This is a genomic window from Acetobacter musti (assembly GCF_011516835.1).
Taxonomy (GTDB): Bacteria; Pseudomonadota; Alphaproteobacteria; order Acetobacterales; family Acetobacteraceae; genus Acetobacter; species Acetobacter musti.
Map to the genome: position 1 here is coordinate 1 of NZ_WOTB01000014.1, position 57,671 is coordinate 57,671.

Sequence of the window (57,671 nt, forward strand, 5' to 3'; positions counted from 1 at the left end):
GCCGTACAGTTCGATGATGTCGCAGAATTCGCAGCTGAACGGGCATCCGCGCGAGAACTGGATTCCGACATGCAGATACTGGTTCAGTTTCAGCAGATCAAAGCGCGGGAGGGGGCTCAGGGTGACATCCGTTTTGCCCATGGGGGCCTGGAAAACGCCCTGCCTGTCGCCGTTTCGCCATGCGGCGATGAAGTCGCCCATGATCTCCTCGGCTTCTCCGAGGACCTGAAAATTCGCGGCGCTGTAAATGTCCGGGCTGGAGGTGACGTCAGGGCCGCCGGTCACCACCGGCTTTCCGGCTGCGCGACACATGTCGATGATCTGCAGGGCGTCGTTTCGCTGGGGCAGCATTCCGCCGGTCATCACCATGTCGGCCCATGCGACATCGTCTTCCGTCAGGCGTTCGGTGTTGCGGTTGACCAGCCTGACCTCCCAGTGCTTCGGGAGCAGGGCGGCGACGGTGATCAGGCCGAGGGGCGCTGCCGGGTAGCGTGCGCCGGTCAGATCGCAGGTTTCTTTGTAGTTCCAGAACGAACCTGCGTTGAAAAGCGGAAAGATCATCAGGACCTTGCAGCTGTCGGTCATCAGGGAAAAATCCTTTGATAAAACAGCTGATTGCGATCAAAGCGGGGACTGCCCGTTTTTTTCGAAAGCGCGCCGGACCGCGAAAGGGCCTGGTTCAGTTTTTGGGTGTGATATGCCGTGGACGCTCTTGTTTGCCGGCGTCGGGTGCGGATGTCTGAACGGCAGTATCCCGATGAAAGGTCGTCATATGACCCTTCGCGTAAGGGAATAATGGCTTATAGGCTGAATATGCGGGAATGGCGACAGAGCGGCGCCTGAAAGATATGTTCCGATCTGTTTCTGATTGTCAGGAAGCGTACGAATAAGATCCGTACCGTAATTTCTTTGCGAAAAAAGTCGCAGACGCGGGTCTCCGGGGTTCAGTTCAGGTGAATCTCGGCCGGTTCATAAACAGCGTTTTCTTCTGCGATATGTCCTGGATATGTCGTGTCCGGAATATGCGGCGCATCCCGGCAGGAAAGCGGGGAAGGGCGGTATGAAACCGATTTTAGTGGCAATCCGGTGCCGCACCTGGCATCCCTCGTGGAATGAGCGCATCTGTCACCATGAATGGCGCGAATGTGCTGCTGGTCGAGGACGACAGTGGCATTGCCCGCGAGATCTCCGAGGAGCTGGAGAGCCGTCATTTTGTCGTTACGACGGCGGAGACGGGAGATTATGGTCTGGAGCAGGCTTTGTCGGGTGTGCATGACGTTCTGGTTGTGGACAGGATGCTGCCGGGGCTGGACGGGCTGACGCTGATCGAGACGATGCGGGCGCGGAGTATCCGGACGCCGGTGCTGGTGCTGTCGGCGCTGTCTGCTGTTGATGACCGGGTGAGTGGTCTGAAGGCGGGCGGGGACGATTATCTGACCAAGCCGTTCGCGATGGAGGAACTGGTTGCGCGGATTGAGGCGCTGCTGCGGCGTCCGGACGATACGCGGCAGACGGTGCTGCGTGTGGGGCCGCTGATGATGGACCTTATTGACCGGCGGGTGGAGCGGGACGGGCGGGAGATCGATCTGCTGCCGCGCGAGTTCCGGCTGCTGGAGTTTCTCATGCGGCGGCCGGGGCAGGTTCTGACGCGGGCGATGATGCTGGAGGAGGTCTGGAATTACCGGTTCATTCCGCAGACCAATCTGGTGGATGTGCATATTGGCAAGCTGCGGCGGAAGGTGGATGTCGCGGGTGAGCCGGCGCTGATTCACAGTATTCGCGGGGCCGGCTTCACGCTCAGTATTCCGGGCGGTGCGTCCGGTCCGGATGAGACGGACTGATCGCGGTCCGGATGCTGTCATTTCTGCGTGGTGAGCGGTTCGAGCTGTTTCGCACGACGCGTTTTCATCTTGCTGTCGGTTTCGCCATGGCGATTCTGCTGGCCACGTTTCTGCAGTTCTCGCTCATTTACAGTCAGATGACGACGCTGGAATTCCGGCGTTCGGGGCAGCTTTTGCATCGGGAGATGGATTTTCTCGTCTCTCTGCCGCCGGATCATCTGGATTATGTCATTCGCGAGCGGTCGACGGACGATCTGCGGATTGTGATCAATGAGGCCGGAATTTTTACGCCGAACCGGGAGCCGGTGACGGGGGATCTGAAGGAATGGCCGGAAGGTCTGGTCGCGGATGGCGAGCTGCATGCGTCCATGATGATTCCGGAAGAGGGCGCGCCCTATAAGGTGTGGTTTCTGGCCGGTCGTCTTCCTGACGGTCGTTTCCTCGCGCTGGGGCGCAGTATTCACCCGCTTGGCGAGCAGAAGCTGATGCTGCGCCGGGCGTCGCTGACCACCATAGTTCCGATTCTTTTTCTGGCCCTGGTCACCGGGGTCTGGCTCAGCCACCGGGCGCTGGCGCGGGTGAAGGAGATGCATGAGGCGGTGGACCGGATCATGCAGGGCGACATTCACGAGAGGCTTCCGGCCGGACCGGAGCGGGACGATCTTCAGCGGCTTGCGGGCAGCGTCAACCGCATGCTCGACCGGCTTGAGCAGCTGATGCATGACATGCGCGATGTCGGGAACGATATCGCGCACGATCTCCGGACGCCGCTCGCGCGGGTCCGGGCCGGTCTTGAGCGGGTTCTGAGCGGGCCGAACGCCGGGTCTCCGGATGCTCTGCGGACGGCGATCGGGAGTGCGATTGAAAATCTCGACCAGTGTTTCTCGGTCATTACCGCTCTGCTGCGGATGGCGGAGATCGACAATGGCCGGCGCCGGGACGGATTTGCGACGGTCGATCTGGAGGATCTGGCGCGCGACATCATCGATCTTTACGAGCCCATAGCGGAAAGCGAGGATGTCAGTCTTTACGGGTCTGATCCCGTTCCGGCTCCGGGTGTGGCGCGGGAAAGGGCGGAGGCGCCCGTGTCCGGGGTCTCCGCGCCGGGAGTATCTGTGCCGGGGCGGTCGGTGACCGTTCAGGGGGACAGGGATCTGCTGATCGAGATGCTGGCCAATCTGGTGGACAACGCCATCAAGTTCACGCCGTCCGGCGGAAGCGTGAAGGTCGATGTCGGGTTCTGGCAGGATCATCCGGCCATTGCCGTGACGGATACGGGAATCGGGATTGCGCCTCAGGAGCGGGAGGTGGTGCTGACCCGGTTCTGGCGCTCGGATAAGAGCCGTCATATCCGGGGCAGCGGTCTGGGGCTGAGCCTCGTCGCGTCCATTCTGCGGCTGCACAATGCGCGGGTTCTGATCGAGGATGCGCGGCCTGGCGATCCTTCGGGAGGGGCGAGGCTTGTGGCGGTGTTTCCGGTGGCGGGGCAGGGGCGGGAGCCGGTTCGTTCCTGACGGGAGCCGCCCGGTTCTCCTGACGGGATCAGGGGCCGGAGGGTGCGGCGGATTGGCTGACGTGCGCTTCCTGGCGGGTGTTCCTGCCGGAAATCAGGTCCGGGGTTTTGCCCGGAATGCTACCCGGAATTCTGCCCGGAATCCTGCCGGAGATTTTGCCAGAGATCCTGTCCGGCAGTCCGGTCGATAGTCCGGACGGCGATGCGTGACGGGGAGAAACGGGTCTGAACCGGTTGCCGGTTTTGTGGAAAATGACAGTTCCGGGACAGTCTCTTAAAAGGTATTTTATTGGCGACCACGGACATTCGCTGTCAGAAGGTCATCATGTCTGCTGTACCGTGTCTGTCCTGCGTGTGTCCGGGTGAGAGCGTATGAACGAAATTGTCGTTATAGCTCTCAAACGGCCTTACACCTTCGTCGTTCTTTCGATCCTGATCCTGGTTTTTGGTGTCCGGTCGATTCTGTTCACGCCGACGGACGTGTTTCCCAGCATTAAAATTCCGGTTGTCGCGGTGGCGTGGACCTATACGGGTCTGATGCCGGAGGACATGTCGGGGCGTGTCGTTTATTATTACGAGCGCGCACTGACGGCGACGGTCAACAACATTGAGCACATCGAAAGTCAGTCCTATTACGGGCGCGGCATCGTCAAGATTTTCTTCCAGCCGGGGACGGATGCCTCGGCGGCGCAGACGCAGATCACCGCGGTGTCCCAGACGGTCATCAAGCAGATGCCGACGGGGTCCACGCCGCCTCTGGTGCTGACCTATAACGCGTCTTCGGTTCCGGTTCTGACGCTGCAGGTGTCGTCGAACAGCATGACGGCGTCGCAGATTTACGACATGTCGTCGAACCTGATCCGGCCGGCGCTGGTGTCTGTGGCGGGGGCGGCGATTCCGAACCCGTATGGCGGTCAGCCGGGCAACATCATGGTCGATCTCAATCCGACCAAGCTGCTGGCGCACGGGCTGTCGCCGGTGGATGTGTCGGCGGCGCTGAACCGGCAGAACATCGTGCTGCCGGCGGGCGATCAGAAGATCGGCACGATGGACTGGATGGTGCAGTCCAACGCGGCGCCGCGCGACATCGATACGTTCAATGCGATCCCGATCAAGCAGGTCGGCAATTCGGTTGTGTATATGCGCGATGTGGCCTGGGTGCATCCGGGCGGGCCGCCGCAGACCAACCTGGTGCTGGTGAAGGGGCAGCAGGGCGTTCTGATCGTCATCATGAAGAGCGGCGACGCCTCGACGCTGGCGGTCGTGGACGGGGTGAAGCAGCTTCTGCCGGGCATTATCAAGACGCTGCCGCCGGGCGTGGACATCAAGATCGTCAATGACGCCTCGACCTTCGTGAAGGAATCGGTGCGGGACGTTGTGCAGGAGATGGCCACGGCGGCGGTGCTGACCGGGCTTGTGGTGCTGCTGTTCCTGGGGTCCTGGCGGTCGACGGTGATCATCGCGACGTCGATTCCGCTGGCGATGCTCTGCGCGATCATCGGTCTGGGCTGGGCCGGGCAGACGATCAATGTGATGACGCTGGGCGGGCTGGCGCTGGCGGTGGGTATTCTGGTCGATGACGCGACGGTCATGATCGAGAACATCGACGCGCATCTGCATGGCGGCAAGGATCTGGAGGACGCGATCATCGACGCGGCCAACCAGATCGTGGTGGCGACTTTCGTCTCGACGCTGTGTATCTGTATCGTCTGGATGCCGCTGTTCCAGCTGACGGGTGTGGCCGGGTGGCTGTTCATGCCGATGGCCGAGGCGATCATCTTCGCGATGCTGGCCTCCTTCATTCTGTCGCGGACGCTGGTGCCGACGATGGCGAAATACATGCTGGCGGCGCAGGTCGAGGCGGAGCGTTCGGGCGCGGACAAGGAGCCGAAGAATATTTTCGGACGGTTCCAGCGCGGGTTCGAGCATCGGTTCGAGCAGTTCCGCAACGGATATAAGGAATTGCTGGCGGCTCTGATCGGGCTGCGCGGCACGTTCATCGCGGGGTTCCTGGCGGCGGCGGTCGGTTCGCTGGGGCTGCTGTTCTTTGTCGGTCAGGACTTCTTTCCGGAGATCAACTCGAATGCGCTGGCGCTGCATATGCGGGCGCCGCTCGGGACGCGGATCGAGGAGGCGGGCAAGATCTCGCAGCTGGTGAATGACGAGATCAGTCGTCTGCTGCCGGGCCAGGTGGAGTCCATTGTCGATAACTGCGGTCTGCCGTTCAGTCCGCTGAATCAGGCCTTCATTCCGACGCCGACGGTGGGGGCGCAGGACTGCGATCTGACCGTGACGCTGAAGGATGACAATTCGCCGGTGGCGGAGTATCGCGCGACGCTGCGGGCGGGTTTGCAGAAGAAATTTCCGGGCACGCAGATTACGTTCCAGCCGGCGGATCTGACGGCGAAGATTCTGAATTTCGGGGCGCCGGCGCCGATCGACGTGCAGATCGTCGGGCGCAATCTGCATGACAACTTCGCCTTTGCGAACCGGATGGTCGAGAGGCTGCGGCGGGTGCCGGGCATTGCGGATGTGAATGTTCAGGAGCCGATGACAACGCCGACGCTGCTGGTGAACGCGCGCCGGACTTTTGCGCTGGGCACGGGCATTACCGAGGCGAACGTGGCCAACAACATGCTGGTGTCGCTGTCGGGCAGTTCGCAGGTCGGGCAGGTGTACTGGCTCGATCCGGCGACCGGGGTTTCGCATCTGATCGATATTCAGACACCGGCGGAATATCTGCAGACGATGAACGATCTGGAGATCACGCCGGTCGACAAGGGCGACGGCAATCCGAACGGCAACACGGTCCAGCTTCTGGGCGGTCTGAGCAAGATTGTCGAGACGGGCACGCCGGGCGAGGTGGCGCATTACAACATCATGCCAGTCTTCAACATCTACGCGATGAATGAGGGGATCGATCTCGGCACGGTGGCGCGCGAGGTGAAGCGGATCGTGGCGGCGGAGCAGGAGAAGCTGCCGGCCGGGTCGTCGATGACGGTGATCGGGCAGGGCGTGACGATGAACTCGGCCTATGCGCAGCTGATCGGCGGTCTCGCGATGTCGATCATGCTGGTCTACCTGATCATCGTGGTGAATTTTCAGTCCTGGCTTGATCCGTTCATCATCATTACGGCGCTGCCGGGTGCGCTGGGAGGCATTGCGTGGTCGCTGTTCCTGACGCACACGGCGCTGTCGGTTCCGGCGCTGACGGGCGCGATCATGTGCATGGGCACGGCGACGGCGAACTCCATTCTGGTGGTGTCTTTTGCCCGCGACGAGCTGGCGCGGCACGGGGATGTGTTTAAGGCGGCGCTGGATGCCGGGTTCGAGCGTATCCGTCCGGTGCTGATGACGGCGTCCGCGATGATTGTCGGCATGTTGCCGATGTCGATGAGCAACTCGCAGAACGCGCCGCTCGGGCGTGCCGTGATCGGTGGTCTGCTGGTGGCGACGGTTGCGACACTGCTGTTCGTGCCCTGCGTCTTCGCCATGCTGCACGGACGGAAACAGAAACAGAAGACGACGCCTGCGGGTGAGGGAGAAGCGGCATGAGTGGCAGGCAATCGCGCGGCAGGCTTGCGCTCATCATTGTTCTGATTGTCGCGCTGGTTCTGGCGGCCTGGGGGATTTTTCAGCGGCACAGGCATTTTGTGCAGCTGGCTTCCGACACCGCGGAGGCGTCCTATCCGAAGGTGCAGCTGATCAGCCCGTCTCCGGGGCCGACGCACCGGACGCTGGATCTGCCGGCGAATATTTCGGCCTGGTATCTGGCGCCGATTTACGCGCAGGTCTCGGGCTATGTGAAGATGTGGTACAAGGACATCGGCGCGCAGGTTCATGCCGGCGATCTGCTGGCGGAGATCGACACGCCGGGTCTGGACGCGCAGTTCGCCGCGGCGAAGGCCAATCTGGATGTGGCTCTGGCGCGGTACAAGCTGGCGCAGATCACGGCGCGGCGCTGGAAGGCGCTGCAGGGCACGCAGGCGGTTTCCCAGCAGGAAGTGGACGTGCAGGCGGCGAATGCCGAGGCGCAGCAGGCGCAGGTGGAGGCGGCGCGGCATGACATGGAGCGGTTTGCGGCGCTGGAGGGCTTCAAAAAGATCGTGGCGCCGTTCGACGGGGTTGTGACGGCGCGTCTGGCGGATGTGGGCGACTATGTGAATGCGGGCGGTGGCGATGTCAGTTCGCGGGGAAGCGCGACGGAGCTGTTCAGCGTGGCGGATGTTCATGCGATGCGTGTGTTCGTGCCGGTGCCGCAGGATTATGCCGACATCATCACGCCGAAGCTGACGGCGACGCTGCGGGTGCCGCAGTTCCAGGGGCGTGAGTTCCAGGCGCGGTTTCTGGCGACGGCGGCGGCGTTCAACCAGAACACCCGCACGGTGAACACGGAGCTGATGGTGGACAATCCGCGCGGTGAGCTGTGGCCGGATTCCTATGCCACGGTGCATTTCGAGGCGCCGGGCGATCCGGATATTCTGATCCTGCCGGTGAGTGCGCTGATCTTCCGGGCGGACGGGCTGCAGGTGGCGATGGTGGATGGCAGCAACCGGGTGCATCTCGTCACGGTCCGGATTGGCACGATCCTGGGCAAGAACGTTCAGATCCTAGCGGGGGTGAAGCCGACGGACCGGCTGATCAGCAGCCCGTCCGCGGGCCTGCTCGACGGGGATGAGGTGCGTGTCGTGCCGGGGACGCGGGGGTATAACATTCCGTCGGGTCCGGCGCCGGAGAAGGCGGCCGATAAGGAGAGCCATGACGATGTCCGGGCGATGCCGAAGGACGACTCTCCTTCGCCTGAGGCGGGCGCGCGTCAATGAGGGCTGGCTGTACTGCGTCTGACTGTTCTGCGCCTGAAGGTTCTGTGACCAGCGGTTCTGTGTCCGGTGGTTCTGTGTTCGGGGCACGGTCCTTGCGGCGGCGTTTCGGGGGTTTTGCCGCCGCGTTGCTGATGGCGACCGGGCTGGCGGGATGCGACATGGCGCCGGCCTATAAGCCGGTGAAGCTGGTTTATCCGGCGAACTGGGAGGGGCAGGGCGTCATTCGTTACGGGCGGCCGGATGATGGCGCGCCGCGCAGCGACTGGTGGAAGGCGTTTGCCGACCCGCAGCTCGATGCGCTGGAGGAGAAGGCGCTGAAAGCGAATGCGGATCTGCAGGCCTCGGCTGAGGCGTTCATGCAGTCGCGCGATGTGGCGGCGCAGGTGGCGGCGCATCTGTATCCGCAGGTGACGGGCTCGGCGGGCGGCGAGAAATGGAAGGGTTCGGCGCATCGTCTGTGGCGTGGCGCGGGTTCGACGGGTCCGATGTATATGTCGTCCGAGCAGTATTCGGGGGCGGCGACGTGGGAGCCGGATTTCTGGGATGCGATCCGCAACCGGACGCTGATGGCCAAGCAGTCGGCGCAGCAGGCGGCGGCGGATTATGCGGTGGCGCGGCTGAGTCTGACGGCTGAGCTGGCCTGGGACTACATGGCGCTGCGTGGGCTGGATGCGCAGGACGCGGTCTACAAGGATTCGATCCGCTATTATCAGCTGGCGGTTCAGATCACGAAGATGCGGTTGCAGGGGGCGATTTCGGCGGGCATCGACGTGTCGCGCGCCGAGGCGCAGCTTTATGCGACGCAGGCGGCGGAGACGGACATCCGGGCGCGACGCGACGTGATGGAGCATGCGATCGCGGTGCTGGTGAATGTGGCGCCGGCGTCTTTCCATATTGCGCCGCTGCGGGTGGACGATCTGAATTATCCGGATGTGCGGCCGTCGGCGGGTCTGCCTTCGACTCTGCTGGAGCGGCGGCCGGATATTGCGGCGTCCGAGCGGGAGATGGCGCAGGCGAACCGGGCGATCGGCGTGTCGCGGGCGGCGTTTTATCCGCATGTGACGTTCAATGCGATGACCGGGTTTATGGATAACGGCTTCGATCTCGCGTCGCTGTCGAACTCCATGTACAATTTCGGCGCTCAGGCGGTGCTGCCGCTGTTCCAGGGTGGTATTCGCCGGGCGGAGCTGCAGCGGACGTGGTCGCAGTATCGCCGGTCCGAGGATGAGTACCGGTCCACGGTTCTCTCGGCGTTTCAGGAGGTTGAGGACGGTCTGACGAATGTCAGTCGTCTGCGGACCGAGACGGTGCAGCAGGACAGTGCGGTGAAGGCCGCGCTGCACACGCAGACGATGACGATGGAGCTGTATACAGGCGGTCTGACGAACTATCTGGATGTGGTTGTGGCGCAGCAGGCGGCGCTGGTGGCGCGGGTTGCGCTGATGCAGGTGAAGACGCGCGAGCTTCAGGCGAAGGTGACGCTGATCCGGGCGCTGGGCGGCGGGTGGTCGGTGAAGGATCTGCCGGCGTATAAGCAGATCCGTCCGTTCGAGCCTTTGCAGTATGACGGGCTTCGGACGCCGAAGGGTGTGAGCGGGATTTCGGTTTCGACCGATCCGGGGAATGCGAATCTGACGCGGCAGCCGTGAGGGCTGGCGTAATCCGCGGCGGCGGCGCGGGGTGGAAAGCCGTTTTTAAGATCTGACGGGTAAGGCGGGTGATGAGGAGCCTGCCCCGCCCATGACGATTTCAGCGACGACTTCTGCGACGATTTCAGCGACGATTCCTGCGACGAATTCGGTGACGATTCCGGTTGCTGACACGGATGAAGCCGCGCTGGATGCGATGCTTGCGCGTTGCCGTGTTCTGGAGCAGCGGCATGATTTCATGGCGATCCGCTGTGAGACGCTTCGTTTTCTGGCCCGGCATCCGTCGGAGCCCGCGGCCCTGGCTCTGCTGGCCCGGGCGGAATTCCGGCTTGGCCGGCCGGCATGTGCCCTGGCTCCGCTGCGGCGCTGCTGCAGGCAGTCCGGTCATTTCGTGTTTCGTCTGCTTTATGCGCATTGTCTGAAGAGGCTCGGGCAGACGGAGGCGGCGACGGAGGAGCTGGAGCGGACGGGCCGTGTCATGCCCGCGACGGGGTCTGCGTTTTACACGGCGGGGGTTGCGTTCGAGGGGATCGGGGAGGCTGCCCGGGCCGTTCGTTTTTACCGGCAGAGTCTTGAGCTTGCGCCGGATGTGCCCTGTGTGAGCCATCGGCTCGGCAGGCTTCTGCTCGATGAGGGAGAGGCGGAGACCGCGCTCGGTCTGCTTGCCCGGGCCGTTGCCGCGAAGCCTGACGATGCGCGCTATCATCTCGATTATGGCGTGGCGCTTGAACTGACCGGGCGGCTTGAAGAGTCTCTCCGGGCGGTTGGCGAGGCGATTGCCCTGGCGCCGTCCAGCGCTGAGGCGCTGCATAATCGCAGCCATCTTCTCCTGCTTCTGAACCGGTCGGAGGAGGCTGTGGCGGCCGCGGATCATGCGCTTGCGGTCCGGCCGGCCTTTCCGAAAACGATGTTCACCCGGTCGACGGCGCTGCTCAAGGCGGGGCGGTGGGAGGAGGGATGGCGCGAGTATGAATGGCGCTGGCGGTCCTGTCAGACGCCCCGGACCGATATCCGTGCGCCGCTCTGGCAGGGAGAGGATCTGCGGGGGCGGCATATTCTGCTTCATGCGGAGCAGGGGCTGGGCGATTCCCTCCAGTTCGTGCGCTTCGCTTCTGCTGTCGGCGCGATGGGTGGGCGTGTGACGCTGCATGTGCCGTCTCCGCTTGTGCGGCTGTTCCGGCGGGTGGAGGGGGTGTCGGAGGTTTTCGGGACTCTTCCGCCGGATGCGCGTTTCGATTTCCACTGTCCGCTCGGAAGTCTGCCGCTGCGGTTCGGCATCGGGCCGGAGACGGTTCCGGCTGATCCCTATCTGTCCGTTCCGCCGGATGAGGCGGAGCGGCAGGCGCGTCTGGTCAGGGGACTGGCTGAGCGGGGCGGAGCGGGGCCGGGCGATCTGGTGGCCGGTCTTGTCTGGTCGGGGGCGCCCCGGAAGGACAAGGCCCGGTCTTATGCGCTCGACCGTCGCCGGTCGATCAGGCTTGAGGAACTGGCGCCGCTTTTTTCGGTATCGGGCGTCCGTTTTGTCAGTTTCCAGCTGGATGAGGCGGCCGGGCAGCGGGCCGGAAGCGGGTTGCCGCTTATCGACGTGACGAAGGGGATTTCTGATTTCGCGGATACGGCGGCCCGGCTGACGGGGGTGGATCTGCTGATTACGGTTGATACCTCGATCGCGCATCTGGCCGGGGGGCTCGGGATGCCGGTCTGGACGCTGTCGCGGTTCGACGGGTGCTGGCGCTGGCTGGAGGGCCGCTCCGACACGCCGTGGTATCCGACGATGCGGATTATCCGGCAGGAGCGTCCGGGGGACTGGTCGGGGGCTGTTGCCGGGACGCGGGATCTGCTGGTCCGGGAGGTGGAGCGACGGCAGGCGGGGGTCCGGGAACAGGTTGTTTCCATGTCTGATTGTCCGGTCTGAGCGGGTCTGTGTCTTTCGCGGATCTCCTTTTCTGTCGGGAAGGCTGACGCTTTCCGCTGAAAGGCGTAACAGTTTTTCTTCCGGTGCGACCGTGCAGGGGGGAGGGACATCGTGGGACATAATTATGCTAAGCCGGCCACGGCGGAACAGCGTCTCGGCCGTGTTCTGTCGCGTATTCCGCCTGACTGGGCTGTGTCGGTTGAACGCGAGCCCATGTCCGGGAAGTGGCGTGCCACGGCGCATGCGCCGGGCGAGGCGGGGCAGTGGGCCGGGGATGCTTCGGGCCTGGTCGAGGCTCTGGAAGCCGCGTGGCGGCTCAACCGGGCGCCGGCGGGGTGAGGTGGGTTTGTCTTGGGGGATGCTTCAGGGCTCTGCCCTGAAACCCGCAAAGGGGCGCGGCCCCTTTGATCCCGGTTGTTTAAATAAAAAGGGATGAAAGGGTCTGTGACCCCTTCCGGGTGCAGGGCGGCGCCCTGCGTAGCTTCTGTCTGTAAAATATACGATGCTTTTTCGGCTCAGGGCTCTGCCCTGAGACCCGCAAGGGGACGCGGTCCCTTTGATCCCGGTTTGTTTGATAAAATGAGGCGCAGGAGGCTGTGCTTCCTGCCGGGGGGTGGCGGGGCAGAGTCCCCGTGACAACGTTCTGGGCCGATCAGTGGCCGGGGGCGGGCGTTTGCGACGAAATCAATTGACCGGTCGAGGATGAGAACATAACATGAACAGTTATGAAGCGCACTTTCTCCGAACGACTGGCGATCCTGTCTGACGCGGCGAAATACGATGCCTCCTGTGCGTCCAGCGGCACGGAGAAGCGGACTTCGAAAGGCGGGAAGGGGCTGGGCTCCACTGAGAGCAGCGGCATCTGTCATGCGCATACGCCGGACGGGCGCTGTATTTCGCTGCTCAAGATCCTGATGACGAATTTCTGCATTTATGACTGTGCGTACTGCATCAACCGGATTTCGTCGGGTGTGGAGCGGGCGCGGTTTTCGGTGGAGGATATTGTCTGGCTGACGCTGGAGTTTTACCGGCGCAACTATATCGAGGGGCTGTTTCTGTCGTCCGGGATTATCCGGTCTTCCGATTATACGATGGAGGAGCTGGTGCGGGTCGCGCGGGTGCTGCGGCTGGAGCATGGGTTCCGGGGATATATTCATCTGAAGACCATTCCTGACGCGTCGCCGGATCTGCTGGCGGAGGCGGGACTGTATGCCGACCGGCTTTCGATCAATGTCGAGCTGCCGACGGAGAAGGGTCTGAGTCTGTATGCGCCGGAGAAGAATGCCGCCGGTATTCGCGGCGCCATGGGGCATATTCGCGGCAGGATGGAGGCTGCGGCCGAGAAGGCGCCGTCCGGGCGCAGGCCGCCGCGTTTCGCGCCGGGCGGGCAGAGCACGCAGATGATCGTCGGGGCCGACGAGGCGACGGATCGTGACATTCTGTCCAGCAGCGCCACGCTTTATACCGGTTACCGGCTGCGTCGCGTTTATTATTCCGCTTTCAGTCCGATTCCGGATGCGTCCGCGCGGCTTCCGGTCATCCGGCCGCCGCTGCTGCGGGAGCACCGGCTGTATCAGGCTGACTGGCTTTTCCGTTTTTATGGCTTTGGGTTTCAGGAGATCACGGAGAGCCGGCCTGGCGGGATGCTGGATCTCGACATGGACCCGAAGCTGTCCTGGGCGCTGGATCACCGGGCGCTGTTTCCGGTGGATATCAACCGGGCGGATCGTGAAACGCTGCTGCGTATTCCGGGGATCGGGCCGCGCAGTGTGGCCGCGCTGCTGGCGGCGCGGAAGCATCGCACCGTTCGTCTGGAGGATCTTGAGCGTCTGAAGATCAGCATCCGTAAGGTGCGGCCGTTTATCACGACGCCGGACTGGCGTCCGACCCGGCTGGCGGACCGCAAGGATCTGCGGGCGCTGTTTGCGCCGGCGCCGGCTCAGCTTTCGCTGTTATGACGCGGCTGCATGTCGTGACCCTGCCGGCGGATGCGTCGTTTCAGACATGGCGTGATCATGCGAGGAAGCTTCTGCGGAACGATATTCCGGCGTCGTTCGTCGAATGGCGGGTCCGGTCGGCGCAGGACGATCTGTTTGCGGAGGAGAGTGTGCTTCCGGCTGTGGCGGAGGGCTGTCAGAGGACGGTCCGGCGTGGCTGTGTGAAGCTGCTGCAGCGTATTCTCTGTCACAGTTCGCCGGACCGGTTTGCCCTGGCCTACCGGGTGCTGTGGCGGGCCGGCCGCGCGCCAGGTCTGATCCGGGATGCGGCGGACCCGGACATTGCGGCGGCGAATCATATGGCGCGTCAGGTCCGGCATGATGTGCACCATATGAAATCCTATGTCAGGTTCAGCGAGAAACAGGTTGCGGGCAGTGTTTCGGGCAGTCAGGCGCGTCATTTCGTGTCCTGGTTCGAGCCTGAGCATCATATTCTTGAAATCGTCGCGCCGTTTTTTGCCGGGCGGTTTGCCGACATGAACTGGCTGATCCTGACACCGAAAGGATCTGTCGCCTGGGATGGTGCGGAGGCCGTCGTCACGCGAGAGCCCTGCGCCCGTGAGACGCTGGAGGATGAGACCGGGCATCTCTGGCACACCTATTACCGCTCGGTCTTCAATCCGGCGCGGGTCAAAATGAATGCGATGCGGTCGGGGATGCCCCGGAAGTTCTGGAAGAACCTGCCGGAAACGGGTCTGATTCCGGAGATGCTGGCGGAGGCCGCACGGCGGGGAGCGGGGTGACGGGCGTCGTTGAAGAGCGTCGTTGAAGAGCGCCGTTGAAGAGCGCTGGTGATGGAGTGGGTGTGACGGGAGTGGGCCGGCTCCGGATGACGGGCGCCGGGTGATGGACGGTTGCTGTTGCGGGAACTGGTCCGGGGATTGCGGGCCGGGGGTGAGTGTTCACGGCGGGGGTTTGCCGGGGGTGCATGGCAGGCGGTGGGTGGTGTTTAAGAACTTTTCTGGCATGAAGCTGTTTCTTCAGCGTTCTGTCCGGGATCGGGAGCCTCTGTATGTACCGACGTCAGCTTCTTACCACGATGGCGAGCCTGGCCTCCCTGGAGGCGGTCTCCGCGCGGGCCGGGACGCGGCCCCGGGCGTTTGTCACTGATCCGCAGGTTCCGCTTCCTCCCGGGTCGCCGGACGTTCCGGACCCGAAGCTTGTGCCGGTCGCGAGTGCCGCCCGTGTGTGGAACTGTGTGACCACGACGCCGGACGGGAAGGTTTTCGTCAGTTTTCCGTCCTGTGATCGTCCCGGCATCCAGCTTGCCCGTCTTCTGCCGGGCAGTGTGCTGCGTCCGTTCCCGGATGAGCGGTGGAACGCTTTGCGGGGTCCGTCCTGGACGCCCGCGGATGGTTTTTTCCTGGTCAATGCCATCCGGATCGGGCCAGACGGCAATCTGTGGGTGATCGATGCAGGTGCGCCGGGAATTGGCCAGCCTGCGGTTCCGGGGGCCGCACGTCTGTTCGTGTTCGATCCGGACAGCGGCGCGCTGATCCGCACCTATGATCTGGCTGCCGGGCTGCGGGCCGGGAGCTATGTGGACGATATCCGGTTCAACGGTCCGACGCTCTACGCCACCGATGCGGGGAGCGCGGGGCTTCTGGTGGTGAACATCGCTTCGGGCCGTGTGCGGCGTGTGCTCGATGGTCATCCGCTTCTGAGCGACCGTAAGCCCATGCGTGCCGATGGTCGTCTGTTGCGCAACGATGCGGGCCGGCCGCTGAAGGTTCAGGCGGACCAGCTTGAGGTCACGCCGGACGGGCGGTGGCTTTATGTTCAGCCCTGTTCCGGTCCGCTGGCCCGGATTGCGACGGCGCTGCTCGACGATGAGTCGGCGGGGGCGGAGGCGTTGTCGCGCGGGCTGGTGCCGTGGCTCGACACCGGGACCACGGGCGGGACCGCGATCGATGCGAATGGCGTGCTTTACATGTCCGATGTCAATCGCCGGCGGATTCTCCGGATTACGCCGGACCGGCATGTTTCTGTTTTCCTGACCGATCCGAGGCTGATCTGGTCCGATGCGATGTGGATCGATCATGATCGCCGGCTGTGGATTCCGGTCACGCAGCAGAACCGGACGCACGGGTTTCAGGGCGGCACGCAGTCCGTGATTTATCCGGTCTGGCTTTATGTTGTGACGATCGATGCCGGGCCTTCGCCGCTGGATCATGCCTGAGAGTGACTTCGGGGGTGCGGCTCTGAGAGACTGCCGGTGAGACCTCCGTTTGATGATACAGAAGTTTTTGGTGAAGCTTTTTCCAAAAAGCTTCAGAAGATGCCGCCTTTTTGAAAAAAAGGCGGCACCCGGAAATTTTTTGTTGTTTTTTATCAAAGGCTTGTTGTGGGGTGTTTCCTGAGGCTGTCGCCGGGAGCGCGGCGTGTCCGGGCCATCGCGGCAATGTCACTTTCGCCGTTCTGACCGGCGCGTCATCCTGCCTGTGATTTTCACGGAGCATCCTCATGAGAGCGTCCCGCCGGCCTGAATCCTTTCTTGCTCTGAAGGATTTTGAAAAAGCCGCGCGGCGAATCCTTCCGCGCCCGATCTTCGGTTATGTCGCCGGGGCGGCTGAGGACAATGAATCTCTCAATGCCTGCGCGGCTGCTTTCGCGGATCTCGATCTTGTTCCGCGCGTGCTGATGGACGTGTCGAAACGGTCGCAGCGCACCACGCTTTTTGGCCGGAGCTATGCTGCTCCTTTCGGGATTGCGCCGATGGGGCTGTCCGCCCTCAGTGCGTTTCGTGGCGACATCGTTCAGGCGCAGGCGGCCCGCGACGCTGAGATCCCGATGATTCTCAGCGGCACGGCGCTGATCCGGATGGAGGACGTTATCTCTGCTGCGCCGGGGACGTGGTTTCAGGCCTATCTGCCGGGCGATACCGGGCGTATCGATGCTCTGCTGGACCGGGTTACGGCGGCGGGGTTCGACAGGCTGGTGGTTACTGTTGATATTCCTGTGGCAGGCAATCGTGAGAACAATATCCGCACCGGCTTTTCGACGCCGCTGCGTCCGGGGCTGAGGCTGGCGCTGGACGGGCTGACCCATCCGCGCTGGCTTGTCGATACCTTTGCCCGGACGCTGGCGAAATACGGGATGCCGCATTTTGAGAACTCGTTCGCCGAGCGGGGCGCGCCGATCCTGTCATCGAATGTCATGCGGGATTTTACGGCGCGGGATCATTTCAACTGGGATCATATCCGGCATATTCGCCGGCGCTGGAAAAATCCTCTCATCATCAAAGGGATTCTGCATCCTGCGGATGCGCTGGTGGCGCAGAATACCGGGGTCGACGGGATTATCGTTTCCTGCCATGGCGGCCGTCAGCTTGACGGGGCCATCGCTCCGCTGCGGATTCTGCCTGAGATCAGGGCTGCTGTGACGCTGCCGGTCATGATTGACAGCGGCTTTCGCCGGGGCAGTCATATTCTGAAAGCATTTGCTCTGGGCGCGGATTTTGTCTTTGTCGGTCGTCCGTTCAACTATGCGGCTGTCGTTGCGGGGAAAGCCGGTGTGGCGCATGCGATCGCGCTTCTGAAGGCGGAGGTCGACAGGGATATGGCGATGCTGGGGGTGACGGATTGCGGCGGGATTACGCGGGATCATGTCCGGTTCCGCTGAGGCGGAGGTGTTTCGTGGCGGATGTTTCCGGCGTTTTTTCAGGGCGCTGCCCTGAGACCCGCAAAGGGGCGCGGCCCCTTTGATCCCGGTTGTTTAAATAAAAAGGGGTGAAGGGGTCTGTGACCCCTTCCGGGTGCAGGGCGGAGCCCTGCGCTGTCCTCTGTTTTGCAAAGGACAGTGGTGTTTTCCCGGGGCTTTACCCCTGGAGGCGTTGTTTCTTCAGCCGGCGTGGATGGCGATTGTCCGCTCGGCGGGTTTTACTTCCGGTTTGCGGGGCATGACCACGGTCAGCACGCCGTTTTTCATGCTGGCTGAAATTTTGTCCGCGTCGGCGTCTTCGGGGATTGCGAAGGAATCCTCGAAGGAGGCGAACCAGCGTCCGGCCAGGTGCTGTTTGGTTCCCTCGGGCACTTCCGGGCGTTTCTTTTCGCCGCTGATGGTCAGAAGTCCGTTTGTCGCCGAGAGTTTGACGTCGCTTTCGGCGCAGCCCGGAACCTCGACGGCGATCGTGTAGCCTTTGGCGTCCTCGGTCACGTCGGTGGCGCCGATGCGGCCGGCGGCTTTCTGGGCGTTGCCTGTGGCGGCGGGGTCTTTGAAATCATCGAACAGGCGGACCATCTGGCGCTCCAGCGCCGTGAACGGGTCGGCGACACGGACCATGCCGGCCGGCACGCGTACGATCTGCGGACGTCCGTTATTTCCCTGACTGGTCATGACATTCTCTCCTTCTGCCCGGTCCGGATGCATCGCGCCGCCGCTCCCCGGGCCAGAACGGCGTGCCGTCTCGTATGGTTTTTCCCGGCCGGTCCGGCTGCCGGTTTACACGACCGCTGGTCATGCTGCCGGTCTGGCCGGCCTCCGGTTCGTCTGATGGCAGAACCGTCTGGAAAAACCTTGTATTTTTCGTATCACCCGCTGCTGTGGCGATCTTTGATCTGCGTCAATTTCCGGCGCTCATTTCGGGTGTTCATGACACATCGGCGCACAGAACATAGCTGTTTTTATCAGTTGTTTTCCGAAACGAGTTTATGATGGGCTTCGGAAGCCGGTGTGATGAAACAGATCCCGGGTGTCGTGTACGGGATGCCTTCTTGTGATAAGCTCTGGCGGCCGGAGACCGGTCCTGGAGATTGTTTCAAAAGCCTGCCTGCGAAACCTTCTGTTAATTATAAAAAGTTTTTGGTGAAGCTTTTTTCAAAAAGCTTCAGAGACGCCGCCTTTTTGGAAAAAGGCGGCACCCAAAAACTTTTATTGTTTTTTATCAAAGGTTTATCGTGAGATGCTTATTACGGGCAGTTGAACGGAGACAAAAAGCATAACGTCATCAGTTTGTTATGAGGATTTTTGTCCATTTAAGGCGTTTGAAACGGCTTCTTATCGCTTTTCCGGAAATTGCTGGTCTGTGCTGAACGACGCCGGAGTGACCGGCTTTATTCCGGGTTGGGGAAGGCGGGTACGTCCGGGGTGGGATCAGCCGCGTTTCATGCGAGACGTTGCATGGACAGCGAGGCAGCGTCCCGCCTGGTTATGGCGGATTTTCTTGACTTTATGACACTTAATAATTTAGCACAGTTACGAATACATATTTATATAAAATATGAAACTAAGGATGCGTTTCATGTCCGGTTCTTCCCGGCCTTCAGGCCCTGCCGCCGATCCTGTTGTGGAAGCCGCGACCCGGCAGGTCATGGCTGCGCTTGCGGACCCGGCTTTGCGGCCGGTCGTTCGTACGTTTTTCGATGAGGAGACGTTTACGGCCACGCATGTCGTTCATGATCCGGCGACGATGAAGGCGGCGGTGATCGACAGTGTTCTGAATTATGAGGCGTCGTCGGGGCGCACGAAGCATGGTTCGGCGCAGAAGGTTGTGGATTATGTCCGCGAGACCGGGCTTGAGGTCGAATGGCAGCTTGAGACGCATGCGCATGCCGATCATCTTTCCGCCGCGCCCTGGCTTCAGGAGCAGCTTGGCGGGAAGCTTGCGATCGGCGCCGATATCAGGCGGGTGCAGGATGTGTTCGGGAAGATCTTCAATGCGGGGACCGAATTCGCCCGCGACGGATCGCAGTTCGACCATCTGTTCCAGGACGGCGATACGTTCAGTGTCGGGTCCATTCCTGCGATTGCGCTGCATGTTCCGGGTCATACGCCTGCGGATATGGCTTTTGTGATCGGCGATGCGGCGTTTATCGGCGACACGCTGTTCATGCCGGATTATGGCACGGCGCGCGCCGATTTTCCTGGTGGCGATGCGCGGATGCTGTTCCGTTCGATCCGGCGGCTTCTGTCGCTGCCGGCGGAGACGCGGCTTTTTCTGTGCCATGATTACAAGGCGCCTGGCCGCGATGTCTTTGCGTGGGAGACCACGGTGGGGGCTGAGCGGGCGCATAATGTTCATGTGCATGACGGTGTCGCGGAAGATGATTTCGTGACCATGCGCAGCGCGCGCGACAGAACTCTTTCGCTTCCGTCTCTCATCATGCCATCTGTTCAGGTGAACATGCGGGCTGGTCATCTGCCGGAGCCGGAGGAGAATGGCGTCAGCTATATCAAGGTGCCCGTCAACAGACTTTGAGCCGCGTGATTTTGGTGCGCGGGAGGTCCGGTCGCGCCGGGTTGCGGTGATGCCGTGTTGCGGCGGCCGGGGTCATATGCTTCCGGATCACGTGCTGCCGGGTCGTGGTGGTGCGGGGTCATGGGGGCTCAGGGGGCACGGCGGCCGTGGGTTGCGGCTTCCCTGATCAGAGCGACTTCGTTCCGGTTTTTCCGGCCGGCTTTTCCGGAAAGAACACAGAGAAACAGGCCTGTATCATGAATCTCCGTCAGCTTACCGAGCGTTATTCCGTTACGTCCCAGATCACTGTGGAGGATGTCGCGGAGGCGGCCCGCAGCGGGTTTCGCGCGATTGTCTGCACCCGTCCGGACGGGGAGGAGAAAAATCAGGCATCCGCGGCTGAGATTGAGCGGGCTGCGATTGCGGCCGGGCTGACTTTTGAGGCGGTGCCGTTTCAGTCCGGAACGCTGCCTTCGGAGACCGATATCAGCCGGATGCGGGTCGTTCTGCGGGGTGTGGACGGGCCGGTGCTGGGATATTGCCGTTCCGGCAATCGGGCCGCCATGCTGTGGGCGTTCGCCGAGACGGGCAACATGGCTGAGAGCGACATTCTGGCGGCGGGGCGGAAGATCGGCGTGGATCTTTCTCCGGTCTCCGGGTTTCTGCAGGAGAATGCGGCGCCTGTCGCTGACAGGGCGCCGGGAGCGGCGGTGGGGGAGGCGCCGGGTTCCGTGGTGAATTCTGCGATGGACTCTGCTGCGGGTTCCGCGTCTGGTCCGGTGTCGCGCCCGGCGTCTGACTCTGCGGCGGGTTCTGTGCCGGGGCGGCGTTTCGATGTTGTCGTCATTGGTGGCGGGGCCGGGGGGCTTTCGGCGGCTGCCGGACTTCTGCGTCGCCGGCCGAACCTGTCCGTCGCCATTATCGAGCCTTCCGCGGAGCATTTTTACCAGCCGGGTTTCACGCTTGTCGGGGGCGGTGTTTTTACCGCCAGGCAGACGCGCCGTGCTGAGGCGTCGCTGATGCCGCGCGGGGCGGAATGGATCAGGAGCCGGGTTGAGCGCATCCTTCCGGATGAGGGGCGGGTTGTTGTGGCGGACGGGTCTCCGCTGTCTTACTCGGTGCTGGTGATCGCGGCGGGGATCGTGCTCGACTGGGGCGGGATTCCGGGTCTTGAGGAGACGCTCGGGCGTAATGGCGTCACGTCCAATTATCGTTACGATCTGGCGCCGTACACCTGGCAGCTTGTGCAGGAGCTTTCACGCGGGAGCGCGGTTTTCACGCAGCCGCCGATGCCGATCAAATGCGCCGGGGCGCCGCAGAAGGCGGTATATCTTTCCTGCGATGAGTGGCGTCGCCGGGGTGTGCTGGATGCGATCAGTGTGGAGTTCGACACCTGTACGCCGGCGCTGTTCGGCGTTCCGGCCTTTGTGCCGCCTCTGATGAATTATATCCGGGATTACGGGGTCGATCTGCAGCTTGGTTCGCGTCTTGTCTCTGTGGATGGCGCGCGGAAGATCGCGACGTTCGAGCGTAAGGGCGGGAATGGCCCGGAGCGGGTGGAGCGTGGGTTTGACATGCTGCATGTGGTGCCGCCGCAGGTTGCGCCCGGTTTTGTGCGGGAGAGCGGGATTGCGGATGAGGCCGGCTTTGTGGCTGTCGATCCGGCGACGCTGCGGCATGTCACGTATCGGAACATATATGCGCTGGGGGATGTTGCCGGCACGGCCAATGCGAAGACGGCTGCCGCCGTTCGCAAGCAGGCGCCGGTGGTGGCGCTGAACGTGCTGGCGACGCTTGATGGAAAAGAGCCTGTCTTTGCCTATGACGGGTATGGCGGGTGTCCGCTGACTGTCGAGCGGGGCAAAATCGTGCTCGCTGAATTCGGGTATGGCGGCAGGCTGATGCCGACGCTGCCGAAATGGATTCTCGATGGCACGAAGCCCACGCGTCTGGCCTGGTTCCTCAAGAAGGATGTGATGCCGCGTCTCTACTGGGAGATGCTTCGGGGGCATGAGTTCATGGTGAAGCCGGACAGGGTGGCTGCCTGAGGACGTTTCCGTGCTGTCCCGGTCTGTGCTGTCCCCGGTTGTCCTGCCTGGTCCGTTCTGCCGGCGGATGTTCGGGGTGTGGCCTTTTTCTGTCCGGGCTGTTTGCTGTGACTCCTGACCTGGCGCATATCGCTGCCGAGCTTTTCTCCGGCGTTCTGGTTGGCTTTACCCTGGGGCTGATCGGCGGGGGCGGTTCGATCCTGGCGGTGCCGCTCATGGTGTATGTCGTTGGTGTTCCGGACCCGCATGTCGCCATCGGCACCAGTGCGCTCAGCGTGGCGGTGAATGCGCTGGCGGGGCTGGCGCAGCATGCCCGTTCGGGGAATGTGAAATGGCGGTGCGCGGCGGTTTTTGCGTCCTGCGGTGTGGCGGGGGCGCTGGCGGGGGCCTGGTTCGGGAAGGCGGTTGACGGGCGCAGGCTGCTTTTTCTTTTCGCGCTGCTGATGGTTGGCGTGGGGTTTCTGATGCTGCGGTGCCGGCGCAGTCAGGGGTGTGAGGGCGCGACCTGCAATCGTGGCAATGTGCTGAAGGTGGCCGGAGCGGGGGCGGGGACGGGCGTTCTTTCCGGGTTTTTCGGGATTGGCGGCGGGTTTCTGATTGTGCCGGCGCTGATTGCCACGACCGGCATGCCGATCCTCAATGCGGTGGGGACCTCTCTGGTCGCGGTCGCGGCGTTCGGGCTCAGTACGGCGTTCAGCTATATGCTGTCGGGGTATATCGACTGGGGGCTGGCGGTTCTGTTCATTGCTGGCGGTGTGCTGGGCAGTTATGGCGGGATGCGGGCGGCGTGCCGGATGGCGGGGTCGCGCGGGGCGCTGACGACGGTGTTTTCGGGTGTGATCTTTGTTGTGGCGGCTTACATGATCTGGAAGAGCTTCGGGGCTTTCTGAGGGGTGTCTTCCTGCTGGCGGTGCGTGGTTTCCCGGTGGTGCGGCGTGGCCTGTGAGGCTGAGGCGCGGCTCTGAAATGCCGGAATGCCGGGTCCGGACATATTTGGACATTCCGGAGCAACCGAAGGACAGACAAAGTCGTGTATCGGGGGAGCAGGACGGGTTCTGAGGGCTGCCCTGTATGTTTGATGTGCTGATTGATCTGTTTGCTATTGCCGGTCTGTTCGCGATTGTCATGAGTCTCGCTGACCGCCGGTCGGAGGAATAGGGGTTTTCCGGTTCTGTGACGGGGTCTTCTGGCTGGCTGAGGCGCCTGTGACACACCTGGCGGATTTTTTGCGGCAGGACCCGGCTGGCGGAGCCTTTGTGGATTCGGGGAGAACAAAGCGGGAAACGTGAGGGAAACCCGTGTCCTGCCTGTTGCTGTACGGGTTATCCACAGAGTTATTCCATGAGCTGTCCACGGAATCTGTGGGTAATATGACGGTTGTGTTGCAGTCGGGGTGGGGCGCTGATTCGCGGAAGACTGCCATTTTGAGAGAATCTGGCAGTCAAGAGCAAGAATCTGCTTGCGTTTCCGACAGGGTGCGGAAAGCCGGAGCCGGTAAATCATTCACAGAGATGTGGACCGGTCATGATCGGCTGGAAAGAGTGCTGTCCGGATGAGGGGATTCTGAAATGTGCGGGCCGGTCTGGGGGATTGGCCTGCACGTTTACAGATCGGGATCAAAGGGACCGCGTCCCTTTGCGGGGTGCGGGGCAGAGCCCCGGAAAACCGGGTGAGCGGGAACTGGTGTGGGGCTTCCGGCAGGGTCCGTCAGAAAAACAGATGCACCTTTGAAATTACTGATCTGGTCTGCTGTGAGATGAGGGAGGGCCGATCGTCCCGGAGCATCCCGGACAGAGTGAAGTTCTGTCAGCAAAATTATCTTACTTCCGGTTGCTGCTCAGTTCAGGGCGCGGTTGTCACATTCCTTCGGCGCATTCACCGGGTTGCAGCGTGCGATCAGGCCACCCGGAAAGGCGACGACATAATCGTGCCATGCCGCCGGTTCGAAGGACGGATAATCCGTGCTGATGATCTGTGCACCGCTTGCGAACGCCACATCGCGGCGTGATGTGTCACCGGACCGGGCTTCCATCGTGTTGGCATCCGCTCTCGTCCGCACCAGATAACCCGCTTTCACCAGTTTCGGAATCATCTGAGCAGCGGAGGCATTATCGACAGCGGCGCTGCCATTGCCTTTCTGGCCGACGAAACCTTCATTCACTTCTGTGAAGGCACCGTCCGGATCGCCTGGCTTTGAATTGGTGAAGATCACTCGTCCCCGCAGCGCCGGATGGTTCAGTACATAGCGCGCTGTGTCATGCGGGCGATCAAACAGGAAGACGATTTTCCCGCGTGCTTCGGCCAGGTTCGGCCAGCCTTTCTTTCGCACAGCTTCATCCAGAGTCCGGAAATTTCCGCGCACGGTATCGGGTGTCAGAATATTATCCGCGCCGATCGTCTCGCGGATCTCCTGATCCAGCCGGTCGTAAGTCGCCGGGGTAAACACCTCCGGTTTCGTGAAGGGACGTTTCGCGGAAGCAAAAGGCACGTCCTGTTTGGTTTCAAGATCGACGAAAACCGGCAGATGGCCGGGATGCGCTTTCGACCATGCGCCGATAATTTTCAGGCATTCCCGGAAAGGCTCGCAATTCGAGTGCTGATCAACGTCAACGATATGCATGACCTTGAAATCCGTTCCCTGCATTGCCGCTGAGGACATCGGATCGGAATCAGGTGTGACGCCATCCTGCTTTTCCCAGACCGGACCACGGGGGTGGCTGTATTCTCCGCCCTGGCTGTCCGCGTAGATATCGATTTCAAGCTGACGCACTCCGCCGTCGAGCTGCCGGTCGATTGTCGTATGACGATAATCGAGAGCTTCCGCCATTTTCGGGTTTTGCTTTGTCAGCCAGTGCAATGTCGCCGGAGAAATATCGGTCCGGTAGCTGTTATGCGTTCCGATGATCTGAATCTGATTAAGCCGGACCCCGTCATCGACGTTCTCGCTTCGCGCCGCGGACGAAACGAGACACGTCGCGGACAGCAGGGACGCTGCGAAAAGCAAGGGTGACCGGATCATGGTTTCTCCTGGAAACTGACAGCCTGCGCAGAAGAAATCAAAAATTCCGGAACATCAATCCCGGGAGGAGCGCAGGTTTCCTTATTCACAGAACCTGCATGAAACCGTAATAAAACTGTCTTTTGTAATACGCCCTGATTACGCATACCTCCCGTTCCCGTCGCCGCTCGATCCCGGTGTGGTTCGTCTGGAACGTGGACTGATAATTCAATGAAATTTAAAAAATTCACTCCTCTTGCCTGCCTGCTCGCAGGCACCTCGCTGGCCGCCGCGACATTCCTGCCGTTTTCTTCCCCGGTCCGGGCCGCATCCGTATCTCATAACACAGCGCATCCGGCTCACCGGAAGCACCGGACCATTCAGACAGGTGAGAAGACAACGCAGGTCGCGGCCGCACCTCTTACAGCCCGTCGCCGCCCGGCGTCAGCCGGGATCGCCGCTGCCGGGAGCGGGGAGACTGCCAGCGTCCAGGCGGCCCGCCGCGTCGTGCTGGGCGGTGGCATGATGGCGCGACAGACTATCGGGAAAAGTGTCAGCGAGGTCACGCAGGAATATATTTCCAAACAGTCCCCGCTGGTGAATCCCGGCGTGCTGGTGTCCAGTCTTCCGGGCGTGCAGGGGAACAGCGAAGGACCGCTCAGCACGACGGCAGAGACTTTGCATATCCGCGGGCTCGATCAGACGCAGATCGGCATGGTCTATGAAGGCATGCCGCTCGCAGATCCGTTCACATACGGCGCCTATACCTCGGCCATGGTCGATAATGAGAACCTTTCCTCCGTTTCGGTCAGTCAGGGTTCTTCCGATCTCACCGCTCCGACCTACAATGCCGACGGCGCGCAGATGACCCTGAATCTGAGGCACGCCGCCGATAAATTCGGCGCTTATGTCGAGGCCTCCGGCGGAACGCACAGCACCAACAAGGAGTTCGTCCGGGTCGACACGGGGGAGATCGGCCATAGCGGCGTGAAAGGATTTGTCTCCGGTTCCTATTCCAGCGCCAATCTCTGGCGTGGCCCTGGCGATATGTATCGCTGGCATCTCGATGCGGCTCTGGAAAAACAATGGGCCAGAAAGAGCAGTTCGGAAGTCATCTTCAGTTATAACTATGCCAATCAGACCGAATGGCTGTATCCCACTCTCGCGCAGTGGCACCAGTATGGCGACAGCTACAACACAAGCGGCGTCTATACACCGGGGAACACCGCGTATTACAAGCTCAACACGAAAGCCACGAACGCGGTTGTCGGCACGATCAAAAATCATTTTGATCTCGGAAACGGTCTGACGCTGGATGCTCAGCCCTATGCTGTCGAAACCTACGGCCCGAACAATTACGGCGCCAGTATTCCGATTTCCGGCGGTTATTACGGCACGCAGCAGTATGGCACCCTCGACGGATATGCGCCGGGAACAACAGGCACGGTTACGGCTATCAGCATTCATCCCTGGGTGCAGACGACGAGCGGTCTGAACATGATTGGCGCGTGGAAACGCGGCTTCAATACACTGAAGTTTTCCTACTGGTATTCCTATGCTGTGCACACGGAATTCCAGGATCATTATGCCGTCGATTCAGAGGGACGCTACGCGAAGTCGAACGGCTATCTGACGGCTGGTGGAAAAGCTGTTACCCAGTATAACATCAACGGCACGCAGCAGCTCAATGCCCTCGCTCTGGAGGATGATCTCAGCCTGCTTCATGACCGTCTGACCATCGGCGCCGGTCTGCGCGTCAATATGATCAGTCGTCAGTTCACCGAGGATCTTCCCGGGGCGTCACCGTATAAATCGGTGAAGAACATGTTCGTCCCGACTCCTCAGGTGTTGCTGAGCTATAAGATCGATCCGCAGAACCAGATCTACATCAACGGTACGACCGGGTATCGCGCGCCTTCTTCCTTTCAGTCGCAGGTTTCGACTTACAATTTCAGCACCGGTCAGGCTGCGTCACTGCCGCTCAGCAATTACACGCCGGAATTCATGATCGGTGAAGAGATCGGGTTCCGGCATTACGGTCCGGTGATGCTCAGTGTTGCCGGTTTCAATTATAATCTGACGCACCATCAGATTAACAGTGTGTCCTATCTTCCGGACTCGACCCTCACCGTCTCGCAGCCGATTGATGCCGGTGGCGAAACGGCGCGTGGTATTCAGGCGGAAGTTTCGACGCGACCCTGGCATCATTTCAGCGCCTATGCGTCCGGTCAGTACATGCATACTTCGGTCGATAACAATATCGCCTATGGCGGCGATTATCTGCGGACAAAAGGCAAGCAGGAAGTCGCCTCGCCGAAATTTCTCGCTTCCATTGGCCTGACCTATGACGACGGCACGACATTCGGAAACTTCAACTTCCGTTACTCGGATTCACAGTATTCAACACTGATGAACGATCAGGGTATTCCGGCTTACTTTACCGCTGATGTCTCCGTGGGGCGTTATCTGCCGAAATTCGGCCGCTTCCATCCAAAGGCGATGCTCAGCCTGGCAAATCTCGGCGATGTTCACTATCTCTCGTCCATGACCGGATACACCGTTACAGCGGCGAGCAAGATCAGGGGGATTTACGGAACGACCCTTACCGGTTCTCAGCCGACATATAATGTTGGCTCCGGCTTTTCGGCCATTGTCACCATCGCCGGAACCTTCGAGTAATGCGCCGGGTTTTTCTGAATCAGACGCGCGCAAAGTGCTCCCGGCTCGTTCGTGCTGCTTTTGCCCGTGCCGGGCTCGCCGGCGCCGTCCTCATCTGGGGCCTGCCAGCTCTGGCCGCGTCAGCCGGCGGTCCGATGCCGCGTATTCTCGATCCGAATGGCGGTCCGGTCGTTGTGGCGCATCGCGGCTGTCATAACGCGGCGCCGTGGCACGGTCTGCCGGAAGCTGCGGAAAACTCCTTCGACGCGCTCGATCATTGTATTACGCTCGGTGTTGACGTTATGGAAACGGACGTCAGACGCACCCGTGACGGCGCCCTGGTCATGATCCATGACGCCACCGTCGATCGCGTGACTGACGGGCATGGCCGCGTGGCGGATCTGACACTGGCGGAGATCAGAAAACTGCGTCTTCGCAATAACGAAGGCGGGTCCGGCGCGGCAGTGACGAATCAGTCGATCCCCACGCTTGAGGAGATGCTGGCCAGGGCCGGAAGCCATATCGTGCTCAATCTGGATATCAAGGACGCGATTTATGCCGAGGTGATCGCGACTGTCATGCGCGCGGGAGCCTCCGGCCGGGTGATTGTGAAGAACACGGCCGGGGCGAACAGCCTGCCGCTTGCGTCGCTCGCGCCGTATAATCAGGTTCCCTTTATGCCGATTCTCGCCTCCGGTGACTCGTCCGCCACGGATCTGCCTGCCATAGCGCGCCGGCAGGCCACGGGGGACCATCCGGTCCTGGGTTTCGAGATTCCCCGGATGCCGGGTCCGGCTCTTCCGGCGCTTGCTGACGAGGCGCGCAGGCTCCATGTCCGCCTGTGGAACAACACGCTCTGGGACGGGTTCATTGCCGGTTATGGTGGCGACACGGAAGCTCTGCGCGATCCCGATGCCGTATGGGGCCGTCTGATTCGCGCCGGTGTTTCGATGATTCAGACGGATGAGCCCGAGACGCTGCTGAGATATCTCCGCCGTCCGGGCTGATCCGGGTCTGTTTCTCCGCTTCGGGTGCATTGGCGGACAACCGCGCTGTCTGCCCTTTGAGTGCATCTGCCGGACACCCATGAGCCCTCCGGCGGTTCCGGCCGGGTTCAAAAAGAACTTCAGAGTAAGTCTTCGATGAAAATGAATAAAAGTTTTTGGTGAAGCTTTTTTCAAAAAGCTTCAGGAGGTGCCACCCTTTTGGAAAAAGGCGGCCCCCGGAAACTTCTTTGTAATTTACATGAGGTTTCACAGGCAGGCTTTTGAAAGGCGTTTGTATATTTTGCAAATACAGACGGGATGGCTTTTCAGGGCTTTGCCCCGAACCCCACAAAGGGGCGCGGCCCCTTTGATCCCGGACTGTTAAATTAAATGGGTGAAGGGATCTGCGATCCCTTCCGGATGCAGGGGCAGAGCCCTGCTTTGTCTCCTGTTTGCAAAATACATAAACGCCCTTTTGAAACGGCCTCCGGGACTGCGTTGAGCCTGTGGCGGATGGCGCCGATGGCTGCTCACGGTGATCTCTGGTGGCAGGGGAGCGAACGATTCTCCGGCGCAGACCGTCGGCCCGGCGATCTTCGGGGGACGCTCAGACGCGCTGAAAACTATGTCTTTTCAGGATGGCTGATGGACCTGTCACCGCTCTGCAAACGTGTAACGGTGAGCATGTAACGCAGCATCACGGAGATGCTTTGCAATCTCAGGGTAACGTATTGATTGTTCCGGAGAATTTATGCTGGGGCGGAAGACGGGACTTGAACCCGCGACCTCCGGTACCACAAACCGGCGCTCTAACCAGCTGAGCTACGTCCGCCACACAGCGGCCCCGTCATTAGACAACGGGGCCGCGCCCGTCAACAGCTTTGATTCCGGACGGTGCTGGCGGTTGTTTGTGGTGTCAGCCGCGTTCGACCCGGTCGCGCAGGCGGGTGATGGCCTGTTCGAGGATGAGGGGTTTTTTGCAGAAGGCGAAGCGGACGAGGTGGAGCGGGGGTTCGCCGCCGGCGGGGTCGTAGAAGGCGGAGACGGGGATCATTGCCACGCCGGCTTCTTCGACCATGCGGCGGCACCAGGTCTGATCGTCCTCGCCGTCCTGCACGACCGATCCGAGGGGACGGATATCGGCGGTGAGGAAATATGTTCCGTCGCAGGGGAGTACGTCGAAGCCGGTTTCCCGCAGGCCGGCTGCCAGGATGTCGCGACGGAGCGCCATATCCTGTGCGAGGGTGGTGAAGTAATCCGTGTCCTGGTCCAGTCCGGTGGCCACGGCGCGCTGGAGGTTCGGCGCGGTGGCGAAGACGAGGTTCTGGTGGGCTTTCGCGACGACGGTGGCCAGTGCGGCGGGGGCGGTGATGTAGCCCACTTTCCAGCCTGTGAGGGAGAAGCTTTTGCCGGCGCTGCCGATGCGCAGGCAGCGGTCGCGCATGCCGGGCAGGGTCATGAGCGGGATGTGGCGGGCGCCGAAGGTGAGGTGTTCGTAGACTTCGTCGCAGATGGCGTAGGTGTCGTACTGCTGCACGAGGCCGGCGACAAATCCCAGTTCTTCGGGGGTGAAGACTTTTCCGCAGGGGTTCATCGGGGAGTTCAGCAGGATGGCCTTGGTTTTCGGTCCGAAGGCGGCGGCGAGGGCGTCACGCGGGACGGACCAGGCCGGCGGGGTCAGGCGGACGAGTTTCGGGATGGCGCCGAGGAGACGGATGACGGGGAGGTAGGTGTCGTAGGCGGGTTCGATGACCACGACTTCGTCGCCGGGGCTGACGAGGGCGGCGAGGCTGGCGGCGATGGCTTCGGTGGCGCCGGAGGTGACGACGACTTCGCTCGCGGGATCGACGGTCAGTCCGTAGAAGCGGGCGTTGGAGCGGGCGACGGCCTCGCGCAGTTCGGGGAGGCCGGTGAGCGGGGCGTACTGGTTGCGGCCGTCGCGCAGGGCGGCGGCGGCGGCTTCGGTCAGATGCGCCGGTCCTTCGGTGTCCGGAAAGCCCTGGCCGAGATTGATGGCGCCGTGCCGGGTGGCGAGGGCTGACATGACCGTGAAGATGGTTGTCGGCAGGCTGGCGATCTGGGGGTTCAGCGGTTTCACGGCGTCTCCGGCGGGAGGGAGTGGCGAGGGGCGCGAAGGATAAGCCCCTGCGCGGGCTGTGCGTCAATTGTTTCGCGGGCCGGATCTGTTCGCCGGAGGGCGTGCTGCCCCGCGCCCGGCAGGTTCATCATGCAGCACGGCGTCCTCTGTTACCTGACAAATCGGGATCAAAGGGGTTGCGCCCCTTTGCGGGGTCCGGGGCGGAGCCCTGGATACTCTCGTGCGGGGCTGCGTCAGAGCAGGGCGCTGCCCTGCACCCGGAAGGGGTCGTCACGCGAAGGCGTGCTGCGCACGACGCCCCCTTCACCCCTTTATGCTTAATAAACCGGGATCAAAGGGACTGCGTCCCTTTGTGGGGTTCGGGGCAAGGCCCCGTGAACGGAGCTGCTCTGCCGGTTCCGCCGTGCCGGTCAGATTATTTCGGTAACAACCCGATTGCCCCGCGCGTCTGCCCGTGCGAACCTGTGTCCGGTCCGATGGCCGCTGTGTTTCTGTCCGGGTTTCTGCCTCGAAAATGCGGGATCGGGAAAATGCGGTTTTCTCCGGATAACTGAAGGCGTATCTCAGCGGTGCTGTGCCAACTGGTAGTGTGACGACACGGAATGAAAAAGATCGAGGCCATCATAAAGCCGTTTAAGCTCGATGAAGTGAAGGACGCGCTCCATGAGCTCGGCCTGCAGGGCATCACTGTGACTGAAGCGAAAGGATTCGGGCGCCAGAAGGGCCATACCGAGCTTTATCGCGGCGCGGAATATATCGTCGATTTCCTTCCGAAGATGAAAATCGAGGTTGTCTGCCCGGATGATCTTGCCGAGCGGGCGGTCGAGGCGATTACGAACGCGGCCCGCACCGGGCGGATCGGGGACGGAAAGATTTTTATCATTCCGGTTGAGGACGCGATCCGGATCAGGACCGGGGAGCGCGGGGACGACGCGATCTGACCTGTCTGTCCGCCGGATTCCGCATGGCCCGAGGCTTGCGGGAGGCGACGACATGGGACAAAAAAGTTCATGACTGGTTTCACTGTGGCATGTTTCGCGTCGTGCCTGGTGGAATCGCAAACATCGACGTCGCCCGGCGGCGTCTGACAGTCAGGTAAGGGCAATATGGCGAAGAAAGAGTCCGGTTCGACCAGCGCGTCGGCTGCCGCGGTTTCCAGGGTCTTTGAGCTTATCAAGGAGAACTCTGTCGAACTGGTGGATCTGCGCTTCACCGATCCGCGTGGCACGTGGCATCACACCACGCAGTATATCACGACCATCGAGGAAGACACCTTCACGGAAGGGTTCATGTTCGACGGGTCGTCCATTGGCGGCTGGAAGGCGATCAACGAGAGCGACATGGTTCTGCTCCCGGACCCGGCGACGGCGGTCATGGACCCGTTTTCGGCCAAGCCGCAGCTTATCCTGATCTGTGACATCATCGATCCGGCGACCGGGCAGTTCTACAACCGCGATCCGCGTTCGACGGCGAAGCTGGCTGAGAAATATCTGCAGTCCACCGGTCTGGGCGACACGGCGTTTTTCGGTCCGGAAGCCGAGTTCTTCATTTTCGACAACGTGCAGTTCGGCACGGGGCCGAACTACGGCAAGTATCAGCTCGACAGCATTGAGGGGCCTGATGCGTCGCTGAAGGCGTATCCTGAAGGCAATCTCGGGCATCGTCCGGGCGTGAAGGGTGGTTATTTCCCCTGTGCGCCGGTGGACAGCGAGAGCGATCTGCGCGCCGAGATGCTGACCACGATGGGCGAGATGGGTCTGCCGATCGAGAAGCATCACCATGAGGTGGCGCAGTCCCAGCATGAACTGGGCACGAAGTTCGACACGCTGGTGCGGTCGGCAGACTTCATGCAGATCTATAAATACTGCATCCACAACGTTGCGGTGTCCTATGGCAAGACCGCGACGTTCATGCCGAAGCCGATCTATGGCGATAACGGCTCGGGCATGCATGTGCATCAGTCGATCTGGAAGGCCGGCAAGCCGACCTTCGCGGGCAATGGCTATGCGGATCTGTCCGACACGGCGCTGTATTATATCGGCGGCATCATCAAGCACGCGAAGGCGCTGAACGCGTTCACGAACCCGTCGACGAATTCCTACAAGCGTCTGATTCCGGGTTTTGAGGCGCCGGTGCTGCTGGCTTATTCGGCCCGTAACCGTTCGGCGTCCTGCCGTATTCCGTATGCGACCAGCCCGAAGGCGAAGCGCGTCGAGGTCCGGTTCCCTGATCCGACGGCGAACCCCTATCTGGCGTTCTCGGCGATGCTGATGGCTGGTCTGGACGGCATCAAGAACAAGATCCATCCGGGCGACGCCATGGACAAGGATCTGTATGATCTGCCGCCGGAAGAGCTGAAGCAGATCCCGACGGTTGCCGGTTCTCTGCGTGAGGCGCTTGAGGCGCTGCAGGCTGATCATGAGTTCCTGCTGGCGGGCAATGTGTTCACGAAGGATCAGATCGAGAGCTACATCGCGCTGAAGTGGCAGGATGTGTTCCGTTTCGAGCACACGCCGCACCCGGTCGAGTTCGAGATGTATTATTCGGTCTGATTGCTTTTTACGGGCATCGGAACTGGTGGGAACGCGGTCTTCGGGCCGTGTTTCTGCGTTTTGGGGATGTTTGCGGGGCTCTGCCCCGCGCCCCGGCAAAGGTCGCGGACCTTTGCAAACCATTCTGTTTAACAGATCGGGATCAAAGGGGTTGCGCCCCTTTGCGGGGTCCGGGGCGGAGCCCTGGATACTCTCGTGCAGGGCAGCGTCAGGGCAGGGCGCTGCCCTGCACCCGGAAGGGGTCGGGACCCCTTCATTCCTTTTGATTTTAATGGATCGAATTAGGGCTGCGTTCAGGGGCTGGGGTTGATTGACAGCAAACTGCTGCCCCAAAAATCATGGTATGCATAATATCAGACAGATAATCATCAACGGCGGAGATAATGGGCGACGCCAAACGTAGACAGATGAGCAGGAAGGCATTTCTCACCTTCCCTGAAAATCAGCTCTGCTGTTATTGCGGTGGATTGGCAAACGAAATAGATCATTTTCCGCCGCGCAATTTTTTTAATAAAAGACAGGCTCCAGAGGGGTACATCTATCCAGCTTGCAGCACATGCAACCGTGGAAAAAGTCTGGACGAACAGGCGCTTAGTCTTCTGGTAAGCATGCTCGACTGGGGCATCGACGATGAGGATTCAAGGTTTCGAACACACCTTCACGAAGTACGGAACAATCGCCCGGAGGTCATCAGGGAGTTAACGGCTCTTTCCAGCGTACAGTCTAAATTTCATCTGCGGCAGATGTTTGGCACACGCGAGGCCGTTTCAAACAACGGGATGAATGGCTGGCAAGCTGCCGAGCTTGGTCCCCACTCAACCGATTTGCTCAATAAAATGTGTGTCTGGTTCGGCCAGACCCTCTATTTTAAGCATAACAAAGAGATTTTTAGAGGTGAAGTTTTTGCTACCCATTTACCTTGGAGCGCAATCAGGCACGAAAAATTTCAAGAAATAATATCAAAATTAAGCGGAATTCCGAATATAACACATACAAGCCATGATATATCCGCTCAGTTTTTCTATCGATATTTTGCGGTGAAAGGAGGATTTTACGCAATATTGCAATTCAGAAAGCCACAAATATTTTTTGTTATATGCGCGATGACCGAACAGTATATTCCATCCAGCCCGGAAATTAATGCGGGATGGTTCAGGTCCGGACTGATCGGTCCACCGATGATGTCAGATTAATCCAGCTATGATGAGACATCATTGAGGCGGAATAACTACTTTTGTATTTTTGTTCATCTAATAGCCGGTTTTCAGAGAATCGATCAATTATACAGATGATTCGCGGTGCCACTGGTCTGCATGCGCAAAAAATATAATTGCCTTTTAGAATTTGGGACTGTGTTTCTTTGTGGCGCGGCCATCGGAGGAAACTGTCTCACGGATGAGACAGTTTCACCGTCTCTGAACAAACCTGCGTGAGCCATATCCGATCGTGCATAGCGTGTTTCCGTTTCGTCATGCTGAGCAGACGCGCTGGCCGTCAGTCATCGTGAAATCTCTCCGGTTCCACGGTGTGCGGCCGATGGAAACAACAGAGAGACACGCGGCATGCGAGATAACAGCGGGAGGTTATGGTCGCTCATAACCTCGGTTCTGCTCGGCCTGACAGGACTTTTCCTGTTCTTTGGCGGGGCGCAGCTCCTCTTCCTTGGCGGCTCATGGTTCTACATTCTGGCCGGCTGCGTCATGATCGGCGCGGCGGCGGCGGGCTTTAAGAACCCGAAGCTGGCGGTCCGTCTGTATGCCGGGCTTCTGCTGGTGGCGACGATCTGGTCGCTGTTTGAGGTCGGTTTCAACATCTGGGGGCTGGAAGTCCGGCTTCTGACGCTGGTGGGTCTGGGCGCCTGGCTGCTGATTCCGGGTGTGTGGCGTTCGGGCACGAACTGGCTGGCTGACAAGCGGGAAGTGCTGGGGGCGCTGGCGGTGTCCTGTCTGGCGCTGATTGTCAGCTGTTTTACGTCCTATTCGATCGACGGCACGGTGCCGGATGACCGGATGGTGGCGCAGGGTCAGCCCGATCCGGCGGCGGACGGGGTGCCGGATGGCGACTGGTCGGCCTATGGCCGTACGATGGGGGGCGACCGCTATTCGCCGCTGAGCCAGATCAACCGGTCGAATATCGGGTCTCTGAAGCGGGCCTGGGTGACGCGCACGGGTGACGTGCAGCAGGAGGGCGAGGGCACGGTCGCGGGTCCGGACCAGGGGCATGAGTTCAACCTGGAAGTCACGCCGATCAAGGTTGGCAACACGCTGTATATGTGCACGCCGCACAGCTGGGTGATGGCGATGGACGCCGCGACCGGCAAGGTGAAATGGAAGTTCGATCCGCATCCGGCGGCCGCCGATCTGGCGAAGAACGTGTATCTCGCCTGCCGTGGCGTGACGTATTATCACGTGCCGGACGAGATTCAGACGGACTGTCGCGACCGCATCTATTCGCCGGTTGCTGACGTCCGCATGGTCGCGCTCAACGCGGAGACCGGGAAGACCTGCGAGGATTTCGGCGATCACGGCTTTATCTCGCTGCGCGAGTATCTGGGTCATGTGCCGCACGGGTTCCACTTCATCACCTCGCCGCCGCTGGTGGCGAAGAACCGCCTGATTACGGGTGGCTGGGTGTTCGACAACCAGGCGAATTTCGAGCCGTCCGGTGCGATCCGCGGCTTTAATGCGACGACGGGCGCGCTGGAGTGGGCATGGGATGCGGGGCATAATCCGGAGACCTGGAAGCCGGGGCCGGACGATGTTCTGACGCGCGACACGCCGAACGCCTGGGGTGTTTACACAGCCGATCCGGCGCTTGGGCTGGTTTATATTCCGACGGGAAATTCGCCACCGGATAACTGGGGTGGCACGCGGCGTCCGTTCGACGATGCGACATCCTCTTCGACGATTGCTCTGGATATCGAGACGGGTGAGCGGCGCTGGACCTACCAGACGGTGCATCATGACCTGTGGGACATGGATATTCCGTCCGGGCCGTCCATGGTTGAGCTGCCGGGTCCGAATGGCGAGACGATTCCGGCGCTGGTGCAGAGCACGAAGCGCGGTGAGTTCTTCGTTCTGGACCGTCGCACCGGTCAGCCGGTTCCGGGATATCCGGTGGAGGAGCGTCCTGTTCCGACGGCGGGTCATGCGCCGGACGATCATGTGTCTCCGACGCAGCCCTATCCGGCGGCGATGCCGAGCCTGACGCCTCCTGATCTGAAAGAGAGCGACATGTGGGGCGCGACGCTGCTGGATCAGATGATCTGCCGTATCGAGTATCGTCAGTCGGCCTATGAGGGGCAGTTCACGCCGCCGCATGTCGGCCAGACGACGATCGTTTATCCGGCGTTCTATGGCGTGGTTGACTGGCAGGGCATCACGATCGACCCGCAGCGGAAGATCATGCTGGCGAATGCGAGTTATCTGCCGTTCCGGATCAAGCTCGATCATCGTCAGAAGCTGGAAGGCGATGGCATTCTGCCGAAATGGAACGGCCAGGGGGATGAGCCTGCCGCGAAGGGGGATGCGCTGTCCGTGTCGCCTGACTACGGCACACCGTATATCGCTCTGACCAATCCGTGGCTGAATCCGCTGCAGATTCCGTGCAAGGGGCCGGTCTGGGGCACGCTGTCGGCGATCGATCTCGTGACGAAGAAGATCATCTGGCAGCACCCGGTGGGGACGACGCGCGACACCGGGCCTTTCCGGACGCACAACAACCTGCCGCTGCCGACGGGCATGTATAACATCGGCGGCAACATCGTGACCAAAGGCGGCGTGGTGTTCATGGGCGCGACGGCGGACGACTATCTGCGCGCCTTTGATCTGGCTACGGGCAAGGTGCTGTGGAGCGATCGTCTGCCAGCGGGCGGGCAGGCCACGCCGATGTCCTATGAGATCGGGGGGAAGCAGTATGTGCTGATTGCCGCCGGTGGTCATGGCGGTCTTGGCACCCGCAGCGGCGATTACATCATTGCCTATACGCTTGATGGTCAGCAGGGAACTGCGGCCCGATAATAACGGGAAAACAGCAGGCAGCCGGAGCGCCGGCTGCCTGCTGTTTCTATTCAGGGGAGATACCCCAATGCGTCTGACGGACAATCCGGAATGGCTTCGCGCTCTGCGCTTTCTCTCCGCTGTTGCAGCCATTGCGCTGTCCGGCGCGGGGAAGGCCAGGGCGGCGGACGTCACTCTTGGTATTATCGGGCCGCATGAATACGACCTGCCGGTCGATTTCAAGCCGTTCAACGTGCTGGTGCAGTACGGGGACGGGAATGCGGCCGGCAGCTCCTACAATAGTCTCGGGCAGCGTCATGCCGAGGGTGGAAGCCACACCTGGGCGGGAATGACGAAATATGTGCATTTTCGCAGCTTCGATGCGATTCCGCATGTGGGTTTCGCGTTCGAGCTGATTCAGACGGAGAGTTATTCTCTGGCGAACGGGACGGATTCAGGCGGGCTGGGACCGACGATTACGGGACCGGCGGCATGGTTCAAACCGAACAAGCACAGCACGTTCGGGATTCAGACCTTTCTGCAGACCAATTCCGGCACTCGGGAGGGGCTTTCGCCGGGATACTGGTCGAATATTTCAAGCTTTATCTTTGATTACGAGTGGAAGCATTTCAGTTTCGACGGCGATGCGGGGACGGTTGCCGGGGGTGGCAAGCGCAATCAGAAGGGGGGACACAGCTATTCGCCGGGGGTGGTGTTCTACACCAATCTCAGGTTCAGCTGGAAAGCCACGAAACTTGTTGAGCCGTTCTTTGCTTTTGACTGGCAGAACGTCAAGGGCACGTATGACCGGACGATCAGCCAGTATCTTGATAACTCGAACAGCCGGGAAGTGGCGCTGGGCGGCGGGATCATGTTTAATATATCAAAGCATTTTTCTTTTACGACGCGCTATTCCCATTCTGTCGAAGGGCGGAACATTCCTGAAAGCAATGCTTATTACGTGAAGTTTGTTTATCTCTGGTAACTGCTTTCCGGTGGGCGATGCTGCCGTGCTTGTGAATTGTGGTGAAGGGTCATTATTATGTATAACACTTATCGTTCTGAGGCTGTTATAAGGCTGGCGGAGCAGCATCTGGTCAGCGGATAAATGAACGATGAGCAATGATGAAGCCGTCTCTTAACAGAGACAGGGAGCGTGGCGTAAGCGGACCCGTGCTTTCGGGCGCGCAGACGACTGAGGTTGCGAAATCCTGGGAGCGCTGTGAGGGCGACTGGAAGCTGGACCCGTCTCAGGGGTGGAAGGCTGACGTTCTGTCCGGGGCGGAGTTCCGGCATGTCAGCGGTCGTTCGGCGACTCTGGTGCAGGTGGCGATGCCGGAGATGCGCCGGCTGTTCGGGCTGGTGCAGGGGCTGGGCCTGATGGCGCTGCTGGCTGATCCGGACGCGATGATTCTGGCCCGCTGCATTGATGAAACTCATCAGCCGCTCTGCCGTCGTCTGGAGCTGCGCGAGGGGGCGCTCTGGAATGAGAGCGAGGCGGGGACCAACGGGATCGGGACGGCTGTGCGTGACTGCTGTCCGCTTTTCCTGGGTGAGGGCGAGCACTGGCGGTTCTGTTTTTCTCTTCTTGCGAGCTATGCCGTTCCGATTTTCGATGCGCAGGGTGGTGTTGCCGGAGCGATCAATCTGGCGGCGTTTAACGGGAATGAGACGCGGCCGGCGGCGCCGCTTGTGCTGGATGCGGTGATGCAGGCCGGACGGCGCATTGAGGAGCAGTTGTTCCGGGCGCGCTATACGGGTGGGCGTGTGCTGACGCTGGGGCCGGCGGATGGGTGTTCGTCGCCGCTGGTGTCCATCAATGACGACGGGGAGATTACCGGGGCGACGCATGCGGCCCGTGTTCTGACGGGCTGGACCGATGCGACGATCGGGGAGCATCCGAAGCTGCTGACCGAGCTGGAGGCGGGCGAGGCGCTCAGTTTTCAGAAGGCCGAGGAGAGTGTGATCCGCTCGGCGCTGGCGCTGTCGAAGGGGAATGCGGCGGCGACGGCGCGGAGTCTGGGGATCAGCCGGGCGACGCTGTACCGGAAGATGAAGGTGATGGGGCTGCGGTAGGGTTGGCCTCTTTGATTATGGGTTGTGTGATAACAGAGTGCCTGGTGTGGTGGTTGTCCGGGGCTCTGCCCCGGGCCCCGCAAAGGGGCGCGGTCCCCTTGATCCCGGTTTTTTAATCAGGGTTTTTCAAAAGCTTCAAAGGGGCAGAAACGGTCATAACAGACAGATGGCATTATATTTTGCGTTCCGTTCATCTGACCGCCTCAACTAGCCTTCCACGGCAACTCTTTGATAAAAAGTAATAAAAGTTTTTGGGTGCCGCCTTTTTTCAAAAAGGCGGTGTCTTCTGAAGCTTTTTGAAAAAAGCTTCACCAAAAACTTTTTTATGATTTAGAGCCTTGTTTCACAAGACGGTCCCGTTTTTATGCCCGAGGAGCCGGCACAGCGCCGCGCTCTGGGCCGGGCGGTTCAGGGTATAAAAATGGAAGCTCCGGACACCATGGTTCTGTAAGCGGCGGCACATCATGGCGGCGAAGGCCGTTGTAACGAGGCTGCGTGTTTCGGGATGATCGTCGAGCCCGTCGAAGAGGTTTCGGACCGTGTCCGGAATATGGGCGCCGCACATCGCCGCGAATTTGTACGCCTGGGCGATTCCGGAAACGGGCAGAATGCCGGGGACGATTTCAGCGGTGATGCCGTGGGCCGCGGCTTTGTCGCGAAAGCGCAGGAAGACGTCGGGATCGAAGAAAAACTGGGTGATGGCGCGGGTGGCGCCGGCGTCGAGCTTGGCTTTCAGGTTGTCGAGATCGCTTTGTGCGTTGCGGGCTTCGGGGTGGACTTCCGGATAGGCGGCGACGGAGATATCGAAAGGGGCGATCCGGGTCAGGCCGGCGACGAGTTCCGCCGCGTTCCGGTAGCCTTCCGGGTGGGGTTCGAACGGCGTGCCGGGCACGGGGGGATCACCTCGCAGGGCGACGATGTGGCGGATGCCGGCGCTGAGATATTGTCTGGCGACGTTATCGACGTCCTGTCTGGAGGCGCCGACGCAGGTGAGGTGGCCGGCGATGGGGACGTCCGTGCGCCGGGCCAGGGATGCGGCGGCGCTGATGCTGCGGTCGCGGGTGGTGCCGCCGGCGCCGTAGGTCATGGTCATGAAGTGGGGGCGGAGGCGGGCCAGTTCGTCCGCCGTCTGAAGCAGAGTCTCTTCGGCCCTGTCCGTCTTCGGCGGGAAGAACTCGAACGAGACTTCTGTGCCGGGGTGGGGAGCAGGATGTTCGGAGTGTGTTTCAGGCGGCATGGGACAGGCTCATGTGTGGTTGTGAAATGGTCTTTTTTGTATCGGGATGTATTCAGGGCTCTGCCCTGAAACCCGGCAGGAGGCGCGGCCTCCTGCACCTCGATTTGTTAAACAAACCGGGTTCAAAGGGACTGTGTCCCTTTGCGGGGTTCGGGGCGGAGCCCTGAGGAACAGCGGGTTACGTACGCATGGCGTTGGCGGCGGCGACCATGGCGGCGATGGCCGGTTCGACTTCGGCCCATTTCCGGGTTTTGAGGCCGCAATCCGGGTTGACCCAGATCTGATCGTCTCTCAGCCGGGTCCGGGCGGTGTTCAGGAGGGCGACCATCTCATCGACGGTGGGAACGCGCGGGGAGTGGATGTCATACACGCCTGGTCCGATTTCCGCCGGATACTGATATCCTGCGAAGGCGTCGAGCAGTTCCATCTTTGAGCGCGCGGTTTCGATGGAGATGACATCGGCGTCCATGGCGCCGATGGCGGCGATGATGTCGTTGAACTCCGAGTAGCACATATGGGTGTGAATCTGCGTGGCGTCCTGCACGCCGGAGGAGGCGATGCGGAAGGCTGTGACGGACCAGTCGAGATAAGTCTGCCAGTCGGCGCGGCGGAGGGGCAGGCCTTCGCGCAGGGCGGCTTCGTCGATCTGGATCATGGAGGCGCCGGCTTTTTCGAGATCGAGAACTTCGTCGCGGATGGCGAAGGCGATCTGGAAACAGGTCTCGCTGCGGGGCTGGTCGTCACGCACGAAGGACCAGTTCAGGATGGTGACCGGGCCGGTCAGCATGCCTTTCATCGGGCGCTTTGTGAGAGACTGTGCGTATTGCCACCAGGCGACCGTCATCGGTTTCGGGCGGGAGACGTCACCGAAGATGATCGGCGGACGGACGCAGCGGGAGCCGTAGGACTGGACCCAGGCATGTTTCGTGAACGCAAAACCTGAGAGCTGCTCGCCGAAATACTGGACCATGTCGTTGCGCTCGAACTCGCCGTGAACCAGCGCGTCGAGGCCGATATTGTCCTGCCAGCGGACGGCGCGGGCGGTTTCGGCTTTGAGGAAGTCTTCGTAACCGGCGTCGGAGAGCAGGCCTCTGGCGTGATCGGCGCGGGCTTTGCGGACTTCCGGTGTCTGCGGGAAAGAGCCGATGGTGGTGGTCGGGAAGAGGGGCAGCTTCAGGGAGTCATGCTGAGGCTGACGTCGTTTTTCGAAAGGAGAGCTGCGCCGGGCCATCGCCGGGGTGATGGCGGCGAGGCGTGCCTTGACGGTCTGGTCGTGGATTTTCTCGTGCGCGCGGCGGGAGGCGGCGGCGCGGTCGGAGGCGTCCAGCGCGGTTTTTACGGCTTCGCGTCCGTCGCGCAGGGCGGTCGCCAGGACGCTGAGCTCGGTGATTTTCTGCACGGCGAAGGCGAGCCAGCCGGCGACATCCGGGTCCAGATCGCGCTCGCGCTCCAGATCGACCGGCACGTGCAGCAGGGAGCAGGACGGGGCCAGGATGATGTCGCGGCGGGCGAGGAAAACGGGTTCGAGACGGTCGAGCAGGGCGCTGAGATCGGCGCGCCAGACATTGCGTCCGTCGATGACGCCGAGCGAAAGGACGAGATCCGGTCGGGCGGCTTCGAGAACCGGGGCGAGCTGCTCCGGGGCGCGGACGAGGTCGATGTGCAGCCCGTGGACGGGCAGGGACAGCGCGGTGGGAAGGTTGTCGCCGAGGGCGCCGAAATACGTGGTGAGCATCAGACGGATGCCGGGAACGGCTTTCGTCAGGGCCGCGTAGGCGTCCGTGAAGGCGGCGCGGGCGGCGTCGGACAGGTCCGTCACCAGGACGGGCTCGTCGATCTGCACCCAGGAGGCGCCGAGTTCGGCGAGCTGTGAGAGCACATCGGCGTAAACCGGAAGCAGGCGGGGCAGGAGAGTCAGCGGGTCGCCGCCGTTCTGCATCTTGCCGAGCAGGAGGAATGTCACCGGGCCGGGCAGGACGGGGCGCGTTTCGATGCCGAGGCGTTTTGCTTCTCTGTATTCGTCCACCGCCTTTGTGGAGGACAGTGCGAAGGACTGGTCCGGTGCGAATTCCGGCACGAGATAATGATAGTTGGTGTCGAACCATTTCGTCATTTCGCCGGCGGTGACGCCGGGGGCGCCGCGGGCCATGGCGAAGTAGGTCGTATGATCGACGGGGCCGCCTTTCCAGCCGTAGCGGGCCGGGATGGCGCCGGTCATGACGCTGGTGTCCAGGATGTGATCGTAGAGCGAGAAATCGTTGGAGGGCACGATATCCGCACCGAGATCATGCTGACACAGCCATGTGTTTTCACGAAGCCCCGCGGCGGTGCCGGACAGGGTTTCGGGGTCGCTGGCGCCGGACCAGTATGTTTCAAGCGCCGTTTTCAGTTCGCGACGCGGACCAATACGCGGAAAGCCGAGAGTGGCAACACTCACGCCCATGGAAGTTCTCCCAGTTTTGCCGGTCGAAGCCTGCGGGCAGCCGGATGCGGGCCGTGCTGCGGGGATGCAGCGCGGGGAAACGCATGAGCCGCCCGGGACGCCCCGCCGGAGGTTTTCTGTGTCCTGGCAGGTCTCCTGGCTTGCGGGTCTTCGCCGGTGAGCCGTCTTCCCGGGCTGGGCACCCAGTGACGTTCTGGCTCGCGGCTCGTCGCTGACAGTTGCGGAAGCAGCGCCGGATTTACACCGGCTTCCCTCTTAGCTCCGGCGCGTGGTGGCGTGCCGGAGAACCATGACACTCTGCCCATACGGCGGGGCGGGAGGCTCTGTCAAACTGTTTGCGTATATAAAGATATTGTTATATATAGCGCGCATGATGACTGCTCTTCCGATCTTTCAGGCGCTGGCCGATCAGACGCGTCTGCGTATTCTGTCCCTTCTGCACCGGATGGAGCTGTCTGTCGGCGAGCTGGCGCAGGTGCTCGGGCAGAGTCAGCCGCGGGTTTCGCGGCATCTGGGGATCATGACGCAGGCGGGGCTGGTGGCGCGGCGGAAGGAGGGGAACCGGGTGTTTCTCACGCTGGGCGAGACGCGGATCGTGGAGCCGGTTCTGCTGGCGATGGAAGGCTGGCAGACGGAGCCTGATCCGGAGATGGAGGCGGATCGGGCGCGGCTGGAGTCCGTGCGGTCAGTGCGGGCGACGGAGGCGGGGGATTACTTCGAGACGCATGCTTCCGAGTGGGATGCGATCCGGTCGCTGCATGTGGCGGAGCAGGAGGTCGAGTCCGCGATTCTGACGCTGCTGTCACGGCGTTTGCCGGATCATCCGGTCGGGCGGCTGCTGGATATCGGGACGGGGACGGGGCGGATGATCGAATTGCTGGGGCCGTCCGCCGTCAGTTCGGTCGGGGTTGACCGGAGTCCTGCGATGTTGCGCCTGGCGCGGAGCAAGCTGGACGGGATGCCGCGTGTGGAGCTGCGTCAGGGTGATCTGTATGCGCTGCCGGTGCCGGCGGGGAGTATGGATACGGCGATCATGCATCAGGTGCTGCATTATGCGCAGCATCCGGGGGCGGCGATTACGGAGGCGGCGCGGGTTCTGGCGCCGGGCGGGGTGCTGCTGGTGGTTGATTTCGCCACACATGACCGGCGGGAGCTGCGGGAGAAGGACGCGCATGCCTGGCTGGGATTTCCCGATGAGCGGATGCGGTTCTGGTTTGCGGCGGCAGGGCTGGAGGTGGTCGAGGTGGTGACGCTGGAGGACAGGCTGACGGTGCGGCTCTGGCTGGCGCGGGTGCGGGAGGAGTGAGGTCGGGGCGCTGCCCTGAAACCCGCCGGAGGCTGGACGCCAGTTTGTTTAACAGAATGGTTTGCAAAGGTCCGCGACCTTTGCCGGGGGACGGGGCAGAGCCTCGTGAACGGTGCAGTCCGGTCGGCGATTTCTATTCACTGATCGTATGTCTCCTATCGTGATTGTGAACTTGTGCGGGGGCTTCCGGCATAGGGGGAGCGTCGTTCCTCGTGCTAGTGCCAGACACCTTTCCCGCAGCGTTTCAGGGTGTCTGCGACAACAACAAGAAAGGGGAGCCGGTCCGTCCCATGGCAAAAATTAAGGTAAAAAACCCGGTCGTCGAGCTCGACGGCGACGAGATGACGCGGATCATCTGGCACTTCATCAAAGACAGCCTGATTCTTCCCTATCTCGACATCGATCTGAAATATTATGATCTCGGCATCGAACATCGTGATGCGACCGACGACAAGGTGACGGTCGAGGCGGCTGAGGCGATTAAAAAATACCGCGTTGGCGTTAAATGCGCGACGATTACGCCGGATGAGGCGCGGGTTGAGGAATTTGGTCTCAAGAAGATGTGGCGGTCGCCGAACGGCACGATCCGCAACATTCTGGACGGCACGATTTTCCGTGAGCCGATCATCTGCTCGAACGTGCCGCGTCTGGTGCCGCACTGGAGCAAGCCGATCGTGATCGGGCGTCATGCCTATGGCGACATCTATCGCGCGGCGGAGACGAAAATTCCGGGTCCGGGCAAGGTTACGCTGAACTATGTTCCAGAGGGTGGCGGCGAGCCGATCATGCTTGATGTGCATGACTTTAAGGGACCTGGCGTGGCGCTGGGGATGCACAACACGCTGGCGTCGATCGAAGGGTTTGCGCGGGCTTCGCTGAGCTACGGGCGGGACCGGAAGCTGCCGGTCTATCTCTCGACCAAGAACACGATTCTGAAAGCCTATGACGGCATGTTCAAGGATGTGTTCCAGGAGATTTACGAGAAAGAGTTCAAAGCCGATTTTGATAAGCTCGGTCTGACCTATGAGCATCGTCTGATCGACGACATGGTGGCGTCTGCCCTGAAATGGGATGGCGGCTATGTCTGGGCCTGTAAGAATTATGATGGCGATGTCGAGAGTGACATTGTGGCGCAGGGTTTCGGCAGCCTGGGTCTGATGACGTCGGTTCTGCTCGATCCGACGGGCACGATCGTTGAGTCCGAGGCGGCGCATGGCACGGTGACGCGGCATTACCGCGAGCATCAGAAGGGGCGTCCGACCAGCACGAACCCGATTGCGTCGATTTATGCCTGGACACGGGGTCTGGCGTATCGCGGCCGGTTCGATGACACGCCGGATGTGGTCAACTTTGCCGATACGCTTGAGCGGGTCTGCGTCGAGGCGGTTGAGGCCGGCGAGATGACAAAGGATCTGGCGCTGCTGGTTGGCAAGGGGACGAAGTGGCTGGATACGCAGCCGTTCCTGGATACGATCGATGCGCGTCTGAAGAAGGCGCTGAAGGCCTGATTTTCTGATGGACGGGTTTCCGGGGCTTTGCCCCGGACCCCACAAAGGGGCGTAGCCCCTTTGATCCCGGTTTGTTTAACAGAATGGTTTGCAAAGGTCTCAGACCTTTGCCGGGTGCAGGGCAGCGCCCTGCGATATCCCGTGCTTCAGAAGCCGGTGCTGTCTTCCGGGAAAATAATATCTTCTTCTGTCCGTGTGACGGTCTGCCGTGCTGTTTCATCGACGGTGAGACGGAAGACATCCGGCCGGGCGTAATGCCCTGAGACATCAAGATCGTACCGGCCGCGGATAATGTCGTCCGGGTCGATATCGGCTGTCAGGATCGCTTCTTTTCCGTAAACGGGGCCGGCCAGGATGGCGCCGTCCGGGCCGACGATGACGCTGCCGCCCCGGATCAGAACGGTTTCGGGATCGGCGCCCTGCACGCAGTCGTACTCCGCGGGCGCGTCGGCCCGTGTCAGATACTGGCAGGCGCTCAGCACGAAAGTCCGGCCTTCATAGGCGATGTGGCGCATGGAGGCCTGCCAGATCTCGCGTTCGTCCACGGTGGGGGCGCACCAGAGGCTGATGCCTTTGGCGTACATCGTCTGCCGGAGGGTCGGCATGTAGTTTTCCCAGCAGATTGCGGCGCCGAGTTTTCCGAGTGGCGTGTCCAGAACCGGGATTGTGGAGCCGTCGCCCTGGCCCCAGACGAGGCGCTCCGTGGCGGTTGGCATCAGTTTGCGGTGTTTGCCGAGCAGGGCGCCGTCCGGGCCGAAAAACAGGGCTGTGCAGTAAAGCGTGGTGCCGTCCCGTTCGATGACGCCGGTGACGAGGAAGGCTTTCATCTGTGCGGCGAAGCTGCCGATGCGGGCTGTTTCCGCGCCGGGCACGTCGATGGCTGAGCGCCAGTAGCGCAGATAGTCCTCGCGTCCTGCTGCGCTGCGGGTGCCCATGCGGGCGCCGAAATCGAGTCCTTTGGGATAGCCGCCGATATAGGCTTCCGGGAACACGGCCAGTTCGATCTGCATTGAGCCGGCTTTTTCGCAGAGGGCCTGCATGCGGTCCAGTGTTGCCGGGGTGTCGAAAAGCGTTGTTCCGGCCTGAATGACCGCAACCCGATGAAGCGCCATAGTCTCTGTCCGTTTTCGTAAGGCCGTGCAGAGGTTTTCCTCCGCGTACGGCCGGTCAGGGGAGGAATCAATGAGTGCGGCAATTCTGGGAGGCATTGTGATGCGGGTCAAATCAGGGGAAAGACGGAGCCTGCGCGGGAATGGAAGCTGCCCTGCATGAACCATGCGGCTTTTCATAACGTTCTGTCCTGACATGCCCACGCTGACGCACGGTTGGCGGGTCACACGACAACGGCCATTCAGGCCGATGAAGGAGTGAGGTCATGACCAGGAAAATTGCTGTTCTTGCCGCTGATGGCACGGAAGAAATCGAACTGACGTCGCCGGTGGATGCCTTGCGGAAAGCGGGCGCCGAGGTTGTTATTATTTCTCTCGAAAAGGGAGAGTTTCAGGCGGTGAAGGGTGATATTTATCCGTCCGGGAAGCTGAAGGCGGATCTTGCTGTTAAAGATGCGTCTGCCGGCGACTATGATGCTTTGCTGTTACCGGGTGGGGTGGCGTCTCCGGACAAATTGCGGGTCGATGAGACGGCGGTGCGGTTTGTCCGCGATATGATTGATGCGGGGAAACCTGTTGCGGTGATCTGTCACGGGTCGCAGACGCTGATCGAGACGGGGGCGCTGCGCGGGAAGACCGTGACATCCTGGCCGGCGATTAAGACGGATCTGAAAAATGCCGGTGCGACCTGGGTGGATCAGGCGGTGGTGACGGACGGGCAGTTTCTGTTTTCGCGCTGTCCCGATGATCTGGAGAAATTCAATCCGGCGACGATCAGGCATTTCGGGATTTCCTGACGGGGTGGGGCGGGGTTCTGCTCCGTGTCATGGCGGGAAGGGTTGTGCCCTGCGTTTTATTTGTCAGAGACTGTTTCTGAAAGCCTGCTTGTGAAGTCTCCTGTCAGTTATTGAGAGGTTTCTGGTGAGGTTGCGGGGAATGCCGCCTTTCTGGAAAAAGGGGGCGCCTAAAAACTTTTGCCCAATTTAAGACTTTAAAAAGGTCTCTTAACAAACCGGGATCAAAGGGGCTGCGTCCCTTTGCGGGTTTCAGGGCAGAGCCCTGAGAAATGCTTCGATCCGTATCCCGCTTCGGGTCTTCCCCAAAACATGTGGGTCTGCGACCCTGCATCGGCTTGTAATGTCTGAGGAAAGGCTGAACCTTGCGTATACTGAGCTGGAACGTCTGGTCGCACGGCACTGCGCGGCCGGGGCATGTCGGACGTCTTGTCGCTGCTCTTCAGCCTGATTTCGTGCTGTTGCAGGAAGCGACGGCGGTGATGGATACGCTGCCTCAGCTGACTGGCGGTTATTACAGGCGGGTTGTCGCGCCAGGTCGAAACAATGGTCCTGCTGTCTGGAGTCCGCAGCCTTTCGGATCTGAGGAGATTATTCTTCCTCCCGGCAGGAGGCTGGATTTTCCGGTTGCTGTTTTCCGCAGAATTGCTTTGCGGGCTGCCCTTGTCGTTCGCCGGGACGGTTTTGAGATCGCTAATGTTCATCTCGATCACGGGCAGTTCTGTAACCGGCGGCAGCTGCGTTATCTTCTCACGGAATTTCCCGCGCTGAACGTTATCATGGGCGATTACAATGCTTTTGGTCCGGTCTGCCTGCCTGATTTTCGCGATGTCGGGCCGCGTCGTGCGACGCACCGGATGTATGGCCTGGTGCCTTTGCGGATTGACCGCTGTCTCGTGCGGGGGCTGACCGCGACCGGAGCGCGTGCTCTTGCGTATGGCCCGTCCGATCACAGGCCGGTCTGTGTTGATCTGACTGGTCCGTAGCGGGCTGGGTGGCCTTTTATTGCGGCTGCCTGTCGGGGGTTTCCGTCAGAATTCGACGCCGACATCGAGTTTGAAGGATCGTCCGATGATGCCTTCCCAGTAGCGTGTGGTGTCGCCGGTGTAGGGGAACTGCGGTTTGGCGTCGAAGACGTTGTTCATGACGAAGTTGACGTTGTAGTGCTGCAGGAAGGTGTATCCGAGGGTCATGTTGAACAGGAAATACTGGTTATAGTACGGATACTGGTAGTTGATGAGGGGCGCAGCTTCCGTCCTGTGTCCGGATCGTGATGCAGAAGCTGCCTCCGGGTTTCGACATCCGGAAAGAACTTGCTGGCATTTCCCGTGTTACCCCGCAGAACAGCAGCAGCATTCCTCCTGCCATCCGGGCGCTTCTGATTGCGCCGTCTCCTGTTTCCGGTCAGCTGACGGCTCTGTCCGTGTGATGTGGCTGAGTGGCGGGGATGGAGACTGATCCCGATCCGGCCGGCTGGTGTTCTGAATTGTCTGACCATGGTTTTCGGCAACGCCGCTTCGGGTCAGCAGGGTGTCAGGGGGGCGCCGGAAACGGATGAGAGAGGGTGATTCCGAAATCCGGTCTGCGGCGGCACTGCTGGAGTGCTCGCAGGTCGGGAGTGGTTATTTTGTCCGACAATCTGAGTGAGATTGAGAAACCAGGATGGTTCTGACCCGTTGATCTGTCCGGCGCCGGGATTTTGGTGTGTGTAACAGAAACGTGATCTCTCTTTGACTGCGTTTTATCTATGATCGGACAATAAATATTTATGAAATAATAGTGTAATGCTGTTTAACTCACGTATTTTCATCCTTTACTTTCTTCCGGCTGTTTATGCCGGCTTCGTTTTCCTGACCAGAATACGGCAGGAGCGCGCGGCTGTGGGATGGCTGGCCGGGGCGTCCCTTCTGTTTTATTCCTGGTGGAATATTGCGTGTCTGCCGATTTTTCTTGCCAGTATCGTCATGAATTTTGTTTTTGGTACATGGCTGGCACGGTCGCCTTCCAGGAGTCTGTTTCTCTTTGCTGTTGGTCTTAATCTGCTGGCTCTCGCCTGGTACAAGTATGCGGGGTTTCTGTTTCAGACGCTTGACCAGATTCCGGGTGTGAGTCTGTCGGTCCCGTCCATCGTTCTGCCTCTGGCGATTTCGTTTTTTACGTTCCAGCAGATCGCCTATCTCAGCGATGCGCATGACGGACGCGCTGTCGAGCACAGTTTTCCGGATTATCTTCTGTTTATTTCTTTCTTTCCGCATCTTATCGCCGGACCCATTACGCATCACCGGGAAATGCTGCCCCAGTTTACGCAGCTTCTGAGGAGCGGAGGGGAGGTGGGGCGGCTCACTGTCGGTCTCACTCTTTTCCTGACCGGGCTGACAAAAAAGGTGATTCTGGCTGATCCGATCGGGACTTATGTGGGGCCGGTGTTCAGTCTTGCCCGTGAAGGAGGGATTCCGTCTTTCACGCTGGCGTGGAGCGGGGCGCTGAGCTACGCCATGCAGATCTATTTCGATTTTTCCGGCTATACCGATATGGCTATTGGTCTTGGTCTTCTTTTCGGAATCAGTCTGCCGCCGAATTTCGACAGTCCTTATAAAGCCCGTAATATTATTGAATTCTGGTCGCGCTGGCACATGACGCTGACCCGTTTTCTGACGGCGTATGTCTATAATCCGATCACTCTTGCGCTCACCCGGGCGCGCGTGAAATCGGGACGTCCGGTTCCGAAACGGGGTAAAACGACGCCGGGGGCGTTTGCGACACTGACGGCAGGGCCCACGGTTTTTACCATGTTCGTCTCTGGTGTCTGGCATGGTGCGGGGTGGCAGTTCATTGTTTTCGGTCTTCTGCACGGGATTTATCTGACCGTTACGCACGCATGGCATGCCCTGAAGGCGCACCGGCCGTCGCTGGTGAGGCCTGAGACGCGGGTTAAGACGGTCTTTTCGGTTCTGCTTACTTTTCTCTGTGTTCTGGTCGGTCTGATCTTCTTTCGCGTGGCCGATGTCGGGTCCGCCTGCCGTATTCTTCTTGGTATGGCCGGTCATTCTCTGCGTCAGCCGCTTTCCATGCCGGATATTGCCGGGGTGACGGCGACACAGGTTCTGGCGCTGGTCGTGCTGGGGCTGATCGTCTGGTTTTTGCCGAACGCGTCTCAGTGGATGCGTGATTACAGGACTGCGCTGGAACCGGAAGCCGGTTTTCCGCGAACGGACGGGTCGTTTTTCGCTCTGAAATGGCGGCCGACTTTTGCATTCGGACTGCTGACCGGTCTTGTCGGCACGCTGGCTCTTATGCGCGCGTTGTCTGCCGCTCCGACGGAGTTTCTTTATTTCCAGTTCTAGATTTCCAGTTTTGGGGATGAACCGACATGCTTCAGATGGACTGGCTTCCCGCGTGCCCGGCAGGGTTCGATTCACTGGATACGGTTCTGCAGCAGATGCGGGGCAGATGTGACGGACCGCAGGGTCTGAAGCTGCTGCGGGCGGCGGCGGGGTGTCGGCGCAATTTTATCCAGACATCAAAAGCTGACAGGTTTTTTCAGAAAATCACGGAAGGGGAGGCGGGTATTGCGGACGATGTTCTGCGTCCGGTCCGGATTGCCATACTGGCGGCGCATTCCGTCGAGCATCTGCTGCCCGCGACGCGGGTCGCCGCTCTGGCGCGCGGGATGAACGCCAGCCTGTATGTGGCTCCTTATGGTCAGTATCGTCAGGTTATTCATAACCGGGACCCGGATCTGGCGGCTTTTGCGCCGCAGTTTGTTCTCTTTGCGCCTGACATGCGGGATTCACCGCTCAGTCTTCCGCTGACGGCCACTTATGACGAGGTCACTGCGGCGGTGACGCGGCGTGTGGAAGAGTTGCATGCATTATGGCGCGCTGCTGCGGAATTTACCGGCGCCGCTGTTATTCAGCAGACGTTTCTCAATATGGATCTGCCGGTTTTCGGGTCTTTCGAGCGGCTTGTGCCTGCTTCCGATCTGTCGGTTTTTCTGCGTCTGCAAATGGCTGTTGCGGAGGCCGCCAGAGAGGAAGGCGTTCTGCTTCTGGATATGGATCAGTGTGCCGCCCTTGCCGGAGGGGCAAGGAAACTTCATGATTCCAGCCGCTGGTATCAGGCCCGGCAGCTGATTTCTCCTGAGGTCTCGGTCATCTGGGGCGATATGCTGGCGCGTGTGGTGGCGGCAGCTCTGGGGCTGTCCAGGAAATGTCTGATTGTCGATCTCGACAATACGCTCTGGGGCGGCGTGGCGGGGGATGACGGACCGGAAAATCTGCGTCTGGGCGCGGGATCGCCGGATGGCGAGGCGTTTTTTATCTTTCAGGAGTATATCGGACGGCTTCTTCAGCGCGGGATTGCGCTCGCCATATGCAGCAAGAACGATCCGGACGTGGCGGAGGCGGCGTTCAGTCTTTCCACGATGGCGCTGCGCCGGCAGGATGTGGCGGCGTTTGTCGCGAACTGGAACAACAAGGCCGATAATATTCGTCAGATCGCGGAGACGCTTCGTCTCGGGCTTGATGCCATGGTGTTTGCTGACGACAATCCGGCGGAACGGGATATTGTCCGGCGGGAGCTGCCGCAAGTCGCTGTGCCGGAACTGATGGATGATCCTGCCGATTATCCGCGCATTCTGTCGGCGTCCGGATGGTTCGAGGCCGCGGCCTTTACCGCTGACGATGCTGTCCGTGTCCGGAACTACAGTCATGAGGTCAGCCGGATGCAGGCGCGTGAAAACGCCACCGATCTGGAGGCGTATCTTTCCGATCTCCGGATGGTTCTGACGGGGCGCAGGATGACGGAGGCGGATGCGCCGCGTGTTCTGCAGCTTCTGAACAAGACCAATCAGTTCAATCTGACCAGCCGCCGCTATACGGGGCCGGAATTTCAGGCGCTGGCGGACCGGCCGGACACGCGGATCTGGACGTTCCGTCTGGCGGACAGGTTCGGGGATCATGGGCTGATCAGTGTCGTGATCCTGACCGGAGAGGAAAGGGAGGATGGCGATCCGGCTGAGCGCGGGAGGGGGCTGGCGGTTCATGACTGGATCATGAGCTGCCGTGTGCTTGGGCGCGGGGTGGAGGATGCTGTTCTGTCTGTTGTGGCGGAGGCGGCTGACCGGGAAAATGCGCCGTGTCTTAAGGGAGAATACTGTCCGACATCCAGAAACGGCATGGTTTCGGGACTTTACCGGGTCATGGGATTTTCTGAGGTGGAGAAAACCGCCGGGGACGATGCCACGTTCTGGGTTCGCAGCCGCGATGCTCCGCTGTCCGACCGCTGCCGGACCGCGTGCTCACTGATCAGGATAACAACCCGTCATGACTGATATTTCCGAAGCTCTGCAGGATGTGTTTCGCGATGTGTTCGACGATCCGGATCTGGTGATCGGGCCGGAGACGACGGCGGCTGATATTCCTGACTGGGACAGTCACACGCATATCAGCCTCATTGTTGCGGCGGAAGCGAAGTTCGGCGTGCGGTTCCGGACGGCCGAGCTGGAAAGCCTGCATAATGTCGGGGATTTCGAGACGCTGATCCGTGCGAAACTGGCCGGCCATTCCGGTCCCCGATGAATGGTCCCGGCAACAGGGGGACGGACGGGCGCCTCCCGGAGACTCTTCCTGTCCGGTCCGCGCTTCGCTACGCTCTGGGGGTTCTCACCGGGGCTGTCTTCGTGTTTCTGCTTTATACCGGCAGTCTGCTGGCGCTCGACAGAACGGGACATCTGCCGCCGCCGCCTCTGTCCAATTCCATCTGTGTTGATGAGAAGCTGAAGTTTCTCCGTGAGCATCATGATATTTCGCCGACTTTGCTGATTACCGGCTCCTCCGTGGCGTGGCGTGGGGTAGACACGGCTCTGCTCCAGAGCGAGCTGCCGGGGGAGCGGGCGTTTAATGGCGCCCTGTGCGGTCAGAAGGTGAATCAGACCGCCCGCACCACCGACTGGTTCCTGAAGCACTATCCGGGCATCCGTACGATCGTGATGCTGGCGGTTCCGCAGGATTTCACCCGGTGCCGGGTGACACCTTCCGCGTCTTTCCCGGTGGCGGAAACGGATGACTACGTATTCGGGAAAGAAACGACGTCTCTTCCTCTGAAATTCTATCTGGAGTTTTTTGATCCGGTGTCGCTCCAGCATAATGCCCGCCGGATTGCGGCTCTGCGTCGGGGCGAACTGCCGCTGGATACGCTCGCCAGCACGCCCACGGGCGACGGTCCCGTGGATACGGAAATCAGCCGTTCCGATCTGGGCGCCGGGGCGCTTCCGCCCTACGATCCTGCCTGTTTCAGTGCGCTGGGTCAGATGGAGCGGACTGCCGGTGACAGCGGACGTCATTTCGTGGTGGTCATTCTTCCGCTCAAACGGGAGTGGGAGCGCAGATACGATCCGGATCACCGGCGGCGGGCGGAACTGATGGCGGATATGAAGCCGGATCTTGTCAGAACGCATGGGCAGGAAATCGACCTGGAGGACCGGCTCTCGCTTCCTGAGGCGGCGTTCACCGACGCCACGCATGTGCGCTGGTCCGCTGTGCCGGCCATTACGGAAGTGCTGGGCGATGTTCTGCGTTCTGGCGCGGGCGCTCCGGCGGGGGACAGGGGGTAATGGCCCGGTGTTTGCGGGGGCTGGCTTTTCGGAGCGCTGCCCCGAACCCCGCAAAGGGACGCGGTCCCTTTGATCCCGGTTTGTTAAACTTAAAGGGGTGAAGGGGGCCGTGACCCCTTCCGGGGTGCAGGGCAGAGCCCTGCTCTGTCTCCTGTCTGCAGCATACATAATATCAGATGTTCCTTGCTGATCCGTAAGCACTATGGCAGTGGTTTTGAAGCCATGTTCGCAGGGCGTATCTGACCGGCGGCCGCAGGGAGAAGGGCGTGTACAGGGCGGCTGACCGGGGCGGGTTCGCTTCTGAGGCCGGGGGCGGGGCCACAGGATGTTACGGTCTGTTTCCGGAAACACTTGCGTTCATTTTTCGTCATCCCATATCTTTATAAAAGACCAGAACCGCTCTGCCTCATGCAGGGGGGCGGCAAGGCCTGATGATCGCCTGTAAGAAAGGGACAACAGGAATATGGATATTCAGAAATTTACGGAGCGTTCGCGTGGCTTTCTCCAGGCTGCACAGACGATTGCGCTTCGCGAGTATAACCAGCAGCTGACGCCGGAGCATCTGCTCAAGGCGCTGCTGGATGATAATGAGGGGGCGGCGTCTTCGCTGATCAAGGCGGCCGGCGGTAATCCGCTCGGGGCGCTGGCTTCTGTCGAGCAGGCGCTGGCGAAGCTGCCGAAGGTGCAGGGCGGCGGGGCCGGTCAGCCGATGATGACGCCGGATCTGGCGCGTCTGCTGGATAATGCCGAGCAGGCGGCGCAGAAGGCCGGTGACTCTTTTGTGGCGCAGGACCGTCTGCTGGTTGCCATTGCGGCGTCGGACAGTGCGGCGGGACGGGCGCTGAAGGAGAACGGGGCGTCGGCGGAGGCGCTGGAGAAGGCGGTGACGGCGATCCGGAAGGGACGCACCGTGACCAGCGAGAATGCCGAGGCGAATTTCGATGCGCTGAAGAAATATGCGCGTGACGTGACGGCGGTGGCCCAGGCGGGCAAGCTCGATCCGGTGATTGGCCGTGATGAGGAAATCCGTCGGGCCATTCAGGTTCTTGCGCGTCGCAGTAAGAACAATCCGGTTCTGATCGGTGAGCCTGGCGTTGGTAAGACGGCGATTGTCGAGGGGCTGGCGCAGCGGATCGTCAACGGCGATGTGCCGGAGGCGCTGCGCAACAAGAAGCTGCTGTCGCTGGACATGGGCGCGCTGATTGCCGGTGCGAAGTTCCGGGGTGAGTTCGAGGAGCGTCTGAAAGCGGTTCTCAAGGAGATCGAGTCCGCTGAGGGACAGGTGATCCTGTTCATCGATGAGATGCACACGCTGGTCGGCGCGGGTCGTTCGGATGGCGCGATGGATGCGTCCAATCTGATCAAGCCTGAGCTGGCGCGCGGCACGCTGCATTGTATCGGCGCCACGACGCTCGACGAGTATCGCAAATACATCGAGAAGGATGCGGCGCTGGCGCGGCGTTTCCAGCCGGTGTTCGTGGGCGAGCCTTCGGTAGCCGATACGATTTCGATCCTGCGCGGGATCAAGGAGAAATACGAGCTCCATCATGGGGTGCGGATTTCCGATGGTGCTCTGGTCGCGGCGGCGACGCTGTCGAACCGGTACATCACCGACCGGTTCCTGCCGGATAAGGCGATCGATCTGATCGACGAGGCGTCCAGCCGTCTGCGGATGCAGATTGACAGCAAGCCGGAAGAGCTTGATGAGCTGGATCGTCGTGTCATTCAGCTGAAGATCGAGCGTGAGGCGCTGCGGAAGGAGGATGATTCCGCGAGCCGTGAGCGTCTTGAGAAAGTCGACGCCGAGCTCTCCGATCTTGAGGAGAAGTCGGATGCGATGAATGCGGCGTGGCATGCCGAGAAAGATCGGGTGAACGCGGTTCAGAAGCTCAAGGAGCAGCTGGACGATGCGCGCTCCAGGGTCGAGGTGGCGCAGCGCAAGGGGGATCTCGGTCAGGCTTCCGAGCTGATGTATGGCGTGATTCCGGATCTGGAATCGAAGATCGCGAAGGCGCAGGAAGAGGAACAGGCCGGTCCTGCCGGTGATCTGGTCTCCCAGGCTGTGACCGAGCAGAGCATTGCGTCCGTTGTGTCGCGCTGGACGGGCATCCCTGTGGACCGGATGGTCGAGGGTGAGCGGGCCAAGCTGCTGCGGATGGAAGATGAGCTGCGCAAGCGGGTTGTCGGTCAGGAGCCTGCGCTGAAGGCGGTTGCGCATGCGGTGCGCCGGGCGCGCGCCGGGCTGCAGGACCCGAACCGTCCGATCGGTTCGTTCCTGTTCCTCGGTCCGACCGGTGTGGGTAAGACCGAGCTGACCAAGGCGCTGGCCGAGTTCCTGTTCGATGATGAGAAGGCGCTTCTCCGCATCGATATGAGCGAGTTCATGGAGAAGCATTCCGTTGCCCGTCTGATCGGCGCGCCTCCGGGCTATGTCGGTTATGAGGAAGGCGGCGTGCTGACCGAGGCGGTGCGGCGGCGTCCGTATCAGGTCATTCTGTTCGACGAGGTCGAGAAGGCGCATCCGGATGTCTTCAATATTCTGCTGCAGGTTCTCGATGACGGACGTCTGACGGATGGTCAGGGTCGTGTGGTTGATTTCCGCAATACGCTGATCGTGCTGACCAGTAACCTTGGTTCCGATGTTCTGGCCAATCAGCCTGACGGTGAGCCGGTGGAGATGGTGCAGGCGCAGGTGATGAAGGTTGTCCGGGAGCATTTCCGGCCGGAATTCCTCAACCGTCTGGACGAGATCGTGCTGTTCTCACGTCTGCAGAAAGCGGACATGACGCATATTGTCGATATCCAGGTTGGTCGTCTGCAGAGCCTGCTGACGGATCGCAACATCGTTCTGAAACTGGACGATCTGGCGCATCAGTGGCTGGCAAACGAGGGCTACGATCCGGTGTATGGCGCGCGGCCGCTGAAGCGTGTTGTGCAGCGCAGTCTGCAGAACCCGCTGGCGGAGATGCTGCTGGAGGGGACGATCCACGATGGCGAGACGGTCAATATCTCGGCCAACGGGGATGGTCTGCTGATCAACGGGAAAGAGGCTGCTACGGTTCTTGCCTGATCAGGGCTGGTGTCTTTCGGGACGGGAAAGGGGGTCGCAGGGATGCGGCCTCCTTTTTTGTGGGGGTGTGTTGGGGATGGATGTGTCTGGTTTCGCCCTTATTTCGGATATTTAACCGGCCTTGACGAACTTGAGAAGGAGAGCGATCATTAAATCTCGATATTAGTATTCCGGGATAAATAGAATGGATCTTAGAAAGAAATTATTGGAAAAATACAAAGAAAAAAAATAGATATAAAAACTTTGGGCCGGTTATAGCATCCG

The 57,671-nt window shown here is 60.8% G+C and carries 42 protein-coding genes, 1 tRNA gene, 1 pseudogene and 1 riboswitch; of the genes and pseudogenes, 34 read left to right on the forward strand and 10 right to left on the reverse strand.

Annotation, left to right across the window (positions count from 1 at the left end; genetic code table 11):
• A pseudogene (locus tag GOB93_RS11380) lies at window positions 1-585 on the reverse strand (cobalamin-dependent protein); the annotation flags it as partial.
• A 527-nt stretch (window positions 586-1,112) separates the two neighbouring features.
• On the opposite strand from GOB93_RS11380, the gene GOB93_RS11385 reads away from it, so the two are divergent.
• The 11 genes from GOB93_RS11385 to GOB93_RS11435 all read left to right on the forward strand — a co-directional run bounded on the left by GOB93_RS11385 (window position 1,113) and on the right by GOB93_RS11435 (window position 17,359).
• Complete coding sequence (locus tag GOB93_RS11385) at window positions 1,113-1,841, forward strand: response regulator transcription factor (RefSeq protein ID WP_173583631.1); 729 nt, start codon at window positions 1,113-1,115, stop codon at window positions 1,839-1,841.
• Between the two features lie 11 nt (window positions 1,842-1,852).
• The gene (locus tag GOB93_RS11390) at window positions 1,853-3,355 is read left to right on the forward strand and encodes a sensor histidine kinase (RefSeq protein WP_242010724.1); all 1,503 of its coding nucleotides are present in this window, start codon (window positions 1,853-1,855) and stop codon (window positions 3,353-3,355) included.
• Window positions 3,356-3,726: 371 nt separating this feature from the next.
• Window positions 3,727-6,909 carry an efflux RND transporter permease subunit gene (locus GOB93_RS11395; protein WP_173583632.1) on the forward strand — a complete coding sequence of 1,061 codons (3,183 nt, stop codon included), beginning with the start codon at window positions 3,727-3,729 and terminating at the stop codon, window positions 6,907-6,909.
• A complete protein-coding gene (locus GOB93_RS11400) occupies window positions 6,906-8,177 on the forward strand; it encodes an efflux RND transporter periplasmic adaptor subunit (RefSeq protein WP_173583633.1) in 1,272 nt (423 codons plus the stop codon). Before GOB93_RS11395 ends, GOB93_RS11400 begins: the two co-directional genes overlap by 4 nt.
• 131 nt (window positions 8,178-8,308) lie before the next feature.
• Entirely contained in the window at window positions 8,309-9,826 is a 1,518-nt protein-coding gene (locus GOB93_RS11405) for an efflux transporter outer membrane subunit (protein ID WP_173583699.1), read from the forward strand.
• 91 nt (window positions 9,827-9,917) lie between these two features.
• Complete coding sequence (locus GOB93_RS11410) at window positions 9,918-11,741, forward strand: tetratricopeptide repeat protein (RefSeq protein ID WP_173583634.1); 1,824 nt, start codon at window positions 9,918-9,920, stop codon at window positions 11,739-11,741.
• Between the two features lie 111 nt (window positions 11,742-11,852).
• Window positions 11,853-12,080, forward strand: coding sequence for a hypothetical protein (locus GOB93_RS11415; protein ID WP_173583635.1), 228 nt, complete (start codon window positions 11,853-11,855; stop codon window positions 12,078-12,080).
• Window positions 12,081-12,466: 386 nt separating this feature from the next.
• Window positions 12,467-13,699: a putative DNA modification/repair radical SAM protein gene (locus GOB93_RS11420; protein ID WP_173583636.1), complete on the forward strand. Its 1,233-nt coding sequence runs from the start codon at window positions 12,467-12,469 to the stop codon at window positions 13,697-13,699.
• Window positions 13,696-14,481, forward strand: coding sequence for a TIGR03915 family putative DNA repair protein (locus GOB93_RS11425; RefSeq protein ID WP_173583637.1), 786 nt, complete (start codon window positions 13,696-13,698; stop codon window positions 14,479-14,481). Before GOB93_RS11420 ends, GOB93_RS11425 begins: the two co-directional genes overlap by 4 nt.
• Before the next feature lie 269 nt (window positions 14,482-14,750).
• On the forward strand, window positions 14,751-15,917 hold the full coding sequence (locus GOB93_RS11430) for an L-dopachrome tautomerase-related protein (RefSeq protein WP_198912693.1): 1,167 nt from the start codon (window positions 14,751-14,753) through the stop codon (window positions 15,915-15,917).
• Window positions 15,918-16,201: 284 nt separating this feature from the next.
• The gene (locus tag GOB93_RS11435) at window positions 16,202-17,359 is read left to right on the forward strand and encodes an alpha-hydroxy acid oxidase (protein WP_173583638.1); all 1,158 of its coding nucleotides are present in this window, start codon (window positions 16,202-16,204) and stop codon (window positions 17,357-17,359) included.
• A 219-nt stretch (window positions 17,360-17,578) separates the two neighbouring features.
• Here the strand turns inward: GOB93_RS11435 and GOB93_RS11440 are convergent, their stop codons facing one another.
• The gene (locus tag GOB93_RS11440; RefSeq protein WP_173583639.1) at window positions 17,579-18,106 is read right to left on the reverse strand and encodes an Hsp20/alpha crystallin family protein; all 528 of its coding nucleotides are present in this window, start codon (window positions 18,104-18,106) and stop codon (window positions 17,579-17,581) included.
• A gap of 306 nt (window positions 18,107-18,412) precedes the next feature.
• Here GOB93_RS11440 and GOB93_RS11445 point away from each other — a divergent pair, with 306 nt between their 5' ends.
• From GOB93_RS11445 to GOB93_RS11460, 4 genes are all read left to right on the forward strand, one after another.
• Window positions 18,413-18,637, forward strand: coding sequence for a hypothetical protein (locus tag GOB93_RS11445; protein ID WP_206752612.1), 225 nt, complete (start codon window positions 18,413-18,415; stop codon window positions 18,635-18,637).
• A 409-nt stretch (window positions 18,638-19,046) separates the two neighbouring features.
• Entirely contained in the window at window positions 19,047-19,934 is an 888-nt protein-coding gene (locus GOB93_RS11450; protein WP_408742392.1) for an MBL fold metallo-hydrolase, read from the forward strand.
• A 236-nt stretch (window positions 19,935-20,170) separates the two neighbouring features.
• Entirely contained in the window at window positions 20,171-21,961 is a 1,791-nt protein-coding gene (locus tag GOB93_RS11455; protein WP_173583641.1) for a bifunctional protein tyrosine phosphatase family protein/NAD(P)/FAD-dependent oxidoreductase, read from the forward strand.
• 107 nt (window positions 21,962-22,068) lie between these two features.
• Window positions 22,069-22,851, forward strand: coding sequence for a TSUP family transporter (locus tag GOB93_RS11460; protein WP_173583642.1), 783 nt, complete (start codon window positions 22,069-22,071; stop codon window positions 22,849-22,851).
• Window positions 22,852-23,798: 947 nt separating this feature from the next.
• Here the strand turns inward: GOB93_RS11460 and GOB93_RS11465 are convergent.
• The gene (locus GOB93_RS11465; RefSeq protein ID WP_173583643.1) at window positions 23,799-24,980 is read right to left on the reverse strand and encodes a phosphatidylinositol-specific phospholipase C1-like protein; all 1,182 of its coding nucleotides are present in this window, start codon (window positions 24,978-24,980) and stop codon (window positions 23,799-23,801) included.
• Window positions 24,981-25,190: 210 nt separating this feature from the next.
• On the opposite strand from GOB93_RS11465, the gene GOB93_RS11470 reads away from it, so the two are divergent.
• Entirely contained in the window at window positions 25,191-27,638 is a 2,448-nt protein-coding gene (locus tag GOB93_RS11470) for a TonB-dependent receptor (protein ID WP_173583644.1), read from the forward strand.
• Complete coding sequence (locus GOB93_RS11475; protein ID WP_173583645.1) at window positions 27,638-28,624, forward strand: glycerophosphodiester phosphodiesterase family protein; 987 nt, start codon at window positions 27,638-27,640, stop codon at window positions 28,622-28,624. The genes GOB93_RS11470 and GOB93_RS11475 overlap by 1 nt, the downstream gene beginning before the upstream one ends.
• 734 nt (window positions 28,625-29,358) lie before the next feature.
• Here the strand turns inward: GOB93_RS11475 and GOB93_RS11480 are convergent.
• The 3 genes from GOB93_RS11480 to GOB93_RS22010 form a co-directional block, all read right to left on the reverse strand.
• Window positions 29,359-29,435 (reverse strand) — tRNA-His (locus GOB93_RS11480).
• 84 nt (window positions 29,436-29,519) lie between these two features.
• Entirely contained in the window at window positions 29,520-30,701 is a 1,182-nt protein-coding gene (locus tag GOB93_RS11485; RefSeq protein ID WP_173583646.1) for an aminotransferase, read from the reverse strand.
• Window positions 30,698-30,832 (reverse strand): hypothetical protein, encoded by a 135-nt coding sequence (locus GOB93_RS22010; RefSeq protein WP_277877257.1) that lies wholly within the window; start codon window positions 30,830-30,832, stop codon window positions 30,698-30,700. Before GOB93_RS22010 ends, GOB93_RS11485 begins: the two co-directional genes overlap by 4 nt.
• Window positions 30,833-31,303: 471 nt before the next feature.
• On the opposite strand from GOB93_RS22010, the gene GOB93_RS11490 reads away from it, so the two are divergent.
• The 7 genes from GOB93_RS11490 (at window position 31,304) to GOB93_RS11515 (ending at window position 39,327) form a co-directional block, all read left to right on the forward strand.
• Window positions 31,304-31,642: a P-II family nitrogen regulator gene (locus GOB93_RS11490; RefSeq protein WP_173583647.1), complete on the forward strand. Its 339-nt coding sequence runs from the start codon at window positions 31,304-31,306 to the stop codon at window positions 31,640-31,642.
• 23 nt (window positions 31,643-31,665) lie between these two features.
• A complete protein-coding gene (locus GOB93_RS22015) occupies window positions 31,666-31,800 on the forward strand; it encodes a hypothetical protein (RefSeq protein ID WP_277877258.1) in 135 nt (44 codons plus the stop codon).
• Window positions 31,801-31,807: 7 nt separating this feature from the next.
• Window positions 31,808-33,253 carry a type I glutamate--ammonia ligase gene (glnA, locus tag GOB93_RS11495; protein ID WP_173583648.1) on the forward strand — a complete coding sequence of 482 codons (1,446 nt, stop codon included), beginning with the start codon at window positions 31,808-31,810 and terminating at the stop codon, window positions 33,251-33,253.
• Between the two features lie 383 nt (window positions 33,254-33,636).
• Window positions 33,637-34,446, forward strand: coding sequence for a hypothetical protein (locus GOB93_RS11500; protein WP_173583649.1), 810 nt, complete (start codon window positions 33,637-33,639; stop codon window positions 34,444-34,446).
• Window positions 34,447-34,815: 369 nt separating this feature from the next.
• Window positions 34,816-37,272: a membrane-bound PQQ-dependent dehydrogenase, glucose/quinate/shikimate family gene (locus GOB93_RS11505; RefSeq protein WP_173583650.1), complete on the forward strand. Its 2,457-nt coding sequence runs from the start codon at window positions 34,816-34,818 to the stop codon at window positions 37,270-37,272.
• Window positions 37,273-37,339: 67 nt separating this feature from the next.
• Entirely contained in the window at window positions 37,340-38,236 is an 897-nt protein-coding gene (locus GOB93_RS11510) for a transporter (protein ID WP_173583651.1), read from the forward strand.
• A 140-nt stretch (window positions 38,237-38,376) separates the two neighbouring features.
• Window positions 38,377-39,327: a helix-turn-helix domain-containing protein gene (locus GOB93_RS11515; protein WP_173583701.1), complete on the forward strand. Its 951-nt coding sequence runs from the start codon at window positions 38,377-38,379 to the stop codon at window positions 39,325-39,327.
• A 343-nt stretch (window positions 39,328-39,670) separates the two neighbouring features.
• Here GOB93_RS11515 and metF read toward each other — a convergent pair whose 3' ends face one another.
• Both metF and metE read right to left on the reverse strand, forming a co-directional pair.
• The gene (metF, locus tag GOB93_RS11520) at window positions 39,671-40,564 is read right to left on the reverse strand and encodes a methylenetetrahydrofolate reductase [NAD(P)H] (RefSeq protein WP_173583652.1); all 894 of its coding nucleotides are present in this window, start codon (window positions 40,562-40,564) and stop codon (window positions 39,671-39,673) included.
• 178 nt (window positions 40,565-40,742) lie between these two features.
• Window positions 40,743-43,001, reverse strand: coding sequence for a 5-methyltetrahydropteroyltriglutamate--homocysteine S-methyltransferase (gene metE, locus GOB93_RS11525; protein WP_338422360.1), 2,259 nt, complete (start codon window positions 42,999-43,001; stop codon window positions 40,743-40,745).
• A gap of 114 nt (window positions 43,002-43,115) precedes the next feature.
• A riboswitch (cobalamin riboswitch) is annotated at window positions 43,116-43,314 on the reverse strand.
• A 63-nt stretch (window positions 43,315-43,377) separates the two neighbouring features.
• Here metE and GOB93_RS11530 point away from each other — a divergent pair.
• Window positions 43,378-44,313, forward strand: coding sequence for an ArsR/SmtB family transcription factor (locus GOB93_RS11530; protein ID WP_173583654.1), 936 nt, complete (start codon window positions 43,378-43,380; stop codon window positions 44,311-44,313).
• A gap of 290 nt (window positions 44,314-44,603) precedes the next feature.
• On the forward strand, window positions 44,604-45,821 hold the full coding sequence (locus tag GOB93_RS11535) for an NADP-dependent isocitrate dehydrogenase (RefSeq protein WP_173583655.1): 1,218 nt from the start codon (window positions 44,604-44,606) through the stop codon (window positions 45,819-45,821).
• A 146-nt stretch (window positions 45,822-45,967) separates the two neighbouring features.
• Here GOB93_RS11535 and GOB93_RS11540 read toward each other — a convergent pair whose 3' ends face one another.
• Entirely contained in the window at window positions 45,968-46,933 is a 966-nt protein-coding gene (locus tag GOB93_RS11540) for a carbon-nitrogen hydrolase family protein (protein ID WP_173583656.1), read from the reverse strand.
• Window positions 46,934-47,196: 263 nt separating this feature from the next.
• On the opposite strand from GOB93_RS11540, the gene GOB93_RS11545 reads away from it, so the two are divergent.
• Window positions 47,197-47,727, forward strand: coding sequence for a type 1 glutamine amidotransferase domain-containing protein (locus GOB93_RS11545; protein WP_173583657.1), 531 nt, complete (start codon window positions 47,197-47,199; stop codon window positions 47,725-47,727).
• A gap of 362 nt (window positions 47,728-48,089) precedes the next feature.
• Entirely contained in the window at window positions 48,090-48,710 is a 621-nt protein-coding gene (locus GOB93_RS11550; protein WP_173583658.1) for an endonuclease/exonuclease/phosphatase family protein, read from the forward strand.
• 45 nt (window positions 48,711-48,755) lie between these two features.
• Here the strand turns inward: GOB93_RS11550 and GOB93_RS11555 are convergent, their stop codons facing one another.
• On the reverse strand, window positions 48,756-48,917 hold the full coding sequence (locus GOB93_RS11555) for a hypothetical protein (RefSeq protein ID WP_173583659.1): 162 nt from the start codon (window positions 48,915-48,917) through the stop codon (window positions 48,756-48,758).
• A gap of 80 nt (window positions 48,918-48,997) precedes the next feature.
• Between GOB93_RS11555 and GOB93_RS11560 the strand changes: the two genes are divergently transcribed.
• The 6 genes from GOB93_RS11560 (at window position 48,998) to clpB (ending at window position 57,407) form a co-directional block, all read left to right on the forward strand.
• On the forward strand, window positions 48,998-49,153 hold the full coding sequence (locus GOB93_RS11560) for a hypothetical protein (protein WP_173583660.1): 156 nt from the start codon (window positions 48,998-49,000) through the stop codon (window positions 49,151-49,153).
• A gap of 355 nt (window positions 49,154-49,508) precedes the next feature.
• The gene (locus GOB93_RS11565; RefSeq protein ID WP_173583661.1) at window positions 49,509-51,068 is read left to right on the forward strand and encodes an MBOAT family O-acyltransferase; all 1,560 of its coding nucleotides are present in this window, start codon (window positions 49,509-49,511) and stop codon (window positions 51,066-51,068) included.
• Window positions 51,069-51,094: 26 nt separating this feature from the next.
• Window positions 51,095-53,056, forward strand: coding sequence for an HAD-IIIC family phosphatase (locus tag GOB93_RS11570; RefSeq protein WP_173583662.1), 1,962 nt, complete (start codon window positions 51,095-51,097; stop codon window positions 53,054-53,056).
• Complete coding sequence (locus GOB93_RS11575; RefSeq protein ID WP_173583663.1) at window positions 53,049-53,303, forward strand: acyl carrier protein; 255 nt, start codon at window positions 53,049-53,051, stop codon at window positions 53,301-53,303. The genes GOB93_RS11570 and GOB93_RS11575 overlap by 8 nt, the downstream gene beginning before the upstream one ends.
• On the forward strand, window positions 53,300-54,337 hold the full coding sequence (locus GOB93_RS11580) for a hypothetical protein (protein WP_173583664.1): 1,038 nt from the start codon (window positions 53,300-53,302) through the stop codon (window positions 54,335-54,337). The genes GOB93_RS11575 and GOB93_RS11580 overlap by 4 nt, the downstream gene beginning before the upstream one ends.
• Window positions 54,338-54,800: 463 nt before the next feature.
• The gene (clpB, locus tag GOB93_RS11585; protein WP_173583665.1) at window positions 54,801-57,407 is read left to right on the forward strand and encodes an ATP-dependent chaperone ClpB; all 2,607 of its coding nucleotides are present in this window, start codon (window positions 54,801-54,803) and stop codon (window positions 57,405-57,407) included.
• Window positions 57,408-57,671 lie beyond the last annotated feature (264 nt).

Coding starts and splice junctions, on each gene's coding strand:
- GOB93_RS11385 (WP_173583631.1), top strand. CDS start 1,113: ATGAGCGCATCTGTCACCATGAATGGCGCGAATGTGCTGCTGGTCGAG.
- GOB93_RS11390 (WP_242010724.1), top strand. CDS start 1,853: ATGCTGTCATTTCTGCGTGGTGAGCGGTTCGAGCTGTTTCGCACGACG.
- GOB93_RS11395 (WP_173583632.1), top strand. CDS start 3,727: ATGAACGAAATTGTCGTTATAGCTCTCAAACGGCCTTACACCTTCGTC.
- GOB93_RS11400 (WP_173583633.1), top strand. CDS start 6,906: ATGAGTGGCAGGCAATCGCGCGGCAGGCTTGCGCTCATCATTGTTCTG.
- GOB93_RS11405 (WP_173583699.1), top strand. CDS start 8,309: ATGGCGACCGGGCTGGCGGGATGCGACATGGCGCCGGCCTATAAGCCG.
- GOB93_RS11410 (WP_173583634.1), top strand. CDS start 9,918: ATGACGATTTCAGCGACGACTTCTGCGACGATTTCAGCGACGATTCCT.
- GOB93_RS11420 (WP_173583636.1), top strand. CDS start 12,467: ATGAAGCGCACTTTCTCCGAACGACTGGCGATCCTGTCTGACGCGGCG.
- GOB93_RS11425 (WP_173583637.1), top strand. CDS start 13,696: ATGACGCGGCTGCATGTCGTGACCCTGCCGGCGGATGCGTCGTTTCAG.
- GOB93_RS11430 (WP_198912693.1), top strand. CDS start 14,751: ATGTACCGACGTCAGCTTCTTACCACGATGGCGAGCCTGGCCTCCCTG.
- GOB93_RS11435 (WP_173583638.1), top strand. CDS start 16,202: ATGAGAGCGTCCCGCCGGCCTGAATCCTTTCTTGCTCTGAAGGATTTT.
- GOB93_RS11440 (WP_173583639.1), bottom strand. CDS start 18,106: ATGCATCCGGACCGGGCAGAAGGAGAGAATGTCATGACCAGTCAGGGA.
- GOB93_RS11445 (WP_206752612.1), top strand. CDS start 18,413: ATGAAACAGATCCCGGGTGTCGTGTACGGGATGCCTTCTTGTGATAAG.
- GOB93_RS11450 (WP_408742392.1), top strand. CDS start 19,047: ATGGCTGCGCTTGCGGACCCGGCTTTGCGGCCGGTCGTTCGTACGTTT.
- GOB93_RS11455 (WP_173583641.1), top strand. CDS start 20,171: ATGAATCTCCGTCAGCTTACCGAGCGTTATTCCGTTACGTCCCAGATC.
- GOB93_RS11465 (WP_173583643.1), bottom strand. CDS start 24,980: ATGATCCGGTCACCCTTGCTTTTCGCAGCGTCCCTGCTGTCCGCGACG.
- GOB93_RS11470 (WP_173583644.1), top strand. CDS start 25,191: ATGAAATTTAAAAAATTCACTCCTCTTGCCTGCCTGCTCGCAGGCACC.
- GOB93_RS11475 (WP_173583645.1), top strand. CDS start 27,638: ATGCGCCGGGTTTTTCTGAATCAGACGCGCGCAAAGTGCTCCCGGCTC.
- GOB93_RS22010 (WP_277877257.1), bottom strand. CDS start 30,832: ATGATGAACCTGCCGGGCGCGGGGCAGCACGCCCTCCGGCGAACAGAT.
- GOB93_RS11490 (WP_173583647.1), top strand. CDS start 31,304: ATGAAAAAGATCGAGGCCATCATAAAGCCGTTTAAGCTCGATGAAGTG.
- GOB93_RS22015 (WP_277877258.1), top strand. CDS start 31,666: ATGGCCCGAGGCTTGCGGGAGGCGACGACATGGGACAAAAAAGTTCAT.
- glnA (WP_173583648.1), top strand. CDS start 31,808: ATGGCGAAGAAAGAGTCCGGTTCGACCAGCGCGTCGGCTGCCGCGGTT.
- GOB93_RS11500 (WP_173583649.1), top strand. CDS start 33,637: ATGGGCGACGCCAAACGTAGACAGATGAGCAGGAAGGCATTTCTCACC.
- GOB93_RS11505 (WP_173583650.1), top strand. CDS start 34,816: ATGCGAGATAACAGCGGGAGGTTATGGTCGCTCATAACCTCGGTTCTG.
- GOB93_RS11510 (WP_173583651.1), top strand. CDS start 37,340: ATGCGTCTGACGGACAATCCGGAATGGCTTCGCGCTCTGCGCTTTCTC.
- GOB93_RS11515 (WP_173583701.1), top strand. CDS start 38,377: ATGAAGCCGTCTCTTAACAGAGACAGGGAGCGTGGCGTAAGCGGACCC.
- metF (WP_173583652.1), bottom strand. CDS start 40,564: ATGCCGCCTGAAACACACTCCGAACATCCTGCTCCCCACCCCGGCACA.
- GOB93_RS11530 (WP_173583654.1), top strand. CDS start 43,378: ATGATGACTGCTCTTCCGATCTTTCAGGCGCTGGCCGATCAGACGCGT.
- GOB93_RS11535 (WP_173583655.1), top strand. CDS start 44,604: ATGGCAAAAATTAAGGTAAAAAACCCGGTCGTCGAGCTCGACGGCGAC.
- GOB93_RS11540 (WP_173583656.1), bottom strand. CDS start 46,933: ATGGCGCTTCATCGGGTTGCGGTCATTCAGGCCGGAACAACGCTTTTC.
- GOB93_RS11545 (WP_173583657.1), top strand. CDS start 47,197: ATGACCAGGAAAATTGCTGTTCTTGCCGCTGATGGCACGGAAGAAATC.
- GOB93_RS11555 (WP_173583659.1), bottom strand. CDS start 48,917: ATGACCCTCGGATACACCTTCCTGCAGCACTACAACGTCAACTTCGTC.
- GOB93_RS11560 (WP_173583660.1), top strand. CDS start 48,998: ATGCAGAAGCTGCCTCCGGGTTTCGACATCCGGAAAGAACTTGCTGGC.
- GOB93_RS11565 (WP_173583661.1), top strand. CDS start 49,509: ATGCTGTTTAACTCACGTATTTTCATCCTTTACTTTCTTCCGGCTGTT.
- GOB93_RS11570 (WP_173583662.1), top strand. CDS start 51,095: ATGCTTCAGATGGACTGGCTTCCCGCGTGCCCGGCAGGGTTCGATTCA.
- GOB93_RS11575 (WP_173583663.1), top strand. CDS start 53,049: ATGACTGATATTTCCGAAGCTCTGCAGGATGTGTTTCGCGATGTGTTC.
- GOB93_RS11580 (WP_173583664.1), top strand. CDS start 53,300: ATGAATGGTCCCGGCAACAGGGGGACGGACGGGCGCCTCCCGGAGACT.
- clpB (WP_173583665.1), top strand. CDS start 54,801: ATGGATATTCAGAAATTTACGGAGCGTTCGCGTGGCTTTCTCCAGGCT.